This window comes from Bacillus sp. FSL K6-2944 (assembly GCF_038005385.1).
Classification (GTDB): domain Bacteria; phylum Bacillota; class Bacilli; order Bacillales; family Bacillaceae_G; genus Bacillus_A; species Bacillus_A cereus.
This window is the reverse complement of the sequence record NZ_JBBOTE010000002.1, coordinates 461,128-516,186: the sequence shown is the minus strand read 5'-3', so window position 1 is coordinate 516,186 and position 55,059 is coordinate 461,128. Positions and strand designations below refer to the sequence as shown.

The window sequence follows — 55,059 nt, the reverse complement described above, 5'->3', positions numbered from 1 at the left end:
ATTTGCGTTATATCTTGATGGTTTTGTCATTGCAATTTCTTTGTCCCATCCCAAATTTCTAATCCTACGTGTCAGTAATTCATTACTAATTCCATTCTTTGCAGCCGCCTCATATTCTTCTGGAGTTATATAATAATCATATGGATTCCGCATGAGTATCTCCTCCTATTCAATTGTTAATTAAGTTCTTGAATTTCTTTTAACGATCTATTCGAAACTTCAATACTACGAATCTTAAAACTATAATTCTTACGATATTTTTCACGAATTTTTAACGCCGCTTCTTCTTTCGTTTCAGCTTCACAAAATTCTAATTTAAATCCTGATTCTGTAACAATATCCACCATGTATGTATCTATAAGTGGCTCATAAATAAAATCATGATCTATTGTGATTTGTTCAGTCATTTCGCTCACCTTCTATCGGTGAAAGTGTAATAATCATTTGTTGCTCTAAAACGTTCCCTATCACAGCATTCATCCATAAATTAGGATTCATTTTTCTCATTAAAAATTCGATGACTACAATTAACTCTTCGGTAGATAAGGAAACAAATTCTCCTAAAGGTTCTTGATTGAACCTGCCACCACGTTTTTCAATTGTTAGACCTACTTCGTTGTCAATCACGTACCTTTTTGCAGTTACTAAATCAAATTGACGGACTTTCTCACGGCCGAATCCTATTATTAATTCCTTTAGTACGTCATGAATGACACGAAAATCTAACACTTTTACTTTCTGTTCAAGCTGCTCTCTACACTGCTTGCATAAAGTCCTTTCCAAACCAAAAATATATATTTTACTCATATCAGACTCAGGAAAAGGATTTTCGCATTTATAACACTCTTCTCCAATTACATCTTCAAATAGATTTAACATGTAAATCGCTCCTATGATTTATATTTGTTTAGCACTTCTTGCAATCTCTCACGCTCTTCATCAATAGATTGCGAGTTTTGCTTTTCAATTTCTTTTTTAGTTGGCTCAACATCTTCACGTAACCAATCTGGAACAATTTCTTTTCTATTTGAACGACCTGGTCCCGAACCATTCAATCGCTTGTTCTTACTCATTTCAAAGCGTCTATCTAATGCAGCAACATCATCTAATGTTTTTACTTTTTGCTTTTCCCAGCTTTTCAAAATGGCCTTAATGTAATTCCATTTTGGCTTATTTTCATCAATAGCTTTGTGAGCAGCATGTTTAATTAATTCGCTACTAAACGAATCACAAAACTCTCCTAATTCCGTAATAGCAATTTCACTTAACGGAATTCCTTCACCTTTTAAAAAGTTATAACTGACTTTAAATTCTTCATCGACTAATACATGTGATTTCGTTTCTTTCTTATCATCATGATAATAATTAGTATTTTGTATATTAGTATTTAATTTATTAGTACTTAGTATATTAGTATTTAGTAGTGTCGGATTTTCCACATGTAGGTTTCCCACAAGTGGCTTTTCCACATGTGGAATTTCCATAAGTAGCTCTTCCTCATGTGGCTTCCCCATATCTGGTGTTTCATAAATTTCAGTTTCCCAATTTGTTATCTTCTTGCTCTTTTCATCACGAACAGGGTAACGCTTTATATATCCTAGCGCTTTTAACTCTTTAAACCCTGAACGTAACGAGTCTTCCCCGTCCTTAGCGTGTTGTGATAACTCACTTATATGAAAAGTCCAATTATCAGGTAATGTAAGTGCATAAGCTAAAATCCCTTTTGCCTTCCAAGACAACCTTTCATCTTTTAAACCGGTATTATTTATGACAGAATAATTGCTGTCTTTTTTCACTCGGATAATCCCCATAAAAGCCACCTCATAAATTCTCAAGAACTATATTTAATGTTATACTTATCAAGTAATATTTTTTCTAATAGGACCCGTTGCAGCGGGTTCTTTTTTATGAATTCCGTCGAATACTATCGACAACTTCTTTTCTTCCTCCCACTTCTTCCAAACGATCTGCTACTTCTAAAACCTTTTTTCTTTCTTTAGAAGAATCATTTTTTATTTTCTTGAAGTACATAGCTGATAACTCCTTTGAAATTTCTAAATCTCTGCTATTTTGCTTTTGATATAAATCATGAAGTTCAACATAAGCAATTTTGTCGCCGTTTCTATTGGCTTGCTCCATTTGTTTATATAAAAGTTGTCGGTTCTGTATACATTCCTTACGCTCTTTTTCTAATTCTGATGCCATCATCAAATGTTCTGGAAGTACTCTGTTTTCGGTTCCCATTGTTTAAACGCTCCCTTTCTAAACGATCACTTTCATCAAACTTTCGTTCAATGAAAGTACCGCCTTTATAAACTCCATACGCAAGTATGGCAATCCCTAATCCAAAGATACAGACATTCGTTGTGCTTTCTACCGTTATAATGTCCATTAGGCTAAAATAAACACCTTTTTAGATTCCACTTCTTGCGATAATGCTTTGTTTAAGTACTCTTTAATGTTATTCATTGCTTCTAATTTCCAAGCCCCACCGTCAGCTTCAAACAAACCACAACGAGCACCTTCACGCATCCTGAGTACAAACTTACTTTCTGGTTGTTCTACTTCAACAAACGTTCTATATGGGCTTAATTGAACTGGATTTGGCACTTTTGCATTCCCTCTACTAGCAACCCCTGTTTTCACAGTTACAGCTTGTGATACACCGTCATCTCCAATTTCCTTTACATCTTCTTCTACAACGGTACCAACTACCTGTAAAACGATGTCACGATGATTGTTTTGTACAAAACCTGATTGCAATGCAATATTAAATTCTTCTCTGTCATAAAAACTTCCAAAATTAAAACGTGGAATAGATGCTTGTGCTTCGATATAAGTACTTCTAGCCTTATCTCCATTAACCGCAGTAAAGCAACTTACCGTTGTTGGATTTACAATATGAATCATTACAGGTTCAGTTGTGTCAAATTCTGATTTCACGTAACCTACTAAACCAGATAAACTACGGACAATAATCTCTGCTGGTGTCGGTTCTTGCACAAGATGTAATCGTTGTGTTGAATAAGTTTGTTCCCCGATTTTATGTGTTTCAATCGTTCCAATCTCTAATACCTTTTCAATTGCTTCTCTTGTCATAGTCATTTTTATTTCCCCTTTTCTTAATTAGATTTACTTTTCATATAATCGATTACTACTGTTTGTTTATCAGCAGCCTGATTTTGTTCTTTTTCTTCTACTTCTTCTACAGGTTGTCCAACATCTGTTTTCACATCACCCTGTAGATCCATATAAAACTGTCCCTGGATTCCGGAAGCTAACTCTTGACCAACTAAATTTCCGTTTTGGTCCATATCTAATAGAATCTTAGACTCTACCGCTTCTGTTGGTGCTAGTTTCGAAGTGGCTTGAACCTGACAATTCCATACATCACGCTTTTTATCACCAGCAAACGAAAGTGTTAAAACAATCTTTCTTGCTTTTTTAGGATCAGTATTTAAATCCGCCATATTTTCCATTACACGCTCAAACTCTTGATGAAATCTTTCAGCAAGTGCTCCATCAGCAAATGTATTTAAATCAATCATGACTTCCATTACTTTGCTCACCTAAACCTTTCTTATTAAAATTCAACATCCACTTGAATATCGATGTTCATAGGTAGTTCTTGAGCTACAATAATTGAATTAGGACTCGTTCCTTTTTTAATCAACTTTTGGACTCCTTCTTTTGCGGCATCCTTTGTTTTGTATCCAAAAACATTTGGTGTACTGGATAAACTCGTAACAATTACTAAAATTTGTTGTTTCATGATTGCTCCTCCTACTGAACTTCCGCCATATTTATTTGTGCATTTGTAGCTGTAATTTCTTCTTCTAAAATAATTGGAAGTGAATATTCTTCATTAATGATTTGAATCGCTCTATCTAAATGATGACGTTTAATAGCTTTATAACTACTAATTCCAAACTCTCTATGTAATTGACTATAAATATCGCTATACACTTTTTTTCTAAGGCTAACATCCCGATAAGCATTAGATTCCTTACCACCTAATAGAAGAACACCTAACTTTCTTACTACCTTTGATACTTCATCACATTCGATAGCATATAAAGGAGCGTTTTCTCGTAAATTCTTCACATCTGATTTAATATCTTGAATTTCTTGTTTTTGACCTTCTAAAACATCAAATGTGAGTTTCAGAATACTCATCGGATCTTTAGGAAGTTGTTGCTGATTTTGTATGTGTTGTTTCATTCGTTTAAACTCTTCAATAAACTTAATTTTCATTTGAACAGCTTCTTTTGTGTTGTAACTCATTGCAACCAACGTAAAAGCTTCTTCTGTCAAATCGTATTTGGGCATTCGTTTGTTTTGCGTATTAATGTAAGTGGACTGGTGAAAATTTACCTGTCCGAATTCTTGACCTGCATAATCGATTTGTTTACGGACATCTTTCAATACATTGTTATGTTCTTTTCCAAACATACTTGCAATCGTCAAACTGTCAGTTACAATTTTCCCATTACTTTCAAATACCAAGTTATTTTTTCTTTCATTTACTACAGTTAATCCATCCATATTAGTTACCTCCTATAAATTTGGAATCACTTTAGTTGCATTTGTATAACGATGTACTAAATATAATTCATTACTTACCTTTTTAAATATCAACCAATTATCAGGATTTAAATTGTATGATTTAAAATGTATTTTTTCCTTCTTGGTTGGTTTTTTGCCATTTTTCATTTAATTCACCTCACCTTTGTTCAACATATGGATATTTTTCATGAAAAAATGCAACTGGCACTTTCCCCCGCTCAACCCAATATCCCTTTGCTTTTAGTTCATCATTCATAACTTTAATTCTTATTTGAGCGGTTCTTATACAGCCAAGCCCCAACATTGACTGTACTTCCTTTGAATTATAGAAAAGTTTTTTGTTCATTCTTAAACACCTCCGACTCTACTACCTTTAAACGGTATTGCGTTGCAAAAAAAATTCATCATCATAAATACCATCGTCTACTTGTGGCAAACGAATCATATCTGAAGGTATGCCGTATACTAAAGATGCTTTTTTTAACACAGTACCAGGAATAGCAGTAATACCACGTTCATAATTACTAAGTGTTTTTGCAGTAACTCCAATCTTTTCAGCTGCCGGTTCTTGCTTAAGCCCAGCATTAACTCTCGCTGCGGCTAATGTAATTTGAAACATCTTTTTCAACTCCTTTCGACAAGTTCTGATTTTAATTTACTACCGTTTTACCGAATTGCCAACGGTAAAACGGCAAAGAAATTCCTTTTAAAAGTAGTTTTACCATTTACAACGATACCGATTTTCGGTATTATAGTATTAGAAAGTGAGGTGAACAAAGGAACATGGATGCTAATACTTTAAAAATAATTTTTTCAAATAACCTAAAAAAATATTTGAATCGGAATGGAATTTCTCAAACAGATTTAGCAAACGAACTGAATATACCAGAAACTACTTTTTCAAATTGGATGCAAGCAAAAACTTATCCGAGACCAGATAAAATTCAAATGTTAGCAGATTATTTCAAAATTACTCGATCAGATTTAACCGAAGAAGAACAAAATTATGATGGAGAATGTTCAATAAGTGTTCAGATTCCAGTACTAGGTGCTATTGCCTGTGGTTCTCCTATACTAGCTGAACAAAATTACGAAGAATATCGTTGCGAAGCAGCTGACCACCTTCCAAGTGGAAAATTGTTATATCTTAAAGCTAAAGGGAATTCAATGGAACCGACAATACCTAATGGCGCTTATGTAATGATTCGCGAACAACCGAACGTAGAATCTGGAGAAATAGCTGCGGTTCTTGTAAACGGAGATACAGAAGCCACCTTAAAAAGAATTAAAAAACAAGGGAATATTATTATGCTTATGCCAGATAACCCAACGCACAATCCAATGATTATAGATGAAAATAACCCAGCTAAGATAATAGGCAAAGCAATCAGATTTACTCAAGATTTGTAATTCTTTTGCGCAAGAGAATTATACAGAAGGAGCAGCTAATCTATATACGTTTGCTGCTCTTAACTATATAAAAGGAGTAACCTTAATGCCTGTTTATAAAGATAAAGAGAGAAAAACTTGGTATTTTAAAGTTAGATATAAAGATATGTACGGTAGAAATAAACAAAAATTAAAAAGAGGTTTTAAAAAACGTGGAGATGCTATTCTAGCTGAAGCTGAATTTGTTGCAAGTATTAAAGATGCATTCACAGATGAAGTGACCTTTGATGAAGTATTTGAACATAATATCAATTTTAAAACTTACAAACCTAAGACTATTCGTCGTCGTACTAATGAGTATAACCTACATATCAAACCACGTTTTGGTCACATTAAAGTTAAAGATATTAATACTCAACAAGTTCTAGATTTCCAAAAATATTTAAGTAGTTCATTAAGTTCTCCTGAAAGTGCAAGAACCGTCTATAGCAATTTCAAAGTATTAATGAATCATGCTAAAAGATTCTATAACCTTCGGTATGATCCAACATTGCAAGTACCAACTATGCCTAGAGGCAAAAAACGAATTGATTTTATTAAAAGAGAAGATTTTGATAAACGCGTACAAGAATTTACTATGCATTACTATAAAGAGCTAACGATTCTCATGTTTTATACAGGATTACGTGTAGGAGAAGCGCTTGCTTTAAAGTGGATTGATATTGATTTAGCTGAACATCAAATTAACGTTAATAAATCTTGGGGTCTAAATGAGAGAGTTTTAACATCGGTAAAAACAGCTGCAAGTGAAGCGATTGTTCCAATCCCCAAATTATTAGTAGGAATGTTAGGTGGGATAAAAAAAGAATCCGCAGAAAAAACATACGGATTCGATGAAAATCATTTTGTATTTGGTGGCATTACTCCATATCACTATAACCACTATCATAAAAAGTATAAGGAAGTGTTCCCAGAATTACGTATCCATTCATTACGTCACAGTTATGCAGCATACCTTATAAATAAAGGCGTAGATATTTATCTCGTTAAAGAATTAATGCGTCACGAAAATATCAAAGAAACCGCTGATACTTATGGACATTTGTATATTGAACGGAAACAAAAAGCTATGAGCGTATTCGACGACTAATTGGTATCATATCGGTATCATAAAAATAACGATTTGCAATTAGCCGTTGATACACTTATAATCTCTTTATCCTATAGAACCTTCCATCTCAAACTTGATTAGGCGGTTCATTTCAACTGCGTATTCCATTGGAAGTTCGCGAGTGAATGGCTCGATGAAGCCCATTACGATCATTTCTGTAGCTTCTTGCTCAGAAATACCGCGGCTCATTAGGTAGAATAATTGTTCTTCTGATACTTTCGATACTTTCGCTTCGTGCTCAAGTGAAACGTAATCGTTTTTGATTTCGTTGTAAGGAATTGTATCAGATGTAGATTGGTTATCCATGATTAACGTGTCACACTCGATGTTAGAGCGAGAGTTTTTCGCTTTTGGTCCGAAGTGTACGATACCACGGTAAGTTACTTTACCACCATGCTTCGCAATCGATTTAGAAACGATTGTTGAAGACGTGTTTGGTGCTAAGTGAATCATTTTCGCACCAGCATCTTGGTGTTGGCCTTTACCAGCAATCGCGATAGATAATGTTAAACCACGAGCGCCTTCGCCTTTTAAGATAACTGCTGGGTATTTCATCGTTAATTTAGATCCAATGTTACCGTCAATCCATTCCATCGTTGCGTTTTCTTCACAAACCGCACGTTTTGTAACTAGGTTGTATACGTTGTTCGCCCAGTTTTGGATTGTTGTATAACGGCAATATGCATCTTTCTTAATGATGATTTCTACTACCGCACTGTGAAGTGAGTTAGTCGTGTAAACAGGTGCTGTACAACCTTCTACGTAGTGTACGTGTGCGCCTTCGTCTACGATGATAAGCGTACGCTCGAATTGCCCCATATTTTCAGAGTTAATACGGAAATACGCTTGAAGTGGTGTATCAACTTTAACACCTTTTGGAACGTAGATGAATGATCCACCAGACCAAACTGCAGAGTTTAATGCAGAGAATTTGTTGTCTGTTGGTGGGATTACTTTTCCGAAATGCTCACGGAAAATATCTTCGTTCTCTTTTAATGCGCTATCTGTATCTTTGAAGACGATTCCTAGAGCTTCTAGGTCTTCTTTCATGTTGTGGTATACAACTTCAGATTCGTACTGTGCAGATACACCAGCTAAATATTTTTGCTCAGCTTCTGGAATACCTAATTTATCAAATGTTGCTTTAATTTCATCAGGTACTTCATCCCAAGACTTCTCAGATTTCTCAGATGGTTTTACGTAGTACGTAATTTCATCGAAATCTAAGTCGTTTAAGTCGCCGCCCCATTGTGGCATTGGCATTTCGTAGAACTTATCCAGTGATTTTAAACGGAAGTCTAACATCCACTGTGGTTCTTCTTTCATACGTGAAATTTCTTCAACGATCTCTTTTGTTAAACCGCGTCCAGCACGGAAAATCGAAACGTCTTTGTCTTTGAAACCATATTTATAATCGCCGATATCTGGCAGTTGCTTCGCCATGTTGGTGTGTCCCTCCTTAGATAACCTCGTTTTTAGGAACCTTTAACATTACTTATCTTCGTTTAAGCCCTTTTCTAACGCTTTCCACGCTAATGTTGCACATTTAATACGTGCAGGGAACTTGCATACGCCTTGTAATGCTTCAATATCTCCTAAATCGATGCTGTCATCGTACTCTTTTCCTAGCATCATGTCAGAGAAAATTTTCGAAAGCTGAAGTGCTTCTTCAATTTTCTTACCTTTTACTGCTTGTGTCATCATTGAAGCTGAAGACATTGAGATTGAACATCCTTCACCTTCAAACTTCGCCTCTTGCACAATACCTTCTTCTACTTTCATCGTAAGTTGAATACGATCGCCGCAAGTTGGATTGTTCAAGTTAACGGTAACACTATCTTCTAACACGCCATGGTTACGAGGATTTTTGTAATGATCCATAATAACTTGACGATATAACGTATCTAAATTATTAAATGACATTTGTGAAATACTCCTTTGTCTTGATTAGCGATTCAACAAATGTATCAATTTCTTCTTTTGTATTATATAAATAGAAGCTCGCACGTGCTGTTGAAGAAGCTTTTAGCCACTTCATAAGTGGTTGCGCACAGTGATGTCCTGCGCGAACTGCAATGCCTTCTACATCTAATACAGTCGCTACATCGTGAGGATGTACGTCTTCAATATTAAATGTAACAAGACCAGCGCGATGCTTTGGACCATAAATTGTAACGCCATCTACTTCTGATAGTCTTTCTAAAGCGTATTGCGCTAATTCATGCTCATGCTTTTCAATATTATCAAGACCGATTTCTTCTAGGAAATCAATTGCCGCACCAAGTCCGATTGCATTACCGATAATCGGTGTACCTGCTTCAAACTTCCACGGAAGCTCTTTCCACGTAGATTCTTGTAAATCTACGAAATCAATCATTTCACCGCCAAATTCAATTGGCTCCATATTGTTCAGCAATTCTTTTTTACCATATAATACGCCGATACCTGTAGGTCCGCACATCTTATGAGCAGATAATGCGTAGAAATCACAGTTTAAATCTTGTACATCCACTTTCATGTGAGGTGTACTTTGTGCACCATCAACGACCATAATTGCGCCATTTTCGTGTGCGATTGCTCCGATTTCTTTTACAGGGTTAATCGTTCCAAGTACGTTTGATACTTGCATAATAGAAACGATTTTTGTATTCGGTGTAACTGTTTGACGAACATCTTCTAAAGAAATTGTACCGTCTGGTTGAAGCGGAAGATATTTTAAAGTTGCACCAGTTTTCTTCGCAACTTGTTGCCACGGAATGATATTACTATGGTGCTCCATGTAAGAAATAACGATTTCATCGCCCTCTTTTACATTTTCAAGACCATAGCTAGCTGCTACTGTATTTAATGCAGTTGTCGTTCCGCGTGTGAAAATAATCTCTTCCATTGATTTCGCGTTAATAAACTTGCGAACTTTCTCACGTGCACCTTCATACGCGTCGGTAGCTTTCGTACCGAGCGTATGAACACCGCGATGCACGTTAGAATTATATTCTTTATAGTAACGTTCTAACGTTTCAATGACTTGAATTGGTTTTTGAGAAGTTGCTGCACTATCGAAATAAACAAGTTGTTTGCCGTTCACTTTTTGATCAAGAATTGGAAACTGTTTGCGTATTTCATGAATATTCATTAGCGCACTTTCCTTTCAATTACCTCAACAAGCTGTGCCTTTACTCCTTCAATTGGAAGCTCATTAACTACAGGTGCTAAGAATCCATGGATGACTAAACGTTCTGCTTCGCGTTTTGGAATACCACGGCTCATCAAGTAGTATAGTTGGACTGGATCTACGCGACCTACTGAAGCTGCGTGACCTGCCATTACATCATCTTCGTCGATTAAAAGAATTGGGTTTGCATCACCGCGTGCTTTTTCATCTAACATAAGAACGCGAGAAGATTGTTGTGCATTTGATTTAGATGCACCGTGTTCAATCTTACCAATTCCGTTAAAGATAGATGTTGCACTATCTTTTTGTACACCGTGTTTTAAAATCCAACCTTCAGAGTGTTTACCGAAGTGAACAACTTTAGTTGTAAAGTTTTGTGTTTGGTTACCACGGCCAATTGTTACTGTTTTCGTATCAGCATATGAACCGTCGCCCATTAAGTTCGTAACGTTCTCTGAAATTGTGTTTCCGTCATTCATAAGGCCTAGAGCCCAATCAATACGGCCGTCGCGTCCTACAACGCCGCGGCGGTTAACGTAAGTTGTTACGTCTTTTGCTAATAGATCAACCGCACCGAATTTCACTTGTGCGCCTTGTTCCACGATTACTTCTGCCACGATATTTGCAATACCTTTAGCATTTTCATTTGCAACGTAGTTTTCTACATAAGTTGCAGTACTGTTCGCATCAGCTACGAATAGTACGTGATTATATACGTTAGCTTCTTCGCCATCTACTAAGAATACAGCTTGAAGTGGAGTTTCAAGAACAACGTTTTTCGGAACATATACGAATGCACCGCCGTTGATTAATGCAGCATGAAGTGCAGTTAGACGATGCTCGTCTACTTTCACGCCGTCTTTCATTAAGTACTTTTGTACTAGTTCAGCATGCTCAGTTGCAGCTGTTACGATGTCTGTGAAAATAACACCTTTTTCTTTTGCTTCGTCTGCTAAAGAAACGAACGCAGTTGTACCAGTGCGTTGTACTAATACGCTGTTATTTTCATCGATTAAGTTTTTCACTGCTTCTGGAAGTTCAGTTAAAGAACTTACAGGCTCTTGCTTAGCAGCGTCGCCTTTTCCGATAAAGTCCCATTTGTCAATTTTCGTTTTATCAGGCGTTGGCATTGGAAGTTCAGTTGCTTGTGCAAGAGCTTGTAAGCGGAACTCAGTCAACCAAGCTGCTTCGTTTACTTCGCTTGCGCGTTGACGGATTGTTTCTTGATCGAAAGGTAATGTACCGATTGTCATGTTTATGCTCCTCTCTTACGCTTCTTGCTCTGTTGTTTCGTCTTCAATACCTAATTCTTTTTTAATCCAGTCGTAACCTTCAGCTTCTAGACGTTGTGCAAGCTCAGGGCCACCAGATTTAACGATACGACCGTTCATCATAACGTGAACGAAGTCTGGAGTGATGTAGTTTAATAAACGTTGGTAATGCGTAATCATTAGGCAACCGAACTCTTCGCCGCGCATTTCGTTAATACCTTTAGATACAACTTTTAATGCATCGATATCAAGACCTGAGTCAATTTCATCTAAGATTGCGATTTTTGGCTCAATCATCATTAATTGAAGAATTTCGTTACGTTTTTTCTCTCCACCAGAGAAACCTTCGTTTAAGTAACGTTGTGCCATTTCTGGATCCATTTCTAGGAATTCCATGTTTTTATCTAATGTACGGATAAATTTCATAAGAGAAATTTCATCGCCTTCTTCACGACGTGCATTAATTGCAGAACGTAAGAAGTCAGCGTTTGTTACTCCGCTAATTTCACTTGGATATTGCATTGCTAGGAATAGACCCGCTTGTGCGCGCTCGTCTACTTCCATTTCTAATACATCTTCACCGTCGATGATGATGCTACCTTCTGTTACTTCATACTTTGGGTGACCCATAATTGCAGAAGATAAAGTTGATTTACCTGTTCCGTTAGGTCCCATAATTGCGTGGATTTCTCCACCTTTTACTTCAAGGTTTACACCCTTTAAAATTTCTTTGCCATCAATTGATACGTGTAAGTCTTTAACCGTTAATGTAGAACCAGCCATCTCAATACCTCCATTAATCCTATATATACATTTTAAAAATTCCTAAAACGTTCATATTCTCATTTTAATTTTATATCAAATAAAATGATATCGCAAACGCCGAAAAAAAGTAACCGTTTTTTCACAAATGTATATAAGTATTTCCTTCACATCTTTCTATGATACACCTTTCTTCTTATTTATATAAAGAAAAAAGGACTGGTAATTTTCCAGCCCTTTCCTTATATTTATTCACTTATCGGAAGTACAGCACCTTTATATTCTTTATTAATAAAATCTTGAATTTCTTTTGAATGTAGCACTTCTACTAGCTCTTTAATTTCTTTTTTCTTCTCATCACCTTTACGAACTGCAATGATGTTTGCATACGGAGAGTCTGATCCTTCAATCGCAATTGCATCCTTTGTTGGATTTAATTTTGCATCAATTGCATAGTTTGAATTAATAAATAAAGCATCTCCCTCATTATTTTCATACAATTTCGGTGAAAGTCCAGGTTCAACATCTGTTTTAAATTTGAAGTTTTTCGGGTTTTCTACAACATCTTTTACTGTTGCTTTAACAACATCTACTCCGTCTTTTAATTTAATAACGCCACCTTTTTGTAACAATGCTAACATACGGCCTCGCTCCGCTACGTTATTACTCATAATCACTGTTCCGCCATCTGGTAAGTCTTTTAAGCTTTTATATTTCTTAGAATAAATGCCCATAGGTTCTAAATGGATTTTTCCTGCGTTTACAATTTTATATCCCTTTTCTTGAATTTCTTTATCTAAGTAAGGAATGTGCTGGAAGTAGTTCGCATCAATTTCTTTATCCGCTAAAGCCTTATTCGGCAACACATAATCTTGGAATTTTTTAATTTCTAATTTAATACCCTTTTTCTCTAAAATCGGCTGTGCCTTTTCTAAAATAACAGCGTGTGGCACGTTAGAAGCTCCCACAACAAGCTTATTCTCCTCTTTTCCTCCGCAAGCAGCTAATGTAAATACAGACAACGCTGTAACAATTGACAGTAGAACCTTTTTCATATGCTTTCCCCTTCTCCCCAATAGTTATATAGTTATAAAAAGAGCCGGCATACACCAGCCCTTTTCAGCAATTATTCTTTTACAGGAACAACCGCCCCTTTATATTCTTTATTAATGAAGTCTTCAATTTCTTTAGAATGCAATACTTCTACAAGAGCTTTAATCTCTTTCTTATCTTTATCGCCTTTACGAACAGCTACTATGTTTGCGTATGGTGAATCATTTCCTTCAATTGCAATTGCATCTTTTTCCGGATTTAACTTTGCATCAATTGCATAGTTAGAGTTAATTAAAACAGCGTCGCCTTCTTTATTGTTATACACTTGTGGCAATAAACCAGGCTCGATATCCGTTTTGAATTTTAAATTTTTCGGATTATCTGCAATATCTTTTGGAGTTGCTTTAACTGGATCTATTCCGTCTTTAATTTTTAAAATACCTTCTTTTTGTAAAATTGCTAAACCACGTCCATGGTCAGCAACTGAATTACTCATAATAATTGTCGCTCCGTCCGGAAGCTCTTTTAAGCTCTTATACTTTTGAGAGTACACACCAATTGGTTCTAAATGAATTTTTCCTGCTACTTCAAAGTCATACTTTTTATCTTTAATTTCTTTTTCTAAATACGGAATATGCTGGAAGTAGTTTGCATCTAATTCCTTATCCGCTAACGATTTATTTGGCAATACGTAATCTTGGAATTTTTTAATTTCTAACTCAATTCCTTTTTTCTCAAGTAACGGTTTTGCCTTTTCTAAAATAACAGCGTGCGGTACGTTAGAAGCACCAACAACAAGTTTCTTTTCATCTTTATCTTTCCCGCCACAAGCAGCTAATCCAAAAATTGAAGTTGAAATAAGTGCCGTAAGTAATAATTTTTTCATTTGAAACATCCTCCCGTTTTTTATTATCGTTTATCTATTCGAGTCGTTAAACTATCACCAATCCACTGAATTAAAAATACAACTAGTAATACACAAATTGTCGCAACGATTGTTACATCGTTATTCCCTCTTTGGAATCCTTCTAAGTAAGCAAGTGTTCCAAGGCCACCAGCACCAACAACTCCTGCCATTGCTGTATAGCCTACTAAAGCAATTGTCGTAACCGTAATACCAGATACTAATGCTGGTAACGATTCTGGAATTAACACTTTCAAAATAATTGTGCTTGTTTTTGCTCCCATTGCTTTTGAAGCTTCAATTACACCTTTATCAATTTCGCGAAGTGCGATTTCAACCATTCTCGCGTAGAATGGTGCCGCTCCAATAATTAAAGCCGGCAAAGCTGCACTTGCTCCAAGAATTGTTCCAAGAAGAATCTTTGTGAATGGGATTAATAAAATAATTAAAATGATGAATGGTATAGAACGGAATATATTTACGAATGCTCCAATCACCGTATTAATTGATTTGTTTTCCCATAAATTATCTTTTGCTGTCATGAAGAGTAACAATCCTAAAATGAGTCCTAAAACAAATGTCGCAAGAGCTGCGATTGCCGTCATATATAACGTTTCACCAGTTGCTTCTAACATTTGATTCCAATCAACATTTGTGAGTAACTTATCCATGTGCAATCACCTCCAGCTCTACTTGATCTTGATGAATTCCTTCTATTGCTTGCTGGATCGCTGTTTCCTCACCATTTAAATGAACAACTAAACTACCGTAAGAACCGTTATTCGTTTGTGCGATATTTCCTTGCAAAATGCTAACTTCTATATCACTGCGTTGCATCAATCGTTGAAGCACTGGTCTTTCTACAGCCTCACCGATAAACTGCAAACGAATTACTTTTCCATCTGGATATTTTTCAATTAAACTTTCAATCGTTTCATTTGTATCTTCAGAATCCGTTAACTGCTGTACAAATCGTTTCGTAATATCTTGCTTCGGATTACGGAATACATCAAGTACTGGACCTGTTTCTACAATCTTTCCTTTCTCCATTACCGCAACACGATTACAAATCTTTCGAATTACGTGCATCTCATGTGTAATAAGTACAATTGTTAAGCCGAGACGCTTATTAATATCTAATAGTAAATCTAAAATTTGATCTGTCGTTTCTGGATCAAGAGCTGACGTCGCTTCATCACATAAAAGTACTTGTGGGTTGTTAGCTAATGCTCTTGCGATCCCAACGCGTTGCTTTTGTCCCCCGCTCAGCTGAGATGGGTACGCGTCTCCTCTTCCTTCTAATCCAACAAGATGAATTAATTCATCAACACGTTTTCTTCTCTTCGCTTTATCAACACCTGCAATTTCAAGTGGAAACTCTATATTTTCACGTACAGTTCGTGACCAAAGTAAGTTGAAGTGCTGAAAAATCATTCCGATTTCTTGCCTTGCCTTACGAAGTTCACTTCCTGTAATTGCTGAAATGACACGATTTGCAATTGTAATTTGGCCAGAAGTTGGTTTCTCCAACTGATTGAACAATCTAATTAAAGAACTTTTTCCAGCGCCACTATATCCGATAACACCAAATATTTCACCTTTATCTATTTTTAAATTGGCATTATCTACAGCAGTGACATCACCGCTTTTTGCTTTATATATTTTCTTTACATTCTCTAATAGAATCATGGTGTATCACCCCTTTTTTAAATAAAAAGCGCAAGCGGCTCGTTTAGAACAAGAGGGCGTTTGAATCCCTGACGTAGAGGCGCTTTTTGCCTCATAGGAAGGGATGAAACGACCGACTGTTCTAGCCGCTGGAGCTAGATTTCATAAAGATTTTAGGTCGACTCCGCAATTTTTTATTTTTGATGCGTGTAGTCCACCGTTCTCATTACTTTTATTATTTGAATGTCCTCCACATTCAAACAATAAAAAAACCTTTCTGCTTTAGAGAAGCAGAAAGGTTTTTATGCGTATATAACAACATTATCCCTCTCTCTCATCTCTCAAAGCATTTGCTTTGCAGGAATTGGCACCATTTCAACATAAGTTGACGGTTGCCGGGCTTCACAGGGCACAGTCCCTCCACCTCTCTTGATAAGAGAAATCAGATTCAATTTTCGTCTGATTTGAAATTTATGAAATTGTCTATATTTTATGACTTGAATTGTATCAATATACACTCACCATGTCAACAGAAATTTTCGCAAAAAATGAAACTTCAGAATTTTAAGCACCTACTGACATCGGTTTACATATATGAAACATCGATTCCACTAATAACATCGTTCGGTACGTTCCCGAATATTGTACACGTCCATCATTCATTAGCATTTGCAATCGTACATTTCCATTCACCAATTGTTCTATATCCTTTTCATCTAAGCAAATGATTTGTTCCGTTCCTCTTTCCTCATGTAGTAGCTCTATATAATCTCTTGAAATTTGTAACGAACAACTTTCATCTCCAAAGCGAAAATTAACAGTTTTTTCTTCTTGTCTTAAAAGCGGTTCTAAATGATATTGACCATTAGCGTAATTTACAAATGATTGAAGCAAAGAATATAATCTCACCCTAAATCACATCCTTCATATCACTTTCTATTACATACCATTCCCTCTCACTAAAGAGCAATCCTGTTATTTTCGCTCGACAAATACTGTATCCATCCTGCATCTCGACATATTTCCCAAGAAATATGTCGAGGCGGCAAAAATTTTGCCGCCTACTTTAATTCCGTATATAAATATTCAACCGAATGAAATGCGTATATCTTCTTCATCAGTGTCCCATTTTCAAAAACAAGTAAACAAGGTACACTTTCAATCCCATACTCTTTCGCTAAATGCGGAGCATAATTTAAATCTAACATCCCAATTTTCAAATCTTCAATTGTCATCTCAACCACTGTTAACATCTTTTTTGCTAATTGGCATGTTCCACACATTGGAGTATATACATATAATACTGTTTTTTCTTCGTTCTCTATTAGGGCTGTAGCTTCGGCTCCTGTCCAATCAATCACTTCTATCATTCCTTACCGTAAATATTCTGTATAAACGTCAATGTCGGCTCCCCATAATACATTTGCTAAGTGTGTAGATGGCGCAGTTGCCACTTCTCGGTACGAGCGATCAATATAGATATGCTCGGCTTGTGGGAATTCTTTTCGAAATTGTTTCCTTAACTTTTCTCCAGCATCATCAGCATCCACTAGCACATACACTTCCTTATCAAAAAACTGATCAACGAGCTCATCCATTTTCGACAAACCAATTGTACCATTTGTACAAACAATTTCCACCGGTTCACGAATAATAGATTCAATCTTTCTTCTATCTGATGTACCTTCTACAATAATGACTTTTTCTACATAAATCATATGTCATCACCCGATCACCATATACTATACAACCTTGAACTTAGTATATAGTATATTCGTTATTTTCATGTTGTTTCCTGTTTATTTTTGCAAAAGAAAAGCGCAAGCGGCTCGTTTAGATTGTGAGGGGGGATGGAGCTTCTGACGTAAAGGCGCTTTTGGCCTTGTAGGAAGAAGCGAAGCCACCGAACAATCTAGCCGCTGGAGCTGGATCATAAAGAAAAGCGGAACCGACTGTTTAGCCCTGTTGGCTAAGGCTCTTTCGCACAGAAGACGCTTTTTGTCTTCTCGTGCGGAAGGTTCTTAGACATGAAGGGCTAGGAGGTGGAGCTGGACAATGAAAAGCGCAAGCGGCTCGTTTAGATTGTGAAGACTTATGAAACCTTACCACAAAACAGTTTTTCTCATAATAGCTTATTTATTTACATATAACTTGAATTTCATTATTTCACAAAAAATAAAAAAGGACAGCACAAAGGCTGTCCTTTAGTCGACTATAATTAGTCTTGGTTTGTCATTTCTGCATATTTTTCTGCAGTTAATAACTTCTCAACTTGGCTTGCATCAGAAAGTTCAACTTTAACCATCCATGCACCCTCGTATGGAGATTCGTTAACAAGTTCTGGTTGGTCACTTAATTCTTCGTTTACTGCTACAACTTTACCGCTTACAGGTGCGTATAACTCAGAAACTGTTTTAACAGATTCTACGCTTCCGAATGGCTCGTTAGCTTCGATTGTTGCACCTACTTCAGGAAGTTCAACGAATACGATATCGCCTAGCTCACCTTGTGCAAAGTGAGTGATACCGATAACAACTTCATTACCTTCAGTTTTTACCCATTCGTGTTCTTCAGAGTAACGTAAATTATTTGGAATGCTCATGACTGTACCTCCAGTGAATGTATTAATTATGTAAAAATACCTTATTGGTACTTTTTCCACACACTTTCAAACTGCTCTTCGTTAAAACCAAGTGTTACATTCGTTCCATCTGTTACAATTGGACGTTTAATCAACATGCCATCAGATGCTAAAAGCTCATACATTTCGTCTTCGCTTGCATCTTTCAACTTATCTTTTAGACCAAGTTCACGGTAACGCATTCCACTTGTATTAAAGAATTTTTTTAATGGTAATTCACTTTTTTCATGTAAATTACGTAAATCTTCTTTTGATGGTGGATTTTCAACAATATGAATCATCTCATATGCTACATCGTTTGCCTCAAACCATTTCTTTGCCTTTTGACATGTGCCACACTTTGGATATGAATAAAATGTTACTGTCATAAATTCACCTACTTTTTTACTAACCTTTACCTTTATCATATAGAAAACGTTTTATTATTTCAAACCATTATTCGCTAAACTTTTACTTATTTCGTGATAATTTTTAATAATCCTGCGAATTTTTCTTATTTTTCCGCCATTTGTTAAGAAAAAAATAAATATATAAATTTTTTAGATTCTGCACCAAACATATATCTTAAACAAGCGTTTGATTAATTCTCCATTTTCTTTCTTAACCTTTGAACTACAGGAGTTTCTTTCTACCGAACATACAGCTTAAACAAACGTTTGATTAATTCTCTATTTTTCTTTGTTAACCCTTGAGTTACATCGGTTTCTTCCTACCGAACATACAGCTTAAACAAACGTTTGATTAAAAAAATAAGAAGCCTCTTTTGCAGGCTCCTTCATTATCTATTTAAATAATCTGCAATTGTTTGAAATACGACGATATACATATTATGAATACTTTCTTCTGTATTTCCACCATTCGATAAACCAACTGCCCATTGTTGTCCTTCACCACTTCCGATATTCGCAAACCCTTGCGTATACATAGCATTTACATCTTTTCGGGCACTGTTATACTCTATCCCTTTTGTAATAAAAATCGAATATGATTTATCTTGTAAACCGATAAAAAACACTGGTTTCTTTAGTGATGAAAATACATTTTTATATTGCTCTGTTGAGGCTTCTTGAAAGTGATCTTTCATTATTAGAAAACCATCTACTTCCTTAGATTTCTTTTCCAGTTCCTCTAACTTCATTTCCTCAAACTTTATATTCCTAAACGTATCTTTCGGTTTTTCTCCAACAACTCCAATTACGAGTGCTCTTCCGTTATATTCTAATTTCTCTCCTTCTTTATCCTTTGCACACCCAGCACCGACTAGGCATATCAATATAAAAAATAAGAAATACGATAAACGCTTCATTTAGCACCCTCCCCTTCTTTTTAGTCAAGTGACAAAAACGTAAGGTTAATTCAAGAAAATGTAAGTAAAATCGATAGCCCAATTCACGTTTCTATATTATAATCAATTGAATTTACTTACATTACTAAACATAGGAGATCAACATGAAGAAATTTAAACTTTCATCTTTTCTTCCGTTAAGTTATATACTTCTACTCGTGCTCGTAAGTCCCCTTTACGACGTATTAAATAAATCGACTGTTCACGCAGTAGACGTTACAACTGTAGTAGATGATTGGATTCCATTTGTAAAAGCATTTATTATTCCTTATTTACTTTGGTTTCCATACTTATACGGCGCACTTATTTATTACTGTTTTGCTGACCGAAAGCAATATTATGTTACTTTAAGTAGTGTTATTTTTGGAAAGCTTGCTTGTTTTTCTATTTATTATTTTTGGCAAACAACTGTACCACGTCCGACTGTCGTTGGAACAGATGTATTTTCTGAACTAGTTCGCTATATTTATAGTATCGACCAGCCAGTAAACTGTTTCCCTAGCATTCACGTTCTTACTACATTTGTAATTATGTTAGCTGCCTTTAAGCGTAGAGAACAGCATGTTTTTGAATATTACATCCTTACTTTCTTCGGTACACTTATTATTTTATCAACGCTATTTACGAAGCAGCACGCCTTTGTAGATGCCGTTTCTGGAATGACGCTTGCAAGCATACTTTACTTCGGCGTTCAGCTCTTATTGGCCAAAGAACCAATAAGAGTTCCAGTAAAACAAAATCATAGAATGTAGCATGACAAAAAAGCAGACTGTGGCTTCAGTCTGCTTTTATCTATTATTAAGGAGATTTTCAATTTAAGATTGCGGTACAGTCATATCACCAGAATGAATACGACCTGCTTTTTTAAGAGCAATGTAAAGTATATAAGAAACAGCTACTGGAATGACGATATAAGTAATTACCATCGCCGGGAGAACTTCCCATCCTTGGCTGGAAATTAAATTAATTGGTGCGATAAGAGAACTTAATCCAAGACCTGCAATTTCCTTTCCTGCTTCCAGTTGGAAAATTAATGCTGATACTGGACCGACTATAGCACTGGCGACGACAGTTGGGACGAGAATCATTGGATTTTTAGTGATATTTGGCAATTGTACTTTCGGAGTACAAAGTGCTTGAGCTAATATGCCACCTAAATTGTTTTCTTTTGCTGAGATGACAGAGAATCCGATAAACTGAGCAACGCATCCAGCAAGAGCAGCACCACCTGCAACACCGTCTAAGCTAAGTGCAATTGCTAACGCAGCTGATGAAGCTGGAGAGATAAGTAATAGTCCCCAAACTACTGCAATAACGATAGAAGCGATGAATGGGCTACCAGCTGAGCTATCTTTAATAAACGCTCCAACTGCATTTAAAACAGGAGTAATATTATGAGATAACCAAATGCCTACTAAACCAGAACCTAATATGGCCGCAAATGGAACGAGCATCATATCTAACGCAGTTTTTCCACTTAAACGTTTACCAATATATACAGCTAAAGTTGCTGTTAATAATGCACCGATTGGCTCACCTGTTTTAATAATTAGACCAGCTTCAGTAATCGAAATGGATCCGGCACCAATCGCTCCGGCTACCATCGCCGAGAAGATTACAAGACCGTTTGCACCGAGCATAAAAGCAATTCCAGCACCAATTGCCGGTGCCATTAGTGATTTTGCAACAACTCCGATTGTAATAAGTAATGGTATATCAACAATTCTTCCTATATTTTCGATCAGTAAACCAATTCCGAGGGATACGAAAATACCTTGTGCGATTCCAGCAGATGCTTTAAATACACGAGACATTATATATTCCTTCATTTGTTTCACCTTCTCCTATAAGTTAGTAACCAATTGTTTTCATATAATCACGTAAAATATCGTTTGATTTTGCGAATCGAGATTCTTCATCCTCTGTTAAATTGAGTTCTACAACTTCTCTTATACCGTCTCTAGTAATAATAGCTGGTACTCCTGTACAAATATCATATTCACCGTACTCACCATCTAAAATGGCTGATACAGCAATGACACGGTGATCATCATTAAAGATTGAACTCGCAATATATGCTAGAGAATTTCCAATCCCGTAATAAGTAGTTCCTTTACGTTTATAAATTTCCCAGCCAGCTTTTGCAGTCTTCTCAACAATTTCATCTAAATCTATTTCACCAAATCGTTCTTTTTGTTCTTCTAAAATTTGCAGAATTGGCTTTCCACCAACAGTTACATGAGACCAAGCAACCATTTGAGAATCACCATGTTCTCCTAATGAATACCCATGAATACTACGAGGATCTACATGTAGCATTTCAGATAAAATTGTTCTTAAGCGAGAAGAATCTAGTGATGTACCAGTACCGATTACGCGATTTCTAGGTAATCCAGATAATTTCCACACTTCATATGTAATAATATCAACTGGGTTCGATGCAAGTAAGAAAATACCATCAAATCCACTTGCCATTACACCACCAACAACACTTTCCATAATCTTCGCACTCGCTCCTAAAGTATCTAAGCGACTTTGTCCAGGTTTTGGTGCTGGCCCTGCTGTAATAATGACAATGTCCATATCTTTGCAGTCTTCATAGCTTCCTGCATATACTTTTGTTCTTGTATTTGTAAAGTTAATGCAATGTGATAAATCCATTGCTTCCCCAACTGCACGTTCATGATTTATATCAATTAATAATAGCTCTTCGCAAATCCCTTGATTTACAATGGAATACGCACAACTGGATCCAACTAATCCAGTACCGATAATTGCAATTTTTCTTGTATGTCTTTTCATAGCAATCTCTCCTAATTGATCATATAATCTATTTCTTTTGTTCTTTACATTCTTAATTATAGAGGTTCCCACGATAGAAACCATGGATACTTTGTGAAATGTTGAACAAAGTTTTTGTCCTTTTTGTGAATTGTCATATTCCATTTTCGTCATATTTGTTACAACTGGAAAAATATTTATTATGTATTTATTGACACATACAAAAAGAAAACGAGCGAATAAATTCGCTCGTTTTCTTTTTCCTGTTATTCCGCACTTAATTGACTTTTTAATTGCTGTACAATCATTGGATTAGCAGGTGCTGCCGGTTTGTAATAACTCTTTTGCTTTGCGTACTCATACATATTACGTTGGCGCGCCTCGTCTTGATTACGAATTTGAATTAACGTTTGATGTAACTGCTCATTATCAGACTGAGCAATATAATTTGCATAGCTTGTTAAACTCGCATTTAATCCTGCTAAATAATCATTTACCATATCTTTTTCATTCATCTTTCTCTTCCTCCTATCCTAGGAAAGTCATTAATTGCTGTTTCGTATTTCGTGCATCTTGCGCATCTTTTTGTAGCATTTGTTTCAGTTGTGGATCTGTACACGTCTGTGCATACTGCTCCAACTTGTTAATAATTGTTGCGTGTCCACCAATTAAATGACGTAAGTTTTCTACTTCAAGCTCTGTTAAGTTTTGCATATAACATACCCGCCTTTCTTTGTTCATTCATCATTAGTATTTGGTTCTTTTTGGATTGTATTCATCAACTTTTCCCACATATAAAAAAAATAAAAGATGAATAGCTAAGCCATTCATCTTTTATACTGGTTATGTATTTATTTTTATAGAGATACAATCATACTTATACTCACAAGTAAGTTCCATATAATGTGTAAAATAATACTAGGTATAATAGATTGCGTCTTTTTGTATAACATAGCAAATACAATCCCCATAATCATTGCCGTAACCGGAAAACCACCATGAAGAATCCCAAAGATGAAGGAAGAAATAATGATACCAACTAGAAAACTATATTTCTTTTCAAAAAATCGATACAAAATACCTCTATATAAAATTTCTTCTTTAATTGGTGTAATTATAGTAACACTTAACACATATATAATACTTTGTAGACTATTTTGAAGTCCTAAGCTCCCTAATTGTTCTCGCTGCTGCCCTGCACTTTCAAAGCTAAACAACTCTAACATTACATACTGAGTTAATGCAATGATGATAAAACCTATTAATAAATACAAGTAGGTTTTCCCATTTTTTAAAACAGATACATCCCATATGTTCTTAATAAAATGAAGCACTGGTTTATAAGCAAATAAAACACTAGTAACAACAGCTGCATCAAATAGAAGTAAATAATATCCCTCTAAATTAGCACGTAATACCTCTTCTCCAAAAATTCCAAGGGCTAAAGCAAGGAATAATCCCCCTAAGAGTGAGAACCCTAGAATGCTTGCAATCGTTACAACTAGATTTTTATATGTTATGTTATCTACTTCTCTTTCTGCATTATACGCGTCTAATACTGTTTTTCTCATACTATTCCTCCATTTGTTTTCATTACCTTAACAAAAATCCTTTAATACAAATATATAGATAATATAACAATTTTTTCAAAAAGAATAATATGCAATTTTACATATTATGAAAACTTTATATTTTATAGTTTTAGGAATAGAATTGCTATGCAATAATTATTATATGAAATTTTAAAAAATACTTCCTATCCACTATAACCCTCGCATCATATAAAACTTATTAGTTAAAGGAGCAATGAACATGAAAACACATGACTTCCTTACAGAAATCCAGAAGGGCTCTGAGCCTAGTCCATATCAAGATCCTATTGCTTTTATTTTCGTTTGCCTTTCCGTAGTCATATACACATTTTTCAAACCTGTAAAATAATATCATGTAATGAGAAAAAGCCTACCGCTCTTTTCGAATTATATGCACTAAAAAACCTTAGAATCACTTCTAAGGTTTTTGTTTGCCTCGCTTCTTATTCACGTAACCCTTTAATAAACGTTTCCAACAATACATGTAAACTTATATCTAAATCTAACGGCAAACCAAATCCGCCCTGTTGTTCAATCGAAGCAAATCCATGACAAATACTTCTGAATCCGCGTGTCGCATGAAGTGCATTCTCTCCTTCTAAGCCATACTGTTGTAAAACCTGAAGACAAAGCTTTACAATTCCGTCACCTGCTTTTCTTACTTCTTCATCTCGTAAAAAAGTTGCTTCATATAGTCCAGGATGTTTTCGGACAAATGCTACATACGCTTCTCCTAAAGCATGAATTGCTTCATCCATCCGTTTATCCTCGGCAGCTTCTTCCAGTCTGTTATGCAGCTTTTTGATTCCGTAAATGCCAAGATTTTTCCGTACATCTTGTAACCCTTTTACATGATTATATAGTGAGGGCGAACGTACCCCTAACGTTTGCGCTAATGAAGCTAACGTTACTTCTTGTACTCCATTTGCATCTGCAATTTCTGCTGCTGTTTCTACAATTTTTTGTAATGTAAGTCCGATTCTCGGTGACATCAATTACCCCTCTTTCTTACTTTCTATATTCCGCTTCGCTTCTTTAATAGCAAGCTCTATGAAAGCCACTGGATCGTTTATCATTTTTCCATGTCCTGCCGCAAGCAAGGAAGGCTCATATTCTCTTAACTTCTCTGCACTTTGTAATGATATTTCTTTGCTCCACGTTGCCATCGCCGGAAACGGAAACCAAAATTTCATTTGTCCTGAAACAGCCATACCTCCTCTTGTTTGGAATGCATCTCCGACAATAAGAGCTTTATTTCTTACATCAAGAAACGACATGGAGCCTGGCGTATGTCCCGGTGTCATAATCGCAAGAAGCGATCCAACTCGGTCGCCATCTTCTAATAAAATATCAGGTACCGTTTTTAATTTTTTAGGTACACCGCCTTTTATCGGTATATTCGGTTCATCCTTTTGTAACGTCATATCTCCTTCTAACAGCTTTGCGTCCCGCTTAGAAATATAGACTGGAACATGAGGAAGTACTTCCTTTAATGCATCTAATGCACCGATGTGATCATCATGCGCATGTGTTAATACAATCTTAGTAATTGGTTTTCCTATTTTCTCAGCCACCTGTAAAATACCTTTTGCGCTATATGGCAAAGCCGCGTCAATTAAAGTTAAACCATCATCTTCCTCTACAAAGTAACAATTTACAGGAAACGCTCTTGGCAAAAATGACAATTGATATACCGTTTTTTCATGTATCATCCTCATAGTCCCATCTCCCTTTTCACGAAAACTAATACCATTAGTTTTATTATACTAATGGTATTAGTTTTATGTCACTAAAAAAATTTTTTTCAAAAAAAAGAACAGTAGCCGTATAAACGACTACTGTTCTTTAAAGATATTAAACTGTGTAACGCTCATCTTCTAAAATTTTCGCAGCGATTTCACGTTTCTTCGGAATTACGTTAAGTGGTGTGTGGCGAGTTAATTTACGTAATGATGATAACATCATGCGCAGCATGTCGCCGTTTTCAACTGCGATAAGTGTTTCTTTCGCATCTGCTTCGATTTCGTTAAATGCTTCTTGGCAGAATACTTCAGTGTATAACACTTTTTGTTTATTCTTTTCAAGACCAGTTGTTTTGATTGCTTTTTCTGTACGAAGAACAGCTGATTCCATTGCGTATAGATTGCTTACGATGTCAGCGATATTCACAAGAATTTCTTGCTCTTTATCTAATGCTTTACCGTATTTTTGAGCCGCTAATCCAGCTACCATTAAGCCGATTTTCTTCGCATTAGTTACTAAATACTTTTGAAGTGCTAATGGCTCATCGCCTACTTCTTCTGGCATCATCATCATTAACTCTTCTTGTAATTTTTGTGCTTTTTGAAGAAGTGGTAATTCACCTTTCATCGCTTTACGTAAGAACGTACCTGGTACGATTAGGCGGTTAATTTCGTTCGTTCCTTCGAAAATACGGTTAATACGAGAATCACGGTACATTCTTTCAATCTCGTACTCTGCCATAAATCCGTAACCACCGTGAATTTGAACACCTTCATCTACTGTATAGTCTAATACTTCAGAACCGAATACTTTGTTTAAAGAGCACTCGATTGCATATTCAGCGATAGAAGCTGCTACTGCTTTACCGTCTTTTACTTCTTCTTCAGATAATGTGCTCATGCGGCTTTCGAATAAACCTACTGTACGATATACAGAGCTTTCAGCTGCATATGTTTTTGCTGCCATATTCGCAAGTTTCTCTTGAATTAATGGGAAGCGAGCGATTGGTTGTTTGAACTGTTGACGTTGGTTTGCATATTGTGCTGAAATTTCTACTGCACGTTTCGCAGATCCAACTGTACCAACACCTAATTTATAACGACCGATATTTAAAATGTTGAATGCGATAATATGACCTTTACCGATTTCACCAAGTAAGTTTTCTTTCGGTACTAACGCATCTTCTAAAATTAACGTACGAGTTGAAGAACATTTAATACCCATTTTCTTTTCTTCTGGGCTTGTAGATACGCCAGCGTAGTCTTTCTCTACGATAAATGCTGAGAAGTGCTCTCCATCGATTTTTGCATATACAACGAATACGTCAGCGAATGCAGAGTTTGTAATCCACTGTTTTTCACCATTTAATACGTAATGTGTACCTTCTGCATTTAAACGTGCAGTTGTTTTTGCACCTAATGCGTCAGATCCTGAACCTGGCTCTGTTAATGCGTATGCAGCTAATTTTTCACCAGTTGCAAGTAATGGTAAATACTTTTTCTTTTGCTCTTCGTTACCGAATAATACGATTGGTAAAGATCCGATACCTACGTGAGCACCGTGAGTAATTGCAAAGCCACCAGCGCGAGAGAATTTCTCTGCGATTAACGCTGAGCTTACTTTATCAAGACCAATTCCGCCGTACTCTTCTGGTACGTCAGCGCCTAATAAACCAAGTTCCCCAGCTTCTTTTAAAAGACGAACTGAACGATCAAATTCATGTTGCTCTAAATATTCAAGCTCTGGAAGAACTTCATTTACGATAAAGTCCTCTGTCGTTTTTGCAATCATTTTATGCTCAGATGAAAAATCTTCTGGCGTAAACACTTGATCAATCGTAATCTCATCTACTAAAAAGCTACCGCCTTTAACCGCATTTCCTACTGTTTTTTCCATGAAAATTTCCTCCTTCATATTTTCATGAGCCGCTTCTCTCTTTTTGAAAGAAGCTGGCTCTCCCTTTTTTTATAAACCTTTGTTGCTTCCATTCTTTGCATTGGCAGCGTCTCGTTCTGAGCGAACCGCTTCCACTTTTTTTATAATCCAGTTCCAGTGGCTAAAACAGTCGGTCGTTTCCCCCCTTCCTTTGAGGCAAAAAGCGCCTCTTCGTCAGGGCTTCCAACGCCCTCCTGTTCTAAACGAGCCACCTGCACTTTTTTATAATCCAGTTCCAGCGGCTAGAATGTTCGGTGGCTTCGCTTCTTCCTGCGAGGCAGAGAACGCCTCTACGTCTGAAGCTCCATCCCCCTCACATTCTGAACGAGCCGCTTCCACTTTTTATAGTAATTCAAATACTCCCGCTGCTCCCATTCCGCCGCCGATACACATTGTTACGATACCGAATTGTTCGTTGCGGCGTTTCATTTCGTGAATAAGAGATAGTGTTAGTTTTGCTCCTGTACAGCCAAGTGGATGTCCAAGTGCGATTGCACCACCGTTTACGTTTACTTTTTCTTCATCTAAACCAAGTTCACGAATAACTTGAATTGATTGAGAAGCGAATGCTTCATTTAGTTCAAATAAGCCAATATCAGATAGCTCTAAGCCAGCTAGTTTTAGCGCTTTTGGAATTGCAGCGATTGGGCCGATTCCCATTACTTCTGGTGGTACGCCAGCTACTGCAAATGAACGGAATTTCGCAAGTGGCTTCATGCCATCGCTCACTGCTTTTTCGCGATCCATTAATAGTACAGATGCTGCACCGTCACTCATTTGTGAAGAGTTACCAGCTGTTACAGAACCGCGAACGTTAAATGCTGGACGTAATTTCCCTAAAATGTCTAGCGTCGTCTCTGCTCTTACACCTTCGTCTTGTGCGAAAGTGATTGTTTCTTCTTGCAGTTTATTGTTTGATCCAACCGAGCGTAACGTCACATCTACAGGTACTGTTTCATCAGCAAAGTTTCCTGCAGCTAATGCTTTCGCAGCACGTTGATGACTTCTTACTGCAAATGCATCTTGCTCTTCACGAGAAATTCCATATTTCACAGCAACTTGCTCTGCTGTATGTCCCATACCCATATAATATTCTGGAGCCGCTTCTACAAGGCGACTATTCGGACGAACAACGTGTCCCATCATTGGAACTAAACTCATTGATTCTGCTCCGCCTGATAATACAGCTTCAGAGTGACCAAGCATAATACGCTCTGCTCCGTAAGCGATACTTTGTAAACCTGAAGAACAGTAACGGTTAATCGTAATAGCTGGAACATCGTAAGAAAGTCCTGCTAATCCGCCGATATTACGAGCCATATTTAAACCTTGCTCTGCTTCTGGCATCGCACAACCGAAAATTAAATCATCGATTGGTCCTTCATAATTCGCACGCTTTAACGTTTCCTTTACTACTAACGCCCCTAGATCGTCAGGACGAACTGTTTTTAATGAACCCCTCTTTGCCTTTCCAATTGGTGTTCTTGCTCCCGCAACAATGACAGCTTCTCTCATGAACGATATCTCCCCTCGTTATTAGTTACGTAATGGCTTTCCTTTTACAAGCATGTGCTGCATTCTTGCTTGTGATTTCATCTCACTTACTAAGCTAATAAATGCTTCACGTTCTACATCTAATAAATATTGCTCATCAACTTCTGTTCCGTACGGTACTTTTCCGCCCGCAATGACATATGCAAGTTTCTTCGCAATGTGAAGGTCATACTCTGAAATGTAACCAGATAAATGCATTGCTTCTGCACCAAGTGCAAGAGTTGCATATCCTGTTTCCCCAACAACTGGTATCTTTTTGCGGATTGGCGCTTTGTAACCAGCTTCATATAAAGCAAGTGCTTTCTGTTTCGCATCGTATAGTAAGTGATCACCATTCACACTAATACCATCTTTATCACCTAAGAAGTTATGAGAAACTGCTTCTTGTCCTGAAGTTGAAACTTTCGCCATTGCGACTGTTTCGAACACTTTATTTGCAACTTTTTGCAGATCAAACTCTACACCGTTTGCCATTTTGTTTAAGTGTTTAATGTATAGCTCTTTATTACCGCCTCCGCCAGGGATTAAGCCAACACCAACTTCTACTAAGCCCATATACGTTTCACTAGAAGCTTGAATGCTCGCTGCTGGTAAGCAAACTTCTGTACCTCCGCCAAGCGTCATACCATATGGTGCTGCTACAACTGGCTTAGAAGAGTACTTAATTTTCGTCATTGCATCTTGGAAGTTTTTCACAACTAACTCAATTTCAAAGTAGTTGTCGTCTTGTGCTTCCATTAAGATCATTGCTAGGTTCGCACCAACGCAGAAGTTCTTCGATTGGTTACCGATAACAAGACCTTTATAATTCTTTTCTACTTCATCAACAGCGTAGTTAATCATTTGCGTAATATCCATACCGATTGCATTGCTCTTCGAATGGAACTCTAAGCAAAGGATGCCGTCGCCTAAATCAATTAAGCTCGCTCCGCTATTTTTCTTTAATACACCATTTTTCGCTTTTAATTGCTTAAGAGAAATTGCTTTTTTATTACGCTCGATTAGCTTATATTCGCCATTATCGTAATAGTAGCTATCGCCGTTATCATGTTTATAGAAAGTAGTGAAACCTTTCTCTAACATTTCTTTCACCCAAGTAGGAACAACTACGCCGTTTTCTTCCATCTTTTGAACAGATTTTTCAACGCCGATTGCATCCCACACTTCAAATGGCCCTTGCTCCCATCCAAAGCCCCACTTCATCGCTTGGTCAATTGCAACGATATCGTCAGCAATTTCTTTATGAAGTTTTGCAGAGTATAAAAGAGTTGGTGTAATGATGTTCCATAATAACTCTCCTGCACGGTCTTTTGCGTATACAAGCGCTTTCAATTTATTCGCTAATCCTTTTTCTTGTTTACTTAACTCTACGGATGCAGCTTTTAATTTTTTACGCGCTTCGTATTCCATCGTTTCAGGATTTAATTCTAAAATTTCTTTTCCTTGTTTTAAGAAGAAGCCTTGACCCGTTTTACTTCCAAGCCATTTTTTCTCCAGCATGTCATGCATGAAAGCTGGTACTTTAAATACATCACGCTCTTCTTCTTGCACATTTTCATATACGTTATTTGCAACGTGTACGAATGTATCTAAACCGACAACATCTAATGTGCGGAACGTTGCGCTCTTCGGACGACCAATAAGTGGGCCTGTTACAGAATCAACTTCCCCAATGCTATAGCCGCGTTTTACCATCTCTTGAAGAGTAACAAGTAAACCGTACGTACCGATGCGGTTTCCAATAAAGTTTGGTGTATCTTTTGCGATAACAACGCCTTTTCCAAGAACGTCTTCGCCAAATAGTTTCATGAAGCTTAATACTTGTGGATCTGTTTCTTTCGTCGGTATTACCTCTAGAAGTTTTAAATATCGTGGTGGGTTAAAAAAGTGTGTGCCTAAGAAGTGTTTCTGGAAGTCGTCTGAACGACCTTCTGCCATTTTTTCAACTGAAATACCTGACGTATTCGAGCTTACGATAGAACCCGGTTTACGAACCGCATCTACTTTTTCAAATAGTTTCTTTTTAATATCTAAGTTTTCAACTACTACTTCAATAATCCAATCTACATCAGCTAGACGCTCAAGGTCATCTTCTAAGTTACCTGCTTCAATCAGTGCTAAATTTCCTTTCACTGTCAGAGGAGCTGGTTTTTGCTTTAATAGTTTTTGCACAGCCGTATTACTAAAACGATTTCTCACACTTTTATGTTCTAATGTAAGTCCCTTCGCTTCTTCTTCTTTCGTAAGCGCAGGTGGTACAATATCAAGCAATAATGTCGGAATACCAATATTAGCTAAGTGTGCCGCAATTCCCGAACCCATTACGCCTGAACCTAGAACAGCAGCCTTTTTAATTTGGAACATCCAATTCTCCCCCTATTCTTGAATGAATGCTCATTCAATTTTTCGACATAAGTCGCAATCAATGAGTGAGCCTCTACTAATAAATATATGATACTGTTTAAATTTTCGCAATATATTTATTGATAAAATTTTCTGAAATAAATATTTTTCTTTCATTTGGCTATGCTATACATGTGTATTTTCTTTGTTTAAATGCACTTTTCCTTTTTATAATCTGACGAAACTGGAGGAATATATATGGCAAAACTTAAGAAGAACCCTTCAAAGGCTGGAATTAGTGCAGCTAGTGTAACTGGAAACGCAGGTCCACATAATCACGGTGTTGAAAAAGGACGCCAAGGTAATAACCAACAATATAAAAAGCATAATATGGGCGAAAAATAACGCTATATTTTTGGGCAGAGAACGTGGCATAATGATTAATGGCTGCTTTTTCTGCCCAATTTATTTGTAACAAATGAGGGAATTATAATGAAACGAACAATAGTTATGATTGTAATGATTGCCACACTATTTACAGGGATGATTTTCTTCTCTTATGCACAAAGGCAACAAGCTGTAAGAGCTGATCAACCTAATATTACTGGGCAATATGGAGTTACAATCGATGCAGACACAGGTGAAGTTTTGTATGGAAAACGCGAAGACGAACGCTCTTATCCGGCTAGTATAGCCAAAATGATGACAACCCTTCTTTTACTAGAGAATGTAAAAGAAGATGAAGAAATTACAGTTACAGAAAACGCAATTAAAACAGAAAGTCAAAGTAAGAAAATTAAACTTCGTGCTGGGGAAAAGTTAAAACGTGATGAGGCATTAAAACTGATGCTTATCATTAGTGCAGATCCAATAGCTGAATCCATCGCAGAACATATTGCAGGATCAAAAAATGAATTTGTGAAAATGATGAATGCTAGAGCGAAGGAACTCGGTACAAAGCATGCGACTTTCAAGAACGCAAGTGGTGCTGATGCACTTGGAAATAAAGTATCGCCATATGACATTGCTATTATTACGAAAGAAGCATTAAAGTATCCAGTTGTTTTAGAATATATGAATTCAACACGTACAACTCTACATACTTCAGAACGCTCTCCAAACATCGCAAACTACGGACGAGAAGAACTATATGACGATCCATATGCGATTGGAAGTAAAAGCGGTCTATCAGCACTTGGCAAATATACAGTCGTAACAGTGGATGAAAAAGACGGTAAACGCGTCATTAACGTCGTATTATCTTCTACTCGCGCGCAACTATATCCTGATACGAAGAAAATGGCACATTATGCATTTCAGCAATTAAAATAACCAAGGAGTATTTTCTCCTTGGTTATTTTTTAACCATACCTTTTAATACGAACGCAACGTTTGCTGGACGCTCTGCTAGACGGCGCATGAAATATCCATACCAATCGTTTCCATAAGGTACGTAAACACGCATTTTGTAACCTTCTTTTACTAGCTCAAGTTGACGCTCATTACGAATACCATATAACATTTGGAATTCAAATTGATCCCTTGGAATATTATGTTCTTCAGCAAGTTTTTTTGTATATTCAATAATTGCTTCGTCATGTGAAGCAATTGCAGTATAATTTCCATTTAATAAGTGCATTTTAATAATCTTTTTATAATTGTCATCTACATCTTTCTTGTCCGGGAACGCCACTTCTTCAGGTTCTTTATAAGCTCCTTTTACAAGACGTAAATTAGGTTTATAAGCATTTAAATCCTCAATATCTTTTTCTGTACGATATAGGTAAGCTTGAATAACAGTACCAATATTATCGTACTCAGATTTTAACTGTTTAAAGATATCAATTGTTTTACCACAGCGTGTATAATCTTCCATATCAATTGTAACGAACACACCATTTTCTTTTGCAGCTTCTAAAATACGGCGCATATTGTTCATTACGATTTCATCAGAGATATCTAATCCCATAGAAGTCATCTTTAAAGAAAGCTGCGAATCAAGACCTTCTCTTCCAATTGCACGGATCGCTTCAATCGATTGGTTAGCCATTTCATTTGCTTCCGCTTCATTATCAACGAATTCACCTAAATAATCGATTGTTACACAAAGACCTTGCTTATTTAATTGTTGAATGGCAGCTGTCGCTAATTCAATCGTCTCCCCTGCGACGAAGCGACCTGCACCAAAGCGTAAACCGTACTTTTTAGCCAGTTTTGTTAGCGCTTTATTTTTAGATAAGAAAAGAAACGAATTTCGCATTAATTGTTCCATGTAATTCACCCCTATGACTGTAATTTATCTGTTTTTTACCCCTCTTCAAAATTATATCATTGTTTAAAATTATTGGATACAAATAATTATTTAGATAATTTATAAAATACTATACAAACATTTAAAAACCTATATTTCTGCTTATAAATATACCCGAAATATTTTTCGACATTTAGAAAAATGGAGTTTAATAGGCATAAAATAGGCATGTCGAAAATATTCGACATGCCTATAAAATCCTTTATATTCCATGTAAATTATATAAGGATATTAATACAGAAAACTTGCGATTATATTTACCTCAAGTTTTTTTATTGCTCATTTCGCTTCTCTTCATTCAGCCTTTTAATATCTGTAATTAACTGTACCATCTCTTCTTTCGCATCTGGATAAGTTTCATTCCAATGCTTTACTAAAGCTGGCATCGTCTTAGCTATGTAAGAATACAGTGCCCACTTCTGTACCTGTTCTTTTCTCTCTTCATTGCTCTCTCCAAGTAACAGCTCAGTATATTTCTCCAGTAAACCATCAAACTGCTCGTTAAACTTTTCACTCATTTTATTTACCTCCTATATGAAAAAAGCAGCGAAGATCGCTGCTTTTTCTTATAATTTTGATCGAACAGAGTTTAATTTTTTCTCCATTGTGCTTACTTTATCACGACGATCATCAATACGAATAGTTGTTGCAACACGCTGTGCACCTTTCGTATATGGAACTTCATGCATTTGTTGTATTACTTCTAGAATGACAGGAAGATCTCCTTCAATAATTGTATTCATCGGTGTTAATTGATACTTCACGCGATCCGCATTTTTCTCTAGCACCTTTTGTACTTCTGCTACATATTCACTAACACTTGGATTACCTGTTCCTACTGGAATAATCGATACATCAACAATTGCCATAGTAGTCTTCCTCCTATAATCGTTTCTTATATATCCATTGTCTATTTTACCGAAATCCTCATCATTTTACTAATATGTTACTCTTCCACTTTAAACTGCTCGACTAATCTTTCTAAATCTCTCATATGTTCTGTCAAACTTTCCATCGTGTGAGCTACCTTTTCTAAATGATTCACCTGTGATTCCGTTGCAGCATGTACCTCTTCCGAAACAGCTGCACTTTCTTGACTCGTACCAGCAATTGTGTGCATTACCGCTGTAATTTCTCCTTGCTCGTAACCTATGTTATGTACCTCTTCTACAATTTTTTCAACTGAAGTACTAATCGTATTTACAACTGACATAATTGTGTGGAACTCCATTTCTGCCTCTGTCGTCACTTTATTTTGCACATCTGCAATGTCTTTCAATTTACTTACAACTTCTACAACTCTTTTTACTTCTACTTGCACATCACCAATCATCGTTGTGATTTCTCCGGTAGCCTCTTTTGATTGTTCCGCTAATTTCCGAACCTCTTCAGCAACAACCGCAAATCCCTTACCTTGCTCACCTGCACGGGCAGCTTCAATCGAAGCATTTAAAGCAAGTAAATTTGTTTGATCCGAAATGCCTTTTATAAGCTCAACAACATTTTGAATCGATCCAACCCTTTGTTCTAACTTATCCGATGCTTCTTCTGTATGAACAACAATCGAAGATGATTGTCCCCTCGTACGGATTAAATTCCTCATTGTATTTAATCCTTGCTTAGACGCCTCTTCCGCTTTGCCAGCCACTCCTTTTATTTCACCAACGGAGCTATTCATTTGTTCCACTGACTCCGCCATATTCTCGAGCTGAGCTGAAACTTCATCCACACTATTCGCAAGAGTAGAAGCTCCTCCGCTCACATCATCCATCGCTCCTGAAACTTCTCTACTAGCCGCTACTGTTTCGTTCGTTAAATAATGTAAACTATTCGTTGATTGTTGCACCGTTGATACGCTGTTTTTAATTTTACTTACCATTTCATTCATTTGTTCAACCATATCATTAAAGTGCTTCGTCAACTCTCCAACTTCATCTTTACTTGTCACTTTCATTCGCAGCGTTAAATCGCCTTCTGCTACTTTTTGAACGTGATTCTTTAATAGTTGCAGTGGTCTTGCTAATCTTCTTGAGAATAAGTAGGAAGCTACGATTCCAACTAATAAACTAATACATGCCATTATAATAACTGTATTTCTCGTACTATTTAATAGCCCATCGATCGTTTCTTTCGGATAAAAGATTCCTATTGTCCATTTCATCGTATCAAATGATTGACTATAAACAACTACATCTTCACCTTTTATTGTAGTGACCGCATATTTTGTTCCCTCTTTATTTAAGCTCTTTATAAGCGGCTCTTTAGAAACATCTTTCCCTATCTTTTCTGGATAAACAAGAGCCATATTTTTATCATTTATAATAAACATTTCTCCGTCATTATTGTATTGAATATTGTGAAGCAACTTCTGAATCGTACCAAGCGATACATCCATCGCAACAACACCTAATACAGACCCATCTTGAGCTGTAATTGCTTTAGAAACACCTACACTTAACTTTCCTGTTGCAATTTCATAAGAAGGTTGTCCCCAATGGACCTTTTTTACATCAGCCTCTGAATCTTTATACCATGGTCTTGTCGTTGGGTCATATCCTTCTGGCACTTGCCCACCTTCAGCAAGATTGGCACTTAATGTTTTTTTATCTTTCGTACCAATATATAAATCTAAAATACCAGGATGATTCTTTTTATACTCCGCAAACTCTTTCGTTAAAAACGCTTCCTCTTCTGGAGTAACCCCACCTTGAAGTATATTACGAATCATCTCACTGTTCGCGTAATACCCCATATCTTCATCCGTTCTTTGAACAAATGTCGTAAGTTGCTCTGTCACAAGATCCATCGCATTTTGAGAATACTCGTCTAAGGAACGCACTTCCTTTTCTTTCTGTAATTGATACACAGCTGTACCCAATATTACGAACATCATAGAAATAAGTACTGAAAACACTACCGCAATTTTTAAACGTAAACTTCTTAACATCTTCCCCCCAGCATCCCCTTCGTATTAAATTAAAAAACTTATTAATCATTATATTAAGTATAATAGATAAAATTAAAAAATTGAAATTAATTCTCACCTTAATACAATTAGAAAAAGGACTACCACTTGTGCAAAAACAAATAGTTCATTATCCTTAAAATATAATCTCATTCGTTCGGAGGGAACTATGTTACAAAAATTCGGTTTCTCACAATATGAAAGCCAGGCTTATGAAGTTGTCGTATCAAGCAATGAACCATTAGATGCTACAACAATTGTGAAGCATTCAGGTGTTCCAAAAGCAAAAATATATGAAGTGCTAGCACGCCTAATCGATAAAGGAATGGTAATGGATTCTGTTTCAGAAAAGAAAAAATTGTATACAGCATTACCACTAAAGCTAGCAATTGAAAAATTAACGACAGAATTCCAATCAAATATTAAAGAACTGGAAACAAATATATCAAAAAAATCATTTACAGATGACCGTGTGTGGAGCTTAAAGATGCAATCTTCTATTCGAGTTCAAAGTAAAGAACTCATTGAAAGTGCACAAGAATCAATCCGTATTTCAGCTTGGAATGATACTCTTTTAGAATATCTTCCTTTACTAGAACAAAAAGCAAAACAAGGTGTTCAAATTGAGTCCCTTATTGTTGGAGAAGTAGAAACAGACTTAGAAAACATGCATTTTCTAATCCCAGCTGAAGAACCTAATGCATTAGAGCGCTACTTGCTACTCATCGTTGACGATCGTGAAATTTTATTTGCTGGCGTAGAACAAGAGTCATGGCAAGCGATGAAAACAATGTCACAACCTTTCGTAAAGTTCTTTACAGAATTTTTCTATCACGACGTTGCACTTGCAAAGATTACCCAGAAGCACCACGATCTCTTTATGGAAGATGAGGAAATTAAGAGTTTGTTGATGAAATTGAGGTACTAATTAAATAATAAAAAGGAGTCTAATTTTTCACTTAGACTCCTTTTCGTTTTGTTCCTTTATCTCTATCAACAGCTCAATGATTTTTTCATTTTGCTCTACTTGCTTCTCTGAATTTTGATAGATGAAACGAATCCATCTAAAAACAATGATAACTACAAATAACGGCAATACTGTGAATATAAAACCAATAATTGAATAATCCATATACTATCACCTCGCTATATACCCTTTTCTCCATTTACCTACTAAAACCTGCAATTTTTTACAAATAAAAAAGAACCTATCAAACGATAGATTCTTCTTTTACGAACTGAGTAGAGCGTCCTCTCGTAATCGAGAAAATCGCGCAAAGCAGTGCTAATATAATAAAACCACCGCCTACCCAAGCATTATATATAACAGATGATTTTTCAATAACAACTCCGCCTACTGTTGAACCGAGTGCAATTCCTAAATGAAGCGCAGAGTTATTTAAACCTTGCTGAATACCAGCTGATTCCGGTGCAATTTCAATTAAATAATTTTGCTGTGCTGGTGAAATCGCCCAGCTCAGCATACTCCAAAGTCCCATCATAATGATGAAGAGCGGGAATGAGAATGTCATTAATGGCAGTATGAAGATTGCACACGCAAATACGATAATGATAGAAATAATACTTTTCTTCGATCCCCATTTATCAGCAAGCCAGCCACCGAATCCGCCACCAATTACTGCTGCGATTCCGAAAATAAAGTAAAACACACTAATCCAGTTTGCTTCAACATGCATGACATCTTTTAAAAACGGTGTTAAATATGCATACAATGTTAAATGCCCCGTTAAAAACAAATGTTAACTGTGCACTTACAATTTTTTTATCTTTTAAAGTAGCAAGTTGTTCTTTTATTGATAATACCGATGTCGGTGGTACTTTCGTTAAGAACAATGAAATACAAGCTATTGCCATAACTGTTAATACAGAAATTAATACAAATGGTGCACGCCATCCGTATGCATTTCCGAGCACAAGACCGAGCGGTACTCCAAGTACGAGTGATCCGCTAATTCCCATGAAAATGATTCCAATTGCACGCGCACGAAAATGCGGTTCTACAACACTAGAAGCAAGTGTTACCGATAGTGCAATAATTAATGAACCACTCGCCGCACAAATAACCCTTGAGAACATTAGCATTCCGTAATTCACACTAAATGCCGAAATAATATTTCCGATTAAGAAAATCGATAATGCTCCAACATACAATGTTTTTCTTTCAAACTTCCCTGTCACAGCTAATAAAACTGGACCTGACAAAGCAAATACTACCGAAAATATTGTTATAAGCTGACCAGCTGCGCTAATAGATACTCCTAAATCATTGGCAACTAAATCGAGCGTTCCTCCTATAATTAACTCAACCGTTCCGACTACGAAAGCCGCGATAGCTAAAATATAAACACGAAAATTCAAGTCTTTCCCCACGCTTTCCATTTTGATTACTACGACTATAGTAACCAAAATAGAAAGTGGACGCAAGTATAATTTTTTACAGTAAAAAAGGTAGGCGTATTATACGCCTACCCTTCCATCATTCTGTTTCTTTCTTCTTATTTAAATACCAATACACCGGCAGTCCAGTAAAGACAATTCCAATTGATAAGAAACAACTTACTGGATCGTTAATAATCGCACTACCGATTACAAAGAACGAACCTAAAATCGCTACGATTGGTACGATTGGGAATAACGGTACACTATATGCACGCTCTTTATTCTTATTACGTTTTCTTAAGATGAAGACACCAATAAACGTCATTACGTAGAAAATATAAATAATGAATACGGAAATCTCAGATAGCTTATTTGGATCACTAATAATCATTAAAATAATTCCTAAAATGATTTCAACAGTAATCGCATTTGCTGGTGTTTTAAATCTCGGACTTTCCTTTGCAATAAACTTAGAAAATGGAAGTTGTCCACGCTCTGCCATAGACATTGGAATACGTGGGAATGTTAAAATCTTTCCATTTAAACAGCCGAAAATAGAAACGATAATACCGATACTAATAATTTTCCCACCATATTCTCCAAGTAACATGCCTGCAGCTGTCGCTGTTGCATTTTCTCCAAGGTCTACAATTTTCGCTGCTGGTAATACATTTAATAACGCCAAGTTAATTAATACGTATGCAGCTGTTACAATTAAAATCCCAACTGTCATTGCTTTCGGTAATAGCTTTGTTGGATTCTTCATTTCTCCACCAATCGAAGCAAGTAAAATCCAGCCGTCATAAGCAAATAACGTTGCTAAAATTGCCATACCGATACTTTGATTTTCCGATATCGGCACAACTACGTTAAAGATATCACTATTCCCTTTCCAGAAACCTAGCACAACAATTAACACAATCGGAATCATCTTCCCAATTGTCGTGATTGTTTGAACGATACCTCCGTATTTTGTTCCCATACTATTTACAACGCCAAGGAACACAACTGTTCCAATTGCAATTGGTAAATTCCATACTTTATCTAAATAGAAAAAATTAATCATTAAAGAACTAAAGTATAAACCTAATGTTCCGATAATAGCAGATCCATAAACAATTGTTTGCATCCAACCTGATAAATATCCCCAAAAACTTCCGTAAATCTCCTCTAAATACGTATACAACCCACCATTTTTCGGGATTTGCGCTCCAATTTCAGCTACTGTTAAACCACTTGCTAGCGTCAACAGACCACCAATTACCCAAGCAAGAATGGCCATATTAGAACTCCCCGAGTAATCTAATACGCTCCCTGGTTTCATAAACACACCAGATCCAATAATCGTTCCTACTACGATAGAAAGTGCTACTGTTAAACCAATTTTGTTCTTCTCATCATGATGCATGCTGCGTATCCTCCTTCCAATCCTAGTGTGATGCAAAAATGAAATAAAAAAACACTCCTCCCTAAAAAAGGGACGAGTGTTGTATTCGTGGTTCCACCCTTGTTTCAATTCGTAAAGTAACACACTTCACCAATTTCTCAAGTCTAAATAACGGTTTTTGCCGGCAAGCAATTACTAGATGCTCGTTCACTGCTGCAGTTCAGAGGTGGTAATCCATTTTTCCGTATTAGGAAGCTCACAGCCAAAGGCTTCCCTCTCTGAAAATCGTAAAAAATTGATCATGTCCTCATCATCACTTCTTGATGTCGAATTTTGTAGTTATTGTTCATTATATTGAATTGTTAGAAAAAATCAATATATTTTTTTATATAACATAGGAAATATTTCTCTTCTTATATTATAACAGAACATACAAAACTTCTCTAATTCCCTAAAAATGGTATAATCCATTTAGGAGGTGTACTAATAATGATTGCTGTCTTTTGTATCATTGCTACGTTTCTCTCTATTCTATTCGCTATCATGCATCGGCACAAGTATCCTGGTTATAGCATTTTAGCGGTAGCTATTATACCAGCTGTTTCCTTCTACGTATTGGGTAAATATCAATATACGGAAGTGTTTATCGGTTTTGCAATCTTCTACTGCATCTTCGGATACATACTAACAATGAAAAGAATTTTATTGAATCATTAAAAGGGACCGATTTCTGCTGACAGAAATCGGTCCTCGCACGTACCTTCCGGTTGCCCACACGAAAGATACATAAATCAATTATTTATCTTCTTTTTTCATAAAAAACTTATGGTGCGGTAAATCAACATTCAATGCCTCTAATTGTTTCTTTTCGTTGTCTAAAATCGCTTTTGCTTTTGTTTTTGTTGCTTCATCTAATCCAGCAAAGATGTCTTCATGCTTCTCTTTCTCTGGAAGTTTCACACCTAATTTTGTTAATTCTTCTTTTGCTTGCTCATGCGTTAATTTTCCGGATTTCTTTTGCTCTAAAATTGACTTCGCTTTCTCTTTTGTCTGTTCATCTAAGTTAGCAAACATGTCTCCATGTTTACCTTTCTCCGGCATTTTCACGCCTAGCTTTGTTAATTCCTCTTTTGCTTGCTCATGCGTTAATTTTCCAGATTTCTCTTGCTCTAAAATTGACTTCGCTTTTTCTTTCGCCTGTTCATCTAATCCCGCAAACATTTCTTTGTGCTTACCCTTTTCCGGGAACTTCACGCCTAATTTTGTTAATTCTTCTTTTGCCTGTTCTCGTGTTAATTTACCAGACTTCTCTTGCTCTAAAATGGACTTCGCTTTTTCTTTCGCCTGTTCATCTAATCCTGCAAACATGTCTTTACGCTTCTCTTTCTCTGGAAGCTTTACACCTAGTTCCTCTAACTGTTTCTTTGTATCGTCCATAATTGTTTTTACTTTTTGTTTTGTAGCGTCATCCAAATCCTTTTTCGCCGTTTTTGCAGGCTGATCCACTGCTGGAGTATTCGTTGCCGCGAATGCCGGAATGCCGACTCCTCCAATGATTCCGAATGATAAAGCACCTGCAATCGCTAAATAATCAACTGTTTTCTTCTTCATAGGAAATTTCCTCCTTCATATTTCTAATGCATGTACACTTTCGTATACAATGCCTATAGTAATGTCGGTTTCTTAACATTTCCTTAACGATTTAACAAAAAAACACCGCTCGTAATGAGCGGTGTTTCTCTATGCTTTTTGTAATTGTAACTCTTCACGTTCCATTATTTTTCTTAATACAATTGTTTGTGTCATTGTAAATAAGTTACCTGTTATCCAGTACAACACAAGTCCTGATGGCGCCGCAAACCCCATAAATAGAATCATTGCCGGCATCATAATTTGCTGCACCTTTAGCATCTGTACTTGTTCTCCAGGTGTAATATTCGATTGGAAAACTTTCATCTGAATAAATGTCGTTAACGCTGCAATAATCGGTAATATATGATATGGATCTGCATGTCCTAGGTTCACCCATAAAAACGAAGATGTGCGAATCTCTTCAGTTCTGCTAATCGCATAATACAAAGCAGAGAAAATCGGCATTTGTATTAATAATGGCCAGCAACCAGCAAGTGGATTCCAACCGCCTGATTTCATTAGTTCTGACATTTCTTTTTGATACTGCTTTTGTTTTTCAAGGTCTTTGCTTACATCACCGTACTTTTTCTTTAGCTTCTGCAATTCAGGTTGCATTTTCTTCATTTTCGCTTGGCTGCGATATTGCGAAACAGCTAATGGAATCATTGCTGAACGAATAACGAGCGTCATAATAATGATAGCAATCCCAAAGCTAGCTCCAGGTATATGATGAGCAACAAATTGAATCATAAACGAGATTGGATATACAAAATAATGATCCCAAATTCCCGTACTATGTGCATCAATTGGGGCTGCATTACTGCAACCAGATAAAACAAAAACAAATAATAATGATAAACTAACGAGCACAGCTCGGTATGATTTTAACATGTTCATTCCTCCAATGTTTCGTAATTATTTAGCGAAACATTGGCGTATACGGACCGACCTCGTCATTCTCTTCACTTGATTCTTGTCTGCGTACAGAACGAATCATTCCATATTTATAAAAAATAGAAAATAGCGGTACATTTCCTGCACTATCTTCACATGTATCAACTAACGCAAAAGCTCTTTGTCTACCGTTTGATGCTTGTTGACGCACAAAGCGAGAAACATTAGCAAGGAAGAAAACTTCTAATAAACAAAGTGCCGTCGTTACAAACGATATATATAGAATTGCATCCTGCAATAAAAATTCCATCGCTTCACATCCTTAATAAGGTCATTTTAGCACATCGGGCAAATATTCTCTATTTCCTTTTATTTTCAAAAAAAGTATTTTGCATATTTTCTCAAGAAAACAATAATTAAGAAACGTTGTATTCGCTTTCTTTAGCATATTCACACACATCAATGAATAGGCTTGATTTATTAGAAATTTATAAAATTTTTGCATTATAATAAAACTATTGCCAGTTTTTGAAAAAACCTTTATTCTCTTCTTGTAATCAAAAATGAATATGGAGATGAAACATACTATGGGTCAACTAGGAGACGCCGATTACGTTCCCGACACCGCCTTTTTATCCTTCCCAGCAGCTAAAACATTTCACTTAGAATTTATGATACAGTTGGTTGTTATTTTTATAGCTTCTATTTTGTATGCAATTTCTATGAATATGTTTTTTATCCCGCATAATATGATTAGCGGTGGATTCGCTGGTGTAGGGATGATTATCGGTTATTTAATGCACTACAATATCGGTGCACTTATCTTTTTACTAAACATTCCTCTTCTTATTTTAAGTCACTTTTACTTAGGCAAGAAGACAACCTTTTTAACAGCTTACTTTGTAGCTGTATCATCGTTAGCGATGAACATTATCCCGGTACACCAAGTTTCAGACGATATTTTACTTTCTTCTGTATTCGGTGGTGTCATCTGCGGAGCAGCTTCAGGAATTATATTCCGATTTGCTTCTTCAACAGGTGGTTTTGATGTTGTTGGATTGATTGTAGCGAAATATCGAGATGTTTCAATTGGAGCAATCATATTTGTATTCAACTTAATCTTACTTGTAGCAGCAGGTTTTATTTTCGGATGGGATATTACACTTTATACGTTAATTAGTCGATTTGTAGTCAGCAAAGTTATCGATGCTGTGCATACGAAACATATTAAATTAACGATAATGACTATTACAGAAAAAGGCGAGGAAATAAAAAGCGCACTACTACATCACGGCATACGCGGGGTGACAATGGTAGACGCTGTCGGCGGCTATACAAACCATAAGAAAAAAATGATTTACACTGTCGTGACTCGCTATGAGTTAGGCGAAATGAAACGTATTATCCGTCAAGTGGATAACAAAGCATTTATGAACATTACTGAAACAGTTGAAATTGTCGGCCGTTTCAAACGCATATAAAAAGGTTAATAAATTAAAGGGCATAACATATTAGTCATATATAATATGTTATGCCCTTTGTTATTCAACTAACGTACCTTTTAGCAGAATAAAATCACTAAGTTTATTACTACAAATCGGAGGATAGCATTCCATATACAATACTATCTGTCCATTCATCTTTATTCCAAAAATCTTGTATGAAATGGGCTTCCTTTCTCATACCTATTCGTTCACACAATTTTTGTGAAGCCGTATTACGTGCATCAAGATTAGCCTGTATACGATGTACATTGAATTCATTAAATAATTTCAATACCAAACTACTTACTGCTTCTGTCGCCAAACCTCTCCCAGCTACTTCATTTGAAAAACTATAACCAATCTCAACAGTGTCTTTCATATTTGTGTACCATACGGATAAATCACCAACTACTTTAGTTTTGTATATAACTGCCAAACTTAATATTGTTTCTTTAGTCAGTACATGATTTGCTATCTTCTTATTAAATCTTTTCTGCATGTCTTCATGAGTCCACTTATTATGTAATAGGAACTTACATGTATCATCACTATTATAAATAGCAAATACATCCTGTAAATCAGTACTCTTAAAAGGTCTAATTATTAATCTTTCTGTTGTGAACTCCAAGTTAGCTCTCCTCCCTTACATTCATGCTATAAAACATTTTTTATAGTATTTAAGCCTCATTCTTAGATCTCACCTTGATTACATATTTCATCATAATAAATTAAAATCCTTCTTCCACTAAACTGCACCGTTAATGGTATTTCCTTGCGCTTTTTATTTTTTACACTTATTACAAAATCAGATAATTCTATTATTATGTCCCTAAATGTGTTATAATGAAAGCAGACTCACAAAAAAAGAGTATATAGACTTGGAAGTTTCTCTTATTTTACAAGCAAAAAGAAACGAGCAGTCGGGTATATTTCAGACACCATACACGTAACGGTTTAAACAACCGATCATCTTAGTTACTCTTCAATGATCTTTTTATAAAAAGATACGTACAATTAAAACTCACTTCAATATACTATACCTACCTTTTTGACTTCCAAATCATCTTATTACATAAGGAGATGAACATATGAATCAATATATACGATATACAATAGCTGTCCTGTTTGCTATTATCGGCGGAACAATCTGCTTCTGGACAAACACTCAGCTTGGAGAGAATATCATCTTTAATGGAATCGAAACACTTGTAAGCGCTTCAATTTTAGGCGGATACATTTACTTCCTCTTCAATCCAGAAGAAAACGCTCAAAAAACAATGTTATTAACAATGATCGGAATCGTTGGTGGATGTATTTCCTACTCAATGACAAACTATACATTACCACTTCAATTAAGCTCAGCTTTCTTCCACGGTCTATGGACTTGGTTCATTGCATTCTGCTTAGCAGACGTATTCAACCTATTACAAGACAATGAAGAAGATAGCGGTCGCCAAATTGAAAGTAACTCTTAAGCTGGAAGATACTCTTCCAGCTTTTTTATGTTGGTTTGCATACCCCGCATCACGATAAAAAGAAGTTGCCCTCACGGCAACTTCTTTTCCATATACCCCACTTCGTATTCACTAAAATATATCAACGATTTTTCAAATATATCGATCGTTTCTCCACTTATATCAACGATTTTTTCATTATATCGACGCTTCGACACAAGATATCGATTTACCGACAACCTTCGACACTCAAAACGCACAACATACCCTATCCACCAAGCAATTTACTGCCGAACTCTACGATTAAAAAGATAATTAATAAGATCGCGAGTATCTTTAATGCTACATATGCCACTTTAAAAACAGCATAAATGAGCAAGACGATTAAAATAATCGTTAAAATTTCCATCTAGAATTCCTCCAAGCTTTGCTCTTCTTATCTCATTTTACTCGTCCTAGGCTGTTTATGGAACGGCATAAGATGACATAGAAAAAAGAGGATACCTCACCCATCGTAAGATACCCTCTCTTTCAGCTGCTCAAACCATTCTCTTTCTAATTGTAAATATCCCATCTCACTCTTCTCGGCGCTCTTTAATTCTTGATCGGCTTTCTTCATATAAGTACGGGACGCTTCCATATTACCCTCTACATATCTAATAATTCCTTGTGTACGGTAATATCCACTTAGGTCCATTTTTGTAATAGCCTTTGCATGTTCCTTTGCTTCTTGCAAAGAAAGACTATCCATCTGATAAAGGGCTTTATATAAAAGGTACCAACTATGAAAACTACTAACGAAAAACTTATTTTCTTTCGTTACAGGTAGTTGAACAATTCGTTCTATATACGGTATCGCTCTTTCCATTCCCTCTTGATCTGCACGAGCAAAAAAGACGAGCATAAGTCTACTCATTATCTCTCTTATCCCTTTATTCTCTTTTATTTTCTCCTCACTCAATTCTACTAACCTTTCATCCCAATCTTTCGGTCTTTTATAACTAAATAACTCACTCGATATTTGAATCTCATATAAGTGATTTCTAGCTCTTTCATCATCTTTAATTAAAATAAGAAATTGCATCCCATCACTCATAAGCATTCCTTTTATCGGCACAATTGTAACCGCAAAGATTGCAAAATGGAAAAAGGAAAAATATAAAAGATATTGATAATAACTCACCATATATATGTAACCGGAAGTAATACCAAATAGTAAACTCGTAATCGGTCCACCTAAAGTGAGCCACGCCCACTTTTTCGAAAGATTCGGTGTCTCTATAGAAGGTGGTACTAGTGTTGCAACACCTCCAAAGTACGCCCACAATTTATTTTCTCGAATGCGTAATTTTCCCTTTTCTTTTTGAATAGTAATGGGTCCTACTGTCATAAATTTAAATGTCAAACCACCTATTACACCAAATACTACATGTCCTAGCTCATGAATGGCTAACACTAACAATGAAATTCCAACTATTGCCCATAAGTTCAAAATTACTTCTAATTTCCCAGTTCGGATTACTCCGTATAAAATGGACAGAATTAGCGCCACTGTCATTGAGCCAGCTGGCCTTCTTAAAATATCCACCTTTTTCTCCCCTTAATAAATCATTTTTCTTTGCATTTCGTACATGAACTTCCCGAGATGCAATATCCAAATAAATGAGATTAAGCCAATTAATACACAATCGATATCACTAGCAGCTGTATATATAACGGCAGCCCACCATACATATGCCAATATTGTATTCGTAAATTCATACGCTTTATATCCAGCCTCATGCACAATGTGCTTTAATCCTTCATCTGCGTTTTTCGTCCACATTTTCATAGATTCCATATACGTTACACCTTGTTCAGGATATAGCTTATTATAACGATTTTTTGTTATGAGTCCGATAATTACTACAGTAGTTAAACAAACAATAGAAGCTACTAAATTCCACACCGCAAATGAAACATTTGTATCCTGCAACAGTGCACGTCTACATGTAATAACTGCATATACAAACCATGCCTGCGTAACTATATCGCCTACACGTAAATATATACTTATAATGCCTAATTTTCTGCCTTGTACGCTCTCTTCTTCATCGCGTGCCTCTGCTAACATACGTGTATTCTTCCAAGTATAGTACATCATTAAAATTCCAAAAATAGTACATATACCTATAAATGTATTGGATGATAATTTTCTCGGTTCATCCGAGAGTAAATTTAAAGCTATATAAGACGTTAAAAAGCCACCCATCATACTTAATGCTATTTTCCCCACAGAATCAAATTGTTTTTTTCGCTTACTCTTACTCTTCATCGTCCTCTTCCCCCTCTACTAACGTAAATATTTCCTCCACCGGTACATTGAAAATTTGTGCGATTTTTAACGACAATACGATAGATGGTGCATAATCCCCGCGCTCAATTAAACTAATCGTTTGCCGTGATGATCCAATCGCTTTCCCTAAATCCCCTTGTGATAAACGATGCTTTGCTCGCAATTCCCTCACTCGATTTTGAAGCTTCATGTCTTCCCTCTTTTTCATTTATTTAATTAAAATTGTAAATAATATCCTTATCTTTGTCAATTATAATTGTCATTACGACTATAATAATTGACAAGATACTTATTTCTTATCCTGTATCAAATTCCTATAAAGAATGTAAAATGTGCATTAAACATAGTCTTAAAAATAAAAAAGTCAGTGCTTTTGCACTGACTTCCTAAATTCTGACATAGAATGGATTTCATATTAACTTGCGTTTTGTAGTAATACTCGTTTTAACTGCTTACGGAAACGAATACCTAACGTAACCGCTACAATCACAATAACTCCAAAAATGATTTTACCGATATGACCTTCTAGCACTCCAAAGATATCATGTAAGTTTCCACCTAACCAGTAACCACCGATTAAGAAGAATGATACCCAAAATAGAGCACCTGAATAAATTGTAATGGCAAAACGACGGAATGGTAAATTAATAATTCCTGCAAAGTATCCTGTGAAATGACGTACACCAGGAATAAAGAAACCAATAAAAATTAAGAAGTACCCATACTTATCAAACCACATTCTCGTTAAGTCAATTTTTCTTTGCGTTAAAAATACGTATTTCCCATACTTTTGAATGAAAGGCATACCTAATTTATTTCCTAAAAAGTATTGAATCGTCATTCCTACACTTGTCCCAATAAAGGATAGAATAATTAAAATCGGTAAACTTAAATCACCCTTATGTGCTAAAAATCCCGCATATGCTAACGTTGGCTCTCCCGGAAACGGAAGTGCAATATATTCTAACAGCAAGCCGACAAGTACAACATAGTACCCGTATTGCTGAAATAATTCATGAATCCATTCCATGTCATCTCTCCTTTCAATCACGTACAACTTCTTACTATTATTGTATAAAAAAATTGTCGAAATAACTATCACAATAGCTTACATTTTTATTACATTTTTGTAAGGGTCACACTAGTGATTTTCGTTCTTTATTAAATAGTAAAAATCATTTTTCAAGTCGAAATAGCGAAAAGGCGCATTAATAACATGCAGATTTTATCCATTTTTTAGCACTAAAAACCTCTCTTATTTTGTTCTCAATAAAAAACCATCACAAACTCATACTAACTTCATATTAGCTTCATATATGTATTGTAAGATTATATCGGAATTTGTTGAAAAATTTAACCAATATATGACTAAGCATTAATTTGAATAAATATAAGTCGTTTTTCGAAATTGAAAAAAGGGTGAATACGAAATGGAAGCATATAAAATGCACGATTTTATTAATACAAATGTTGAATCTCATCAAAATGAAACCGTTTTTAATTTACAAATATGTGAAACAAGTGAATTTGACGTAAGTTTAACAAAATCTACAACACTATCTTTTATCGTTTCAAAAAAGAATATTAAAATTGTCACGAAAAAATGGATTAATTCAAATCAAGAAAGCATGATTGGCAAAAGCTACATCATTCCAACAAAAGCTTTTCATTATTTCTTACCAATCATCTCTGAAAATGAAGATGAGCTAAATATTCAAGTTCAAAGTTTTGGACTACGTGGTGAGCTTTTATTAAATGAAAGATTACTTATTGATAACAACAACAAACACAACAGCAAAATTACTACATTCTTTGAAACATTAGATGAAAATGTAAATAAAGCATTACGAGGATTACAACTTCATTGTATGTAAGACTCTTACGATAGTAAAAGGAGAATAACAATGAAAAAATTATTATTAAGCGCACTATTATCATTAGGATTTTTAACTCTTCCATTCTCTAGCGCAGAGGCAGCTACAACGAAAGATCAATTAATCGTAGACACTCAGTTAAATAAAATGGATTATTATCAGGATGGAAAATTTATAAAAAGTTTTACTGTCGCTACTGGAAAAGCTGCAACACCTACACCTAAAGGCACTTTTCAAATCGTAAATAAAATTAAAAATCGCCCTTATTATACAGGCAAAATTAAAGGCGGCGATCCACGTAATCCACTTGGTGACCGTTGGCTCGGATTAAATATGGCAGGAACTTACGGAACAACTTATGCGATTCACGGAACTAACAATAATCAAGCAATCGGCAAATGGACAACACTTGGTTGTATTCGTATGTATAACAATGATATACACTGGTTATTTGAGCGCGTTCAGCAGCAAGCTACTGTCACTGTAAAATAGCCTAAAAACAAGATTTATGTGTAGCCAAGAATTTTATGTCTTGGCTTATTTTATTTATTCATTTACAGTAGCAAAACAACTGTATTTACATATATAATAGGAATAGATTTGATTAGCTAATATTTAAACATTGATAAACGTAGATATTAAAATTATACAGTTATAATGTTTTATAAATTTTATAATACATACTATAATAGAACTACTGTAATTCTGAACTATTCAGTAACACTAAACTATTCCCCTTGCTACCTTCATGATTATTTTATAGCGGGGGCTTATTATATGTATAAACAATCTGAGTCACTCGAAAAATGATGAATTCGAATATTGCAGTAAAAAGCGTTATTTAGGAGGTGTTACTATGACGCATATACTGGTGATTGAAGACAACCCAGATATACAAGAACTTATTCGTGAATTTCTAATGGCACAAAACTTTACAGTTGATGTAGTTGGTGCTGGAACAGAAGGTATTCTTCTTTTCCAAAAAAATTCATACGATCTTGTCCTCCTCGATGTAATGTTACCAGATATAGATGGCTATAGTATTTGTAAAATTATGCGAGGACAATCTGATGTACCAATCATTATGTTAACAGGCTTACATAATGAAGAAAGTGAAATTAAAGGATTTGAGTTAGGTATTGATGACTATATTACGAAACCGTTCCATTATACTGTATTTATTAAGCGTGTAGAGGCTGTATTAAGAAGGGCAGCAACGAAGGAAGCAGAAGCTGCAACTATACTACAATTCCATGAATTGATGTTAAACTCTACAGCATATGCAGCTTATGTTCATGGTAATCAAATTGAATTGACAACAAAAGAATTTGAAATTATTTATACTTTACTGCAAAATCGAGGAAAAGTATTATCAAGAAGTGATTTGTTGAATAAGGTATGGGGCTATGAACATTATGGTGATGTAAGAGTTATAGATACACATATTAAAAACTTAAGAAAAAAATTAGGAATTCCTTATATTAAAACGGTGAAAGGCATTGGCTACAAAATCGAATCGTAGCAAAGACAACATCACCAAAAATATTTTCATCAAAACCTTATTATTTTGTATTCTTTTATCACTTTGTCTTTATCAAATTATTTACTTTCTAGCTTCAAACTACGATAAAGAACGTTTTGCGAAAGAAAATGGAACGCCGACTACAGAACAGGCGAATTCAGATAAGCAAAACGACGAAAGTAAAACGAAGCAAAATAAAGCTGTGTCAGAGGGGAGCATTTCTAATTTCCAATCTTCTATTATAGATTATAAATCTCTTTCTACAGCTATCAATCACCTTTTGCAGCCTAGCCAAACTGTAAAGGCAAAAGAACATACACAAAATCTTTCGGGGAAAAATAGCACTTCTAATCCGCCTACAGAAGCAGAAAAGAAAGCCGCTAATAATGATGCCTTACATACACAAAATGCAGCAAGTAAAACAAATGATACAAATGATAATCCAAAGTTAGCAGATGCGTTGCAGCAATTAGCTCCACATATTGGCGCGACAATGCTTGCATTATCACTACTCGGATCTTTAATTTATACAAAACTAATTGCCAAACCTTTTCAATATATGAGCGATGCTTTAAAAGATATTATGAATCTTGATTTCTCAGATAAAAAGCTACTTAACAAAAATACAGATCAAACAGATTTTAATTTGCAAGTAGCTGCTTCACAAGTACCAAATATTGTGAAGAATTTACATGCAAGCAATCAAGATTTAAGAAATGAGCTCAAGAAGGAACAACAATTAGAACAATCTCGTAAAGAATTTATGTCTATGGTATCCCATGAATTAAAAACACCAATCGCAGCCGTTATGGGACAACTAGATGGCATGATTCACGGAATTGGAGCTTATAAAGATAGAGATAAGTATTTGAAACGTTCCTACGAGATGATGCAAGACATTAACATATTAACGGAAAAAATGTCGGAATTATCCAAAATACAAAACCCTCAATTTAAACCGAATTTAGAAGTCATTTCTTTATCTAATATTATTGAGGATGTTATGAAGAAAGTAGATTACTTTGTATCTGTAAAACAATTAAATGTACAATCTAATATTAAACACGACGTACAAATTTTAGCTGATCCTAAGTTTATTCAAACTGCTATTTTTAACATTATTTCAAATGCAATTCATTATACAATTGACCATCAGCACGTATATATAAAGCTTTATGAAAAACCAAATGGTTACGCATTAGAAGTATTAAATACAGGTTCACAAATTGATGAAGATAAACTTGCTCATTTATTTGAGCCTTTCTATCGCGCAAACCCTGATAAACACGGTTTAGTACAAGGTAGTGGTCTTGGATTATATATCGTGAAACAAATATTAGATAAACATCAGTTTCCTTACGGGATACAAAACACGCCTCAAGGTGTAAAATGTTCTATTGTATTCCCAAAAGCAATGTAAAAACCTACTACAATTTCATACCCCAAATTCATACTTCGTATGAGTGGCGGAATTTTGTAGAGTATATGACTCTGTTTCGTTCGCCCGTTATCCTTATTTGGATAGCGGGCGTTTTTTATTACTTAAAAGGAGGATTTTTTATGGAGAAGTTTAAATATTCATTGCTCGTTTTATTCGGTGCTTGCAGCTATGGCATACTTTCAACTATTTTCAAACTCGGATTCATAAATGGATTTTCAGCACATCAACTATTAGGGGGACAATATGTCTTCGGATGGATTGGACTATTTCTACTCGTTCTTTTCTTTTCACGTCATAAAGTAACAAAAAAACAATTCTTTTCCTTACTAACCGTCGGAACAACAATGAGTATGACCGGGATTTTCTACGCTATTTCTGTAGAAGAACTACCCGCATCTATCGCTGTCGTCCTACTCTTTCAGTTCACTTGGATTGGTGTCATTATCGAAGCAATTGCAAATCGAACATTTCCAAGCCGCGATAAGATTATATCTATCCTTATTTTATTTGCTGGTACATTGTTTGCAGGTGGTGTATTTGAAGGCCTCGGACAAAGTTTTTCTACGAAAGGGATTATCTTTGGACTATTAGCTGCTGTCTCTTTTTCATTCTATGTTTTTGCAAGCGGGCGCGTCGCTACGGATGTTCCGCCTTATACGAAAAGCTTCCTTATGACAACAAGCGCTACTCTTATCGTATGCCTATTCTTTCCGCCAACCTTTTTAACAGACGGTGCTTTGCAAGCCGGTCTATGGAAATATGCTTTCTTCCTCGGATTATTCGGCGTTGTTGTACCTGTCATTTGTTTTTCAATCGGTGTACCAAAGGTTGGAACAGGGCTTGGTACAATATTAGGTGCAGCTGAATTACCAACTGCTATTATTGCTTCTATTACACTTGTACATGAAGTCGTAACGTTCATGCAGTGGATTGGAATTATTTTCATATTAGTTGGGATCTTCACTCCTCAGCTGCTTACGGCTAGGAAAGAAAGGAAACAAAATCGCGTGTATAGCGCTTGAAAAAATACAGAATTTATATAAAAGATATAACTGCAATTAAAATAAGTAAATTTATCTGGAGGTATAAATGACTATTTTAAGCATCGTATTTTTTGCTATTATGTGTATCTTCTTCCTAATAAGATATATGAAAGAAAAGAAATTTTACGATTTACTTCTCATTCCCGTTTGTATATATGCAGGAGCAGTGAAAACTCCTTTCGTAGAGTACTTAAACTTTAATACTACATTTAAAATAACGTATGATATTGCAGCTATTATTCTTGTAATCCTTGCTGTACTTTTCTTTTTGAAAGATAAGAAAGAGAATCATACTGCATAACAAAAGACCTTTCATTTACTTGAAAGGTCTTTTTCTCTATCTCATTTTACCGCTCCATACAGCTTCTCTATCTCATGCTCAATTTGTTTTACATCGATTCGCTCAAATAATGGCTGTACGCTATCA

The 55,059-nt window shown here is 35.8% G+C and carries 69 protein-coding genes, 2 pseudogenes, 1 riboswitch and 1 other annotated feature (2 of these 73 cut by a window edge); of the genes and pseudogenes, 15 read left to right on the top strand and 56 right to left on the bottom strand.

What is annotated here, in order from left to right:
• From MHH55_RS23700 to MHH55_RS23640, 13 genes are all read right to left on the bottom strand, one after another.
• Window positions 1–153, bottom strand: the beginning of a protein-coding gene (locus MHH55_RS23700; protein ID WP_078187451.1) for a hypothetical protein. 405 nt of this gene lie to the left of the window's left edge; the window shows 153 of its 558 coding nt (coding positions 1–153); its start codon is at window positions 151–153; its stop codon lies beyond the left edge, outside the window.
• A 23-nt stretch (window positions 154–176) separates the two neighbouring features.
• Window positions 177–407: a hypothetical protein gene (locus MHH55_RS23695; protein WP_000139235.1), complete on the bottom strand. Its 231-nt coding sequence runs from the start codon at window positions 405–407 to the stop codon at window positions 177–179.
• Window positions 400–879: a hypothetical protein gene (locus tag MHH55_RS23690; RefSeq protein WP_078187452.1), complete on the bottom strand. Its 480-nt coding sequence runs from the start codon at window positions 877–879 to the stop codon at window positions 400–402. Before MHH55_RS23690 ends, MHH55_RS23695 begins: the two co-directional genes overlap by 8 nt.
• Window positions 880–890: 11 nt before the next feature.
• Window positions 891–1,811 carry a DnaD domain protein gene (locus MHH55_RS23685; protein ID WP_078187453.1) on the bottom strand — a complete coding sequence of 307 codons (921 nt, stop codon included), beginning with the start codon at window positions 1,809–1,811 and terminating at the stop codon, window positions 891–893.
• A gap of 94 nt (window positions 1,812–1,905) precedes the next feature.
• Window positions 1,906–2,205 (bottom strand): hypothetical protein, encoded by a 300-nt coding sequence (locus MHH55_RS23680; RefSeq protein WP_232305876.1) that lies wholly within the window; start codon window positions 2,203–2,205, stop codon window positions 1,906–1,908.
• Complete coding sequence (locus tag MHH55_RS23675; RefSeq protein ID WP_014894867.1) at window positions 2,177–2,392, bottom strand: hypothetical protein; 216 nt, start codon at window positions 2,390–2,392, stop codon at window positions 2,177–2,179. The genes MHH55_RS23680 and MHH55_RS23675 overlap by 29 nt, the downstream gene beginning before the upstream one ends.
• On the bottom strand, window positions 2,392–3,105 hold the full coding sequence (locus MHH55_RS23670) for a hypothetical protein (protein WP_078187454.1): 714 nt from the start codon (window positions 3,103–3,105) through the stop codon (window positions 2,392–2,394). Before MHH55_RS23670 ends, MHH55_RS23675 begins: the two co-directional genes overlap by 1 nt.
• A gap of 17 nt (window positions 3,106–3,122) precedes the next feature.
• Window positions 3,123–3,557 carry a hypothetical protein gene (locus MHH55_RS23665; protein ID WP_016109399.1) on the bottom strand — a complete coding sequence of 145 codons (435 nt, stop codon included), beginning with the start codon at window positions 3,555–3,557 and terminating at the stop codon, window positions 3,123–3,125.
• 26 nt (window positions 3,558–3,583) lie between these two features.
• Window positions 3,584–3,772, bottom strand: a complete 189-nt coding sequence (locus MHH55_RS23660) for a hypothetical protein (RefSeq protein ID WP_078187455.1) — start codon at window positions 3,770–3,772, stop codon at window positions 3,584–3,586.
• Window positions 3,773–3,783: 11 nt separating this feature from the next.
• Window positions 3,784–4,545: a Rha family transcriptional regulator gene (locus MHH55_RS23655; RefSeq protein ID WP_078187456.1), complete on the bottom strand. Its 762-nt coding sequence runs from the start codon at window positions 4,543–4,545 to the stop codon at window positions 3,784–3,786.
• Between the two features lie 12 nt (window positions 4,546–4,557).
• Entirely contained in the window at window positions 4,558–4,713 is a 156-nt protein-coding gene (locus MHH55_RS23650; protein ID WP_176116647.1) for a DUF6906 family protein, read from the bottom strand.
• Between the two features lie 10 nt (window positions 4,714–4,723).
• Complete coding sequence (locus MHH55_RS23645) at window positions 4,724–4,912, bottom strand: hypothetical protein (protein ID WP_016099149.1); 189 nt, start codon at window positions 4,910–4,912, stop codon at window positions 4,724–4,726.
• A 27-nt stretch (window positions 4,913–4,939) separates the two neighbouring features.
• On the bottom strand, window positions 4,940–5,185 hold the full coding sequence (locus MHH55_RS23640) for a helix-turn-helix domain-containing protein (RefSeq protein ID WP_078187457.1): 246 nt from the start codon (window positions 5,183–5,185) through the stop codon (window positions 4,940–4,942).
• 164 nt (window positions 5,186–5,349) lie between these two features.
• On the opposite strand from MHH55_RS23640, the gene MHH55_RS23635 reads away from it, so the two are divergent.
• Both MHH55_RS23635 and MHH55_RS23630 read left to right on the top strand, forming a co-directional pair.
• The gene (locus MHH55_RS23635; RefSeq protein WP_065485672.1) at window positions 5,350–5,976 is read left to right on the top strand and encodes a LexA family protein; all 627 of its coding nucleotides are present in this window, start codon (window positions 5,350–5,352) and stop codon (window positions 5,974–5,976) included.
• A gap of 85 nt (window positions 5,977–6,061) precedes the next feature.
• Window positions 6,062–7,105, top strand: coding sequence for a site-specific integrase (locus MHH55_RS23630; protein WP_078186728.1), 1,044 nt, complete (start codon window positions 6,062–6,064; stop codon window positions 7,103–7,105).
• 66 nt (window positions 7,106–7,171) lie between these two features.
• On the opposite strand, the gene sufB is transcribed toward MHH55_RS23630, so the two are convergent.
• From sufB to MHH55_RS23555, 15 genes are all read right to left on the bottom strand, one after another.
• Window positions 7,172–8,569 (bottom strand): Fe-S cluster assembly protein SufB, encoded by a 1,398-nt coding sequence (gene sufB, locus MHH55_RS23625; protein WP_001118827.1) that lies wholly within the window; start codon window positions 8,567–8,569, stop codon window positions 7,172–7,174.
• 48 nt (window positions 8,570–8,617) lie between these two features.
• Complete coding sequence (gene sufU, locus MHH55_RS23620; RefSeq protein ID WP_000009523.1) at window positions 8,618–9,049, bottom strand: Fe-S cluster assembly sulfur transfer protein SufU; 432 nt, start codon at window positions 9,047–9,049, stop codon at window positions 8,618–8,620.
• Window positions 9,039–10,259, bottom strand: coding sequence for a cysteine desulfurase SufS (sufS, locus tag MHH55_RS23615; protein WP_001020767.1), 1,221 nt, complete (start codon window positions 10,257–10,259; stop codon window positions 9,039–9,041). Before sufS ends, sufU begins: the two co-directional genes overlap by 11 nt.
• Window positions 10,259–11,551 carry a Fe-S cluster assembly protein SufD gene (gene sufD, locus MHH55_RS23610; RefSeq protein ID WP_000152167.1) on the bottom strand — a complete coding sequence of 431 codons (1,293 nt, stop codon included), beginning with the start codon at window positions 11,549–11,551 and terminating at the stop codon, window positions 10,259–10,261. The genes sufS and sufD overlap by 1 nt, the downstream gene beginning before the upstream one ends.
• Before the next feature lie 15 nt (window positions 11,552–11,566).
• On the bottom strand, window positions 11,567–12,352 hold the full coding sequence (sufC, locus tag MHH55_RS23605) for a Fe-S cluster assembly ATPase SufC (RefSeq protein ID WP_000929160.1): 786 nt from the start codon (window positions 12,350–12,352) through the stop codon (window positions 11,567–11,569).
• A gap of 227 nt (window positions 12,353–12,579) precedes the next feature.
• Window positions 12,580–13,386 (bottom strand): methionine ABC transporter substrate-binding lipoprotein MetQ, encoded by an 807-nt coding sequence (metQ, locus tag MHH55_RS23600; RefSeq protein ID WP_078186727.1) that lies wholly within the window; start codon window positions 13,384–13,386, stop codon window positions 12,580–12,582.
• 71 nt (window positions 13,387–13,457) lie between these two features.
• The gene (gene metQ, locus MHH55_RS23595; RefSeq protein ID WP_063537946.1) at window positions 13,458–14,270 is read right to left on the bottom strand and encodes a methionine ABC transporter substrate-binding lipoprotein MetQ; all 813 of its coding nucleotides are present in this window, start codon (window positions 14,268–14,270) and stop codon (window positions 13,458–13,460) included.
• A gap of 23 nt (window positions 14,271–14,293) precedes the next feature.
• On the bottom strand, window positions 14,294–14,959 hold the full coding sequence (locus MHH55_RS23590) for a methionine ABC transporter permease (protein WP_000359557.1): 666 nt from the start codon (window positions 14,957–14,959) through the stop codon (window positions 14,294–14,296).
• Window positions 14,952–15,977, bottom strand: a complete 1,026-nt coding sequence (locus tag MHH55_RS23585) for a methionine ABC transporter ATP-binding protein (protein WP_000601754.1) — start codon at window positions 15,975–15,977, stop codon at window positions 14,952–14,954. The genes MHH55_RS23590 and MHH55_RS23585 overlap by 8 nt, the downstream gene beginning before the upstream one ends.
• Window positions 15,978–16,287: 310 nt before the next feature.
• Window positions 16,288–16,395: riboswitch (SAM riboswitch) on the bottom strand.
• Window positions 16,396–16,520: 125 nt separating this feature from the next.
• Window positions 16,521–16,865 (bottom strand): hypothetical protein, encoded by a 345-nt coding sequence (locus tag MHH55_RS23580; protein ID WP_001242138.1) that lies wholly within the window; start codon window positions 16,863–16,865, stop codon window positions 16,521–16,523.
• 152 nt (window positions 16,866–17,017) lie between these two features.
• On the bottom strand, window positions 17,018–17,326 hold the full coding sequence (locus MHH55_RS23575; protein WP_002008881.1) for a thioredoxin family protein: 309 nt from the start codon (window positions 17,324–17,326) through the stop codon (window positions 17,018–17,020).
• A 3-nt stretch (window positions 17,327–17,329) separates the two neighbouring features.
• On the bottom strand, window positions 17,330–17,674 hold the full coding sequence (locus tag MHH55_RS23570; protein ID WP_000640870.1) for a toprim domain-containing protein: 345 nt from the start codon (window positions 17,672–17,674) through the stop codon (window positions 17,330–17,332).
• Window positions 17,675–18,174: 500 nt separating this feature from the next.
• Window positions 18,175–18,558 carry a glycine cleavage system protein GcvH gene (gene gcvH / locus MHH55_RS23565; RefSeq protein WP_000026897.1) on the bottom strand — a complete coding sequence of 128 codons (384 nt, stop codon included), beginning with the start codon at window positions 18,556–18,558 and terminating at the stop codon, window positions 18,175–18,177.
• Window positions 18,559–18,599: 41 nt separating this feature from the next.
• On the bottom strand, window positions 18,600–18,965 hold the full coding sequence (locus MHH55_RS23560) for an arsenate reductase family protein (protein ID WP_000218968.1): 366 nt from the start codon (window positions 18,963–18,965) through the stop codon (window positions 18,600–18,602).
• A gap of 410 nt (window positions 18,966–19,375) precedes the next feature.
• A complete protein-coding gene (locus MHH55_RS23555) occupies window positions 19,376–19,903 on the bottom strand; it encodes a hypothetical protein (protein WP_000826874.1) in 528 nt (175 codons plus the stop codon).
• A 143-nt stretch (window positions 19,904–20,046) separates the two neighbouring features.
• Between MHH55_RS23555 and MHH55_RS23550 the strand changes: the two genes are divergently transcribed.
• Window positions 20,047–20,694, top strand: coding sequence for a phosphatase PAP2 family protein (locus tag MHH55_RS23550; protein ID WP_000713775.1), 648 nt, complete (start codon window positions 20,047–20,049; stop codon window positions 20,692–20,694).
• A gap of 63 nt (window positions 20,695–20,757) precedes the next feature.
• On the opposite strand, the gene MHH55_RS23545 is transcribed toward MHH55_RS23550, so the two are convergent.
• The 10 genes from MHH55_RS23545 to MHH55_RS23500 all read right to left on the bottom strand — a co-directional run bounded on the left by MHH55_RS23545 (window position 20,758) and on the right by MHH55_RS23500 (window position 31,911).
• Complete coding sequence (locus tag MHH55_RS23545; protein WP_000666172.1) at window positions 20,758–21,771, bottom strand: PTS transporter subunit IIC; 1,014 nt, start codon at window positions 21,769–21,771, stop codon at window positions 20,758–20,760.
• 22 nt (window positions 21,772–21,793) lie between these two features.
• Entirely contained in the window at window positions 21,794–22,744 is a 951-nt protein-coding gene (locus MHH55_RS23540; protein ID WP_000820648.1) for an L-lactate dehydrogenase, read from the bottom strand.
• 245 nt (window positions 22,745–22,989) lie between these two features.
• Window positions 22,990–23,238 carry a spore coat protein gene (locus MHH55_RS23535; protein WP_001002981.1) on the bottom strand — a complete coding sequence of 83 codons (249 nt, stop codon included), beginning with the start codon at window positions 23,236–23,238 and terminating at the stop codon, window positions 22,990–22,992.
• A 13-nt stretch (window positions 23,239–23,251) separates the two neighbouring features.
• Window positions 23,252–23,437 (bottom strand): hypothetical protein, encoded by a 186-nt coding sequence (locus MHH55_RS23530; RefSeq protein ID WP_001180555.1) that lies wholly within the window; start codon window positions 23,435–23,437, stop codon window positions 23,252–23,254.
• Window positions 23,438–23,580: 143 nt separating this feature from the next.
• The gene (locus MHH55_RS23525) at window positions 23,581–24,294 is read right to left on the bottom strand and encodes a CPBP family intramembrane glutamic endopeptidase (RefSeq protein ID WP_078186726.1); all 714 of its coding nucleotides are present in this window, start codon (window positions 24,292–24,294) and stop codon (window positions 23,581–23,583) included.
• Between the two features lie 464 nt (window positions 24,295–24,758).
• Entirely contained in the window at window positions 24,759–25,307 is a 549-nt protein-coding gene (locus tag MHH55_RS23520) for a TetR/AcrR family transcriptional regulator (RefSeq protein WP_000074925.1), read from the bottom strand.
• 3 nt (window positions 25,308–25,310) lie between these two features.
• A complete protein-coding gene (locus MHH55_RS23515; RefSeq protein ID WP_078186725.1) occupies window positions 25,311–26,033 on the bottom strand; it encodes an MBL fold metallo-hydrolase in 723 nt (240 codons plus the stop codon).
• 136 nt (window positions 26,034–26,169) lie between these two features.
• A complete protein-coding gene (locus MHH55_RS23510) occupies window positions 26,170–27,954 on the bottom strand; it encodes an acyl-CoA dehydrogenase family protein (RefSeq protein ID WP_000416291.1) in 1,785 nt (594 codons plus the stop codon).
• A gap of 381 nt (window positions 27,955–28,335) precedes the next feature.
• Window positions 28,336–29,508, bottom strand: coding sequence for an acetyl-CoA C-acetyltransferase (locus MHH55_RS23505; RefSeq protein WP_001206324.1), 1,173 nt, complete (start codon window positions 29,506–29,508; stop codon window positions 28,336–28,338).
• Window positions 29,509–29,529: 21 nt separating this feature from the next.
• Window positions 29,530–31,911: a 3-hydroxyacyl-CoA dehydrogenase/enoyl-CoA hydratase family protein gene (locus MHH55_RS23500; protein ID WP_000486377.1), complete on the bottom strand. Its 2,382-nt coding sequence runs from the start codon at window positions 31,909–31,911 to the stop codon at window positions 29,530–29,532.
• A 237-nt stretch (window positions 31,912–32,148) separates the two neighbouring features.
• Between MHH55_RS23500 and MHH55_RS23495 the strand changes: the two genes are divergently transcribed.
• Together MHH55_RS23495 and MHH55_RS23490 are read left to right on the top strand one after the other, a co-directional pair.
• A complete protein-coding gene (locus tag MHH55_RS23495; protein WP_001096344.1) occupies window positions 32,149–32,295 on the top strand; it encodes a YuzL family protein in 147 nt (48 codons plus the stop codon).
• 87 nt (window positions 32,296–32,382) lie between these two features.
• Window positions 32,383–33,222, top strand: coding sequence for a D-alanyl-D-alanine carboxypeptidase family protein (locus tag MHH55_RS23490; RefSeq protein WP_000831462.1), 840 nt, complete (start codon window positions 32,383–32,385; stop codon window positions 33,220–33,222).
• Between the two features lie 22 nt (window positions 33,223–33,244).
• On the opposite strand, the gene MHH55_RS23485 is transcribed toward MHH55_RS23490, so the two are convergent.
• The 5 genes and pseudogenes from MHH55_RS23485 to MHH55_RS36460 all read right to left on the bottom strand — a co-directional run.
• Window positions 33,245–34,162 (bottom strand): proline dehydrogenase family protein, encoded by a 918-nt coding sequence (locus tag MHH55_RS23485; protein WP_000436783.1) that lies wholly within the window; start codon window positions 34,160–34,162, stop codon window positions 33,245–33,247.
• Between the two features lie 311 nt (window positions 34,163–34,473).
• Window positions 34,474–34,719 carry a YusU family protein gene (locus MHH55_RS23480; RefSeq protein WP_001290594.1) on the bottom strand — a complete coding sequence of 82 codons (246 nt, stop codon included), beginning with the start codon at window positions 34,717–34,719 and terminating at the stop codon, window positions 34,474–34,476.
• A gap of 48 nt (window positions 34,720–34,767) precedes the next feature.
• Window positions 34,768–35,070: an MTH1187 family thiamine-binding protein gene (locus MHH55_RS23475; RefSeq protein ID WP_001018860.1), complete on the bottom strand. Its 303-nt coding sequence runs from the start codon at window positions 35,068–35,070 to the stop codon at window positions 34,768–34,770.
• A 77-nt stretch (window positions 35,071–35,147) separates the two neighbouring features.
• On the bottom strand, window positions 35,148–35,972 hold the full coding sequence (locus MHH55_RS36465) for a methyl-accepting chemotaxis protein (RefSeq protein WP_426866785.1): 825 nt from the start codon (window positions 35,970–35,972) through the stop codon (window positions 35,148–35,150).
• Between the two features lie 123 nt (window positions 35,973–36,095).
• A pseudogene (locus MHH55_RS36460) lies at window positions 36,096–37,091 on the bottom strand (cache domain-containing protein); the annotation flags it as partial.
• A 244-nt stretch (window positions 37,092–37,335) separates the two neighbouring features.
• Here MHH55_RS36460 and MHH55_RS23465 point away from each other — a divergent pair.
• A complete protein-coding gene (locus tag MHH55_RS23465) occupies window positions 37,336–38,094 on the top strand; it encodes a TrmB family transcriptional regulator (protein ID WP_000939481.1) in 759 nt (252 codons plus the stop codon).
• 27 nt (window positions 38,095–38,121) lie between these two features.
• On the opposite strand, the gene MHH55_RS23460 is transcribed toward MHH55_RS23465, so the two are convergent.
• From MHH55_RS23460 to MHH55_RS23450, 3 genes and pseudogenes are all read right to left on the bottom strand, one after another.
• Window positions 38,122–38,298, bottom strand: coding sequence for a hypothetical protein (locus MHH55_RS23460; protein WP_000386582.1), 177 nt, complete (start codon window positions 38,296–38,298; stop codon window positions 38,122–38,124).
• Window positions 38,299–38,377: 79 nt separating this feature from the next.
• Window positions 38,378–39,557: pseudogene (locus MHH55_RS23455) on the bottom strand (MFS transporter).
• 106 nt (window positions 39,558–39,663) lie between these two features.
• On the bottom strand, window positions 39,664–40,974 hold the full coding sequence (locus MHH55_RS23450; protein WP_078186724.1) for an APC family permease: 1,311 nt from the start codon (window positions 40,972–40,974) through the stop codon (window positions 39,664–39,666).
• 65 nt (window positions 40,975–41,039) lie between these two features.
• Window positions 41,040–41,276, bottom strand: a binding site (T-box leader).
• Window positions 41,277–41,442: 166 nt separating this feature from the next.
• Between MHH55_RS23450 and MHH55_RS23445 the strand changes: the two genes are divergently transcribed.
• Window positions 41,443–41,670, top strand: coding sequence for a hypothetical protein (locus tag MHH55_RS23445; protein ID WP_000562231.1), 228 nt, complete (start codon window positions 41,443–41,445; stop codon window positions 41,668–41,670).
• A 78-nt stretch (window positions 41,671–41,748) separates the two neighbouring features.
• On the opposite strand, the gene MHH55_RS23440 is transcribed toward MHH55_RS23445, so the two are convergent.
• From MHH55_RS23440 to MHH55_RS23430, 3 genes are all read right to left on the bottom strand, one after another.
• A complete protein-coding gene (locus MHH55_RS23440) occupies window positions 41,749–42,564 on the bottom strand; it encodes a hypothetical protein (protein ID WP_078186723.1) in 816 nt (271 codons plus the stop codon).
• Window positions 42,565–42,693: 129 nt separating this feature from the next.
• Window positions 42,694–43,476, bottom strand: a complete 783-nt coding sequence (gene yidC / locus MHH55_RS23435; RefSeq protein ID WP_078186722.1) for a membrane protein insertase YidC — start codon at window positions 43,474–43,476, stop codon at window positions 42,694–42,696.
• 28 nt (window positions 43,477–43,504) lie between these two features.
• Window positions 43,505–43,789 carry a hypothetical protein gene (locus MHH55_RS23430; protein ID WP_000394926.1) on the bottom strand — a complete coding sequence of 95 codons (285 nt, stop codon included), beginning with the start codon at window positions 43,787–43,789 and terminating at the stop codon, window positions 43,505–43,507.
• Between the two features lie 277 nt (window positions 43,790–44,066).
• On the opposite strand from MHH55_RS23430, the gene MHH55_RS23425 reads away from it, so the two are divergent.
• Window positions 44,067–44,960 carry a YitT family protein gene (locus tag MHH55_RS23425; RefSeq protein WP_000530044.1) on the top strand — a complete coding sequence of 298 codons (894 nt, stop codon included), beginning with the start codon at window positions 44,067–44,069 and terminating at the stop codon, window positions 44,958–44,960.
• Window positions 44,961–45,069: 109 nt separating this feature from the next.
• Here MHH55_RS23425 and MHH55_RS23420 read toward each other — a convergent pair whose 3' ends face one another.
• Window positions 45,070–45,591 (bottom strand): GNAT family N-acetyltransferase, encoded by a 522-nt coding sequence (locus tag MHH55_RS23420; RefSeq protein WP_000397299.1) that lies wholly within the window; start codon window positions 45,589–45,591, stop codon window positions 45,070–45,072.
• A 460-nt stretch (window positions 45,592–46,051) separates the two neighbouring features.
• On the opposite strand from MHH55_RS23420, the gene MHH55_RS23415 reads away from it, so the two are divergent.
• Window positions 46,052–46,438, top strand: coding sequence for a DUF3938 domain-containing protein (locus MHH55_RS23415; RefSeq protein WP_001077773.1), 387 nt, complete (start codon window positions 46,052–46,054; stop codon window positions 46,436–46,438).
• 247 nt (window positions 46,439–46,685) lie between these two features.
• Here MHH55_RS23415 and MHH55_RS23410 read toward each other — a convergent pair whose 3' ends face one another.
• The 5 genes from MHH55_RS23410 to MHH55_RS23390 form a co-directional block, all read right to left on the bottom strand.
• Window positions 46,686–46,826, bottom strand: coding sequence for a DUF3985 family protein (locus MHH55_RS23410; RefSeq protein ID WP_000404782.1), 141 nt, complete (start codon window positions 46,824–46,826; stop codon window positions 46,686–46,688).
• A 96-nt stretch (window positions 46,827–46,922) separates the two neighbouring features.
• A complete protein-coding gene (locus MHH55_RS23405) occupies window positions 46,923–47,975 on the bottom strand; it encodes a hypothetical protein (RefSeq protein ID WP_121868613.1) in 1,053 nt (350 codons plus the stop codon).
• 42 nt (window positions 47,976–48,017) lie between these two features.
• Complete coding sequence (locus MHH55_RS23400; protein ID WP_033696596.1) at window positions 48,018–48,731, bottom strand: DUF3169 family protein; 714 nt, start codon at window positions 48,729–48,731, stop codon at window positions 48,018–48,020.
• Complete coding sequence (locus MHH55_RS23395) at window positions 48,721–48,942, bottom strand: helix-turn-helix transcriptional regulator (protein WP_000776168.1); 222 nt, start codon at window positions 48,940–48,942, stop codon at window positions 48,721–48,723. Before MHH55_RS23395 ends, MHH55_RS23400 begins: the two co-directional genes overlap by 11 nt.
• 225 nt (window positions 48,943–49,167) lie before the next feature.
• Entirely contained in the window at window positions 49,168–49,782 is a 615-nt protein-coding gene (locus tag MHH55_RS23390) for a DedA family protein (RefSeq protein ID WP_000454754.1), read from the bottom strand.
• Between the two features lie 400 nt (window positions 49,783–50,182).
• Here MHH55_RS23390 and MHH55_RS23385 point away from each other — a divergent pair, with 400 nt between their 5' ends.
• From MHH55_RS23385 to MHH55_RS23360, 6 genes are all read left to right on the top strand, one after another.
• Complete coding sequence (locus MHH55_RS23385; protein ID WP_000388769.1) at window positions 50,183–50,626, top strand: DUF3978 family protein; 444 nt, start codon at window positions 50,183–50,185, stop codon at window positions 50,624–50,626.
• A gap of 30 nt (window positions 50,627–50,656) precedes the next feature.
• A complete protein-coding gene (locus MHH55_RS23380) occupies window positions 50,657–51,118 on the top strand; it encodes a L,D-transpeptidase (protein ID WP_000735063.1) in 462 nt (153 codons plus the stop codon).
• Between the two features lie 364 nt (window positions 51,119–51,482).
• On the top strand, window positions 51,483–52,148 hold the full coding sequence (locus tag MHH55_RS23375; protein WP_000148833.1) for a response regulator transcription factor: 666 nt from the start codon (window positions 51,483–51,485) through the stop codon (window positions 52,146–52,148).
• Window positions 52,126–53,568, top strand: a complete 1,443-nt coding sequence (locus tag MHH55_RS23370; protein ID WP_000201965.1) for a sensor histidine kinase — start codon at window positions 52,126–52,128, stop codon at window positions 53,566–53,568. The genes MHH55_RS23375 and MHH55_RS23370 overlap by 23 nt, the downstream gene beginning before the upstream one ends.
• Window positions 53,569–53,708: 140 nt before the next feature.
• Entirely contained in the window at window positions 53,709–54,611 is a 903-nt protein-coding gene (locus tag MHH55_RS23365) for an EamA family transporter (protein WP_033696594.1), read from the top strand.
• 67 nt (window positions 54,612–54,678) lie between these two features.
• Window positions 54,679–54,933 (top strand): hypothetical protein, encoded by a 255-nt coding sequence (locus MHH55_RS23360; protein ID WP_000154129.1) that lies wholly within the window; start codon window positions 54,679–54,681, stop codon window positions 54,931–54,933.
• Window positions 54,934–54,974: 41 nt separating this feature from the next.
• On the opposite strand, the gene metG is transcribed toward MHH55_RS23360, so the two are convergent.
• A protein-coding gene (metG, locus tag MHH55_RS23355) for a methionine--tRNA ligase (RefSeq protein ID WP_033696592.1) crosses the window boundary here: on the bottom strand, window positions 54,975–55,059 show its end. 1,550 nt of this gene lie beyond the right edge of the window; the window shows 85 of its 1,635 coding nt (coding positions 1,551–1,635); its start codon lies off the right edge, out of view; the stop codon is at window positions 54,975–54,977.

What these genes read in the sequence shown, in the direction of transcription:
- MHH55_RS23695 (WP_000139235.1), bottom strand. Translation starts at nt 407, where the DNA reads ATGACTGAACAAATCACAATAGATCATGATTTTATTTATGAGCCACTT.
- MHH55_RS23690 (WP_078187452.1), bottom strand. Translation starts at nt 879, where the DNA reads ATGTTAAATCTATTTGAAGATGTAATTGGAGAAGAGTGTTATAAATGC.
- MHH55_RS23685 (WP_078187453.1), bottom strand. Translation starts at nt 1,811, where the DNA reads ATGGGGATTATCCGAGTGAAAAAAGACAGCAATTATTCTGTCATAAAT.
- MHH55_RS23680 (WP_232305876.1), bottom strand. Translation starts at nt 2,205, where the DNA reads ATGGCATCAGAATTAGAAAAAGAGCGTAAGGAATGTATACAGAACCGA.
- MHH55_RS23675 (WP_014894867.1), bottom strand. Translation starts at nt 2,392, where the DNA reads ATGGACATTATAACGGTAGAAAGCACAACGAATGTCTGTATCTTTGGA.
- MHH55_RS23670 (WP_078187454.1), bottom strand. Translation starts at nt 3,105, where the DNA reads ATGACTATGACAAGAGAAGCAATTGAAAAGGTATTAGAGATTGGAACG.
- MHH55_RS23665 (WP_016109399.1), bottom strand. Translation starts at nt 3,557, where the DNA reads ATGGAAGTCATGATTGATTTAAATACATTTGCTGATGGAGCACTTGCT.
- MHH55_RS23660 (WP_078187455.1), bottom strand. Translation starts at nt 3,772, where the DNA reads ATGAAACAACAAATTTTAGTAATTGTTACGAGTTTATCCAGTACACCA.
- MHH55_RS23655 (WP_078187456.1), bottom strand. Translation starts at nt 4,545, where the DNA reads ATGGATGGATTAACTGTAGTAAATGAAAGAAAAAATAACTTGGTATTT.
- MHH55_RS23650 (WP_176116647.1), bottom strand. Translation starts at nt 4,713, where the DNA reads ATGAAAAATGGCAAAAAACCAACCAAGAAGGAAAAAATACATTTTAAA.
- MHH55_RS23645 (WP_016099149.1), bottom strand. Translation starts at nt 4,912, where the DNA reads ATGAACAAAAAACTTTTCTATAATTCAAAGGAAGTACAGTCAATGTTG.
- MHH55_RS23640 (WP_078187457.1), bottom strand. Translation starts at nt 5,185, where the DNA reads ATGTTTCAAATTACATTAGCCGCAGCGAGAGTTAATGCTGGGCTTAAG.
- MHH55_RS23635 (WP_065485672.1), top strand. Translation starts at nt 5,350, where the DNA reads ATGGATGCTAATACTTTAAAAATAATTTTTTCAAATAACCTAAAAAAA.
- MHH55_RS23630 (WP_078186728.1), top strand. Translation starts at nt 6,062, where the DNA reads ATGCCTGTTTATAAAGATAAAGAGAGAAAAACTTGGTATTTTAAAGTT.
- sufB (WP_001118827.1), bottom strand. Translation starts at nt 8,569, where the DNA reads ATGGCGAAGCAACTGCCAGATATCGGCGATTATAAATATGGTTTCAAA.
- sufU (WP_000009523.1), bottom strand. Translation starts at nt 9,049, where the DNA reads ATGTCATTTAATAATTTAGATACGTTATATCGTCAAGTTATTATGGAT.
- sufS (WP_001020767.1), bottom strand. Translation starts at nt 10,259, where the DNA reads ATGAATATTCATGAAATACGCAAACAGTTTCCAATTCTTGATCAAAAA.
- sufD (WP_000152167.1), bottom strand. Translation starts at nt 11,551, where the DNA reads ATGACAATCGGTACATTACCTTTCGATCAAGAAACAATCCGTCAACGC.
- sufC (WP_000929160.1), bottom strand. Translation starts at nt 12,352, where the DNA reads ATGGCTGGTTCTACATTAACGGTTAAAGACTTACACGTATCAATTGAT.
- metQ (WP_078186727.1), bottom strand. Translation starts at nt 13,386, where the DNA reads ATGAAAAAGGTTCTACTGTCAATTGTTACAGCGTTGTCTGTATTTACA.
- metQ (WP_063537946.1), bottom strand. Translation starts at nt 14,270, where the DNA reads ATGAAAAAATTATTACTTACGGCACTTATTTCAACTTCAATTTTTGGA.
- MHH55_RS23590 (WP_000359557.1), bottom strand. Translation starts at nt 14,959, where the DNA reads ATGGATAAGTTACTCACAAATGTTGATTGGAATCAAATGTTAGAAGCA.
- MHH55_RS23585 (WP_000601754.1), bottom strand. Translation starts at nt 15,977, where the DNA reads ATGATTCTATTAGAGAATGTAAAGAAAATATATAAAGCAAAAAGCGGT.
- MHH55_RS23575 (WP_002008881.1), bottom strand. Translation starts at nt 17,326, where the DNA reads ATGATAGAAGTGATTGATTGGACAGGAGCCGAAGCTACAGCCCTAATA.
- MHH55_RS23570 (WP_000640870.1), bottom strand. Translation starts at nt 17,674, where the DNA reads ATGATTTATGTAGAAAAAGTCATTATTGTAGAAGGTACATCAGATAGA.
- gcvH (WP_000026897.1), bottom strand. Translation starts at nt 18,558, where the DNA reads ATGAGCATTCCAAATAATTTACGTTACTCTGAAGAACACGAATGGGTA.
- MHH55_RS23560 (WP_000218968.1), bottom strand. Translation starts at nt 18,965, where the DNA reads ATGACAGTAACATTTTATTCATATCCAAAGTGTGGCACATGTCAAAAG.
- MHH55_RS23555 (WP_000826874.1), bottom strand. Translation starts at nt 19,903, where the DNA reads ATGAAGCGTTTATCGTATTTCTTATTTTTTATATTGATATGCCTAGTC.
- MHH55_RS23550 (WP_000713775.1), top strand. Translation starts at nt 20,047, where the DNA reads ATGAAGAAATTTAAACTTTCATCTTTTCTTCCGTTAAGTTATATACTT.
- MHH55_RS23545 (WP_000666172.1), bottom strand. Translation starts at nt 21,771, where the DNA reads ATGAAGGAATATATAATGTCTCGTGTATTTAAAGCATCTGCTGGAATC.
- MHH55_RS23540 (WP_000820648.1), bottom strand. Translation starts at nt 22,744, where the DNA reads ATGAAAAGACATACAAGAAAAATTGCAATTATCGGTACTGGATTAGTT.
- MHH55_RS23535 (WP_001002981.1), bottom strand. Translation starts at nt 23,238, where the DNA reads ATGAATGAAAAAGATATGGTAAATGATTATTTAGCAGGATTAAATGCG.
- MHH55_RS23530 (WP_001180555.1), bottom strand. Translation starts at nt 23,437, where the DNA reads ATGCAAAACTTAACAGAGCTTGAAGTAGAAAACTTACGTCATTTAATT.
- MHH55_RS23525 (WP_078186726.1), bottom strand. Translation starts at nt 24,294, where the DNA reads ATGAGAAAAACAGTATTAGACGCGTATAATGCAGAAAGAGAAGTAGAT.
- MHH55_RS23520 (WP_000074925.1), bottom strand. Translation starts at nt 25,307, where the DNA reads ATGTCACCGAGAATCGGACTTACATTACAAAAAATTGTAGAAACAGCA.
- MHH55_RS23515 (WP_078186725.1), bottom strand. Translation starts at nt 26,033, where the DNA reads ATGAGGATGATACATGAAAAAACGGTATATCAATTGTCATTTTTGCCA.
- MHH55_RS23510 (WP_000416291.1), bottom strand. Translation starts at nt 27,954, where the DNA reads ATGGAAAAAACAGTAGGAAATGCGGTTAAAGGCGGTAGCTTTTTAGTA.
- MHH55_RS23505 (WP_001206324.1), bottom strand. Translation starts at nt 29,508, where the DNA reads ATGAGAGAAGCTGTCATTGTTGCGGGAGCAAGAACACCAATTGGAAAG.
- MHH55_RS23500 (WP_000486377.1), bottom strand. Translation starts at nt 31,911, where the DNA reads ATGTTCCAAATTAAAAAGGCTGCTGTTCTAGGTTCAGGCGTAATGGGT.
- MHH55_RS23495 (WP_001096344.1), top strand. Translation starts at nt 32,149, where the DNA reads ATGGCAAAACTTAAGAAGAACCCTTCAAAGGCTGGAATTAGTGCAGCT.
- MHH55_RS23490 (WP_000831462.1), top strand. Translation starts at nt 32,383, where the DNA reads ATGAAACGAACAATAGTTATGATTGTAATGATTGCCACACTATTTACA.
- MHH55_RS23485 (WP_000436783.1), bottom strand. Translation starts at nt 34,162, where the DNA reads ATGGAACAATTAATGCGAAATTCGTTTCTTTTCTTATCTAAAAATAAA.
- MHH55_RS23480 (WP_001290594.1), bottom strand. Translation starts at nt 34,719, where the DNA reads ATGAGTGAAAAGTTTAACGAGCAGTTTGATGGTTTACTGGAGAAATAT.
- MHH55_RS23475 (WP_001018860.1), bottom strand. Translation starts at nt 35,070, where the DNA reads ATGGCAATTGTTGATGTATCGATTATTCCAGTAGGAACAGGTAATCCA.
- MHH55_RS36465 (WP_426866785.1), bottom strand. Translation starts at nt 35,972, where the DNA reads ATGGATGATGTGAGCGGAGGAGCTTCTACTCTTGCGAATAGTGTGGAT.
- MHH55_RS23465 (WP_000939481.1), top strand. Translation starts at nt 37,336, where the DNA reads ATGTTACAAAAATTCGGTTTCTCACAATATGAAAGCCAGGCTTATGAA.
- MHH55_RS23460 (WP_000386582.1), bottom strand. Translation starts at nt 38,298, where the DNA reads ATGGATTATTCAATTATTGGTTTTATATTCACAGTATTGCCGTTATTT.
- MHH55_RS23450 (WP_078186724.1), bottom strand. Translation starts at nt 40,974, where the DNA reads ATGCATCATGATGAGAAGAACAAAATTGGTTTAACAGTAGCACTTTCT.
- MHH55_RS23445 (WP_000562231.1), top strand. Translation starts at nt 41,443, where the DNA reads ATGATTGCTGTCTTTTGTATCATTGCTACGTTTCTCTCTATTCTATTC.
- MHH55_RS23440 (WP_078186723.1), bottom strand. Translation starts at nt 42,564, where the DNA reads ATGAAGAAGAAAACAGTTGATTATTTAGCGATTGCAGGTGCTTTATCA.
- yidC (WP_078186722.1), bottom strand. Translation starts at nt 43,476, where the DNA reads ATGTTAAAATCATACCGAGCTGTGCTCGTTAGTTTATCATTATTATTT.
- MHH55_RS23430 (WP_000394926.1), bottom strand. Translation starts at nt 43,789, where the DNA reads ATGGAATTTTTATTGCAGGATGCAATTCTATATATATCGTTTGTAACG.
- MHH55_RS23425 (WP_000530044.1), top strand. Translation starts at nt 44,067, where the DNA reads ATGGGTCAACTAGGAGACGCCGATTACGTTCCCGACACCGCCTTTTTA.
- MHH55_RS23415 (WP_001077773.1), top strand. Translation starts at nt 46,052, where the DNA reads ATGAATCAATATATACGATATACAATAGCTGTCCTGTTTGCTATTATC.
- MHH55_RS23410 (WP_000404782.1), bottom strand. Translation starts at nt 46,826, where the DNA reads ATGGAAATTTTAACGATTATTTTAATCGTCTTGCTCATTTATGCTGTT.
- MHH55_RS23405 (WP_121868613.1), bottom strand. Translation starts at nt 47,975, where the DNA reads ATGACAGTGGCGCTAATTCTGTCCATTTTATACGGAGTAATCCGAACT.
- MHH55_RS23400 (WP_033696596.1), bottom strand. Translation starts at nt 48,731, where the DNA reads ATGAAGAGTAAGAGTAAGCGAAAAAAACAATTTGATTCTGTGGGGAAA.
- MHH55_RS23395 (WP_000776168.1), bottom strand. Translation starts at nt 48,942, where the DNA reads ATGAAGCTTCAAAATCGAGTGAGGGAATTGCGAGCAAAGCATCGTTTA.
- MHH55_RS23390 (WP_000454754.1), bottom strand. Translation starts at nt 49,782, where the DNA reads ATGGAATGGATTCATGAATTATTTCAGCAATACGGGTACTATGTTGTA.
- MHH55_RS23385 (WP_000388769.1), top strand. Translation starts at nt 50,183, where the DNA reads ATGGAAGCATATAAAATGCACGATTTTATTAATACAAATGTTGAATCT.
- MHH55_RS23380 (WP_000735063.1), top strand. Translation starts at nt 50,657, where the DNA reads ATGAAAAAATTATTATTAAGCGCACTATTATCATTAGGATTTTTAACT.
- MHH55_RS23375 (WP_000148833.1), top strand. Translation starts at nt 51,483, where the DNA reads ATGACGCATATACTGGTGATTGAAGACAACCCAGATATACAAGAACTT.
- MHH55_RS23365 (WP_033696594.1), top strand. Translation starts at nt 53,709, where the DNA reads ATGGAGAAGTTTAAATATTCATTGCTCGTTTTATTCGGTGCTTGCAGC.
- MHH55_RS23360 (WP_000154129.1), top strand. Translation starts at nt 54,679, where the DNA reads ATGACTATTTTAAGCATCGTATTTTTTGCTATTATGTGTATCTTCTTC.